We start from the raw sequence: 56,675 nt of genomic DNA, 5'->3' as shown, positions 1-56,675 counted from the left end.
CCGAGTACCACCGGCACTTCGGGCCGCGGTACGTGCAGCAGCGCGGCCACACACCACACCGCGTCCAGCGCCCCCGCGTCCACCGGCAGCGCCCGCATGTCGGCCTGCACCAGCCCCGGCACCCCGGCCGCGGTGAGCATCGCCCGCGACAGGTCGAACCCGGTGACGTCGAAGCCGCGCTCCCGCAACATCCGGGTGTGATGCCCGGGGCCGCAGCCGATGTCCGCTATCCGCGCCCCGGCGGGCAGCCGCCCGGCCAGGCGCTCCAACTCAGCACCCATCCACGCCGGGGGCGTACTCCACTGCCGCGCGTACTCGGCCGCGATGCCGTCATACGCGGCGCGCGTCGCCACGGTGGGATCGATCACGCCAACACCCTACGGCGCGACGGAAGTTCACCCGGCGGCGGCCTCCGATCGTCTGGCAAACAGCGTCGAACCTGGACCCGCCCTCCTGCGACAGCTTGGCAGTGCCCCAGCAACGACGAGAGGCCCTCACCGACTGGCGAGGGCCTCTCGAAGGGCGTAACTACGCAGCCGCGGCGACCCGCTCCGGTTCGTCCGAGCCGTCCAGGTCGAACTCGCCGTCGGCCGCGTCGAAGGCCTCCCGGTCCAGCAGCCGCTCACGGGCGGCCACCAGGATCGGGATGACCGACTGCCCGGCGACGTTCGTCGCCGTGCGCATCATGTCCAGGATCGGGTCGATGGCCAGCAGCAGACCGACGCCCTCCAGGGGGAGGCCGAGCGTGGACAGGGTGAGGGTGAGCATCACGACCGCGCCGGTCAGTCCGGCGGTGGCGGCGGAGCCGATGACCGAGACGAAGGCGATCAGCACGTAGTCGCCTATGCCCAGGTGGATGCCGAAGACCTCGGCGATGAAGATCGCGGAGATCGCCGGGTAGATCGCGGCACAGCCGTCCATCTTGGTCGTGGCGCCGAACGGCACCGCGAACGAGGCGTACTCGCGCGGCACGCCCAGCCGCTCGGTGACCCGCTGGGTGACCGGCATGGTGCCGACCGAGGAGCGGGAGACGAAGGCGAGCTGGATCGCGGGCCAGGCCCCGCGGAAGAACCGCAGCGGACTGACCTTGGCCACGGTGGCCAGCAGCAGCGGGTAGACGCCGAACATCACCAGCGCGCAGCCGACGTAGACATCGACGGTGAACGTCGCGTACTGCTTGATCAGGTCCCAGCCGTAGGTGTTGATCGCGTTGCCGATCAGGCCCAGCGTGCCCAGCGGAGCGAGCCGGATGACCCACCACAGCGCCTTCTGCAGCAGTTCCAGGACACTGCCGCTGAGGGTGAGCAACGGCTGTGCCCTCTCACCGAGTTGCAGCGCCGCGATGCCGACGACGGCCGCCATGAAGACGATCTGCAACACGTTGAGCTGGGTGAACGGCGTGATGATGTCGGTCGGGACGATGCCGGTGAGGAAGTCCAGCCAGGAGCCGGTGTGTTGCGGCTTGGAACCGTTGGCCGCGGTCAGTCCGGTGCCCGAACCGGGGTGGGTGAGCAGCCCGATCGCCAGGCCGATGACGACCGCGATCAGCGAGGTGGCCATGAACCACAGCAGGGTGCGGGTGGCCAGCCGGGCGGCGTTGGAGACGTTGCGCAGGTTGGTGATGGACACCACGATCGCGAAGAAGACCAGCGGGGCGACCGCCAGCTTCAGCAGCTGGACGAAGAGGTGGCCGATCTGCGCCAGGGTGCTGCCCAGCCATGCGATGTCCTGGCTGTGCGCCAGCCAGCCGAGCAACGCGCCACCGACGAGACCCAACAGGATCTGGGCCCAGAACGGGATCCTGGGTATTCGACGTGACGTACCGGTAGGCGCTGCTTGGGTGGCGGAAGAGGACATGTCGGTCACGCTAACACTCGTACTTTGACAACCCCAAAGCGATTCTTTGGGATTGCGATGACAAGAGACACCAACGCCCCGCAAGGGAAGGGTGATTCCCTCGCGGGGCGTGGTGAAGTGCGTGACGACCGTCACATGTTGAGGCTCAGCCGCTCTGCGCGCTGCGCGCCGCGTCGTCGGCGGCGTCCTCGTCACCGGCCTTGGCGTCGAAGGCCCGGCGGGTGCGGTCCACCCGCTCCGAGATCTGCGCGGACGCCTGGTCACGTACCTTGCGCAGCAACGCGTAGCTCAGCGCCCCGGAGATGACCAGCGCGAGCAGCAGCACCCACAGCAGGTTGGAGCTGCCGAGCCCGGACGGGAGGACACGCAGGTAGACGAGGCCCCAGATGACGGCGAAGCTCGCCACGAACAGGCCAAGGCGCATCGCGGTATAGCGGAGCATGGCGCTCGGCTTCCAGCTCACGACGTTTCCACTCTTTCCTCGTCCGTACGGTACATACCCCACCAGTGAAACACGCCTCCCGGACGATCACCTCGGGGGGCGGCCTCACACCCGCATGGGCTGCGGGGACTCCCGGCGGTCGGCGTCCGGACCCGGGTACTCGCGGATGACCTCGTACCGGGTGTTGCGCTCGACCGGCCGGAAGCCCGCGTCCCGGATCAGGTCCAGCAGGTCCTCGCGGGTCAGCTTGTTCGGGGTGCCGAAGTCGTCCGCGTCATGCGTGATCTTGTACTCGACCACCGAGCCGTCCATGTCGTCCGCACCGTGGTTCAGGGCGAGTTGGGCGGTGGACAGACCGTGCATCACCCAGAACACCTTGACGTGCGGCACGTTGTCGAACAGCAGCCGGGAGACCGCGAAGGTCTTCAGCGCCTCGGCGCCGGAGGCCATCGTGGTGCGGGCCTGAAGGCGGTTGCGGATCTTGCCGTCCTTCATGTCCACGAAGTCGTGCTGGTAGCGCAGCGGGATGAAGACCTGGAAACCGCCGGTCTCGTCCTGGAGTTCACGCAGCCGCAGGACGTGGTCGACGCGGTGCCGCGGCTCCTCGATGTGGCCGTAGAGCATGGTGCTCGGCGTCTTGAGGCCCTTGGAGTGCGCCAGCCGGTGGATACGGGACCAGTCCTCCCAGTGGGTGCGGTGGTCCACGATGTGCTGCCGGACCTCCCAGTCGAAGATCTCGGCGCCACCGCCGGTCAGCGACTCGAGACCGGCGTCGATCAGCTCGTCGAGGATCTCCGACGCGTCGAGGCCGGAGATCGTCTCGAAGTGGTGGATCTCGGTGGCGGTGAACGCCTTCAGCGCCACCTGCGGCAGGGCCTCCTTGAGCGCGCGCAGCGAACGCGGGTAGTAGCGCCAAGGCAGCGTCGGGTGCAGGCCGTTGACGATGTGCAGCTCGGTGAGGTTGTCGCCCTCCATCTGCTGGGCGAGCCGGACGGCCTCCTCGATGCGCATGGTGTAGGCGTCCTTCTCGCCCGGCTTGCGCTGGAACGAGCAGTACGCGCACGACGCCGTGCACACGTTGGTCATGTTCAGGTGGCGGTTGACGTTGAAGTGGACGACGTCGCCGTTCTTCTGCGTCCGCACGTGGTGCGCGAGACCGCCGAGCCAGGCGAGGTCGTCGGACTCGTAGAGGGCGATCCCGTCCTCGCGGGTCAACCGCTCCCCCGCGTAGACCTTCTCCTCCAGCTCACGCTTGAGCCCCGCGTCCATGCCGCCTCCTTCTCACCTAGACCCGATCGAGAGTACGCCCTGACCCTGACGGCGCCGACAGGGCGGCCCCGGTCAGACCTCTTCGGGCAGCTCGCCGACCCGGTTCTCCCACTTCGTGGAGAGGACCACGGTGGTGCGGGTGCGGGCCACGCCGCGGATGCCTGACAGCCGCCGGATGGTGTGCTCGAGTCCGTCCACGTCGGGCACCCGGACCTTGAGCATGAACGAGTCGTCGCCCGCGATGAACCAGCAGTCCTCGATCTCGTCCAGGTCCTGCATCCGGCGCGCCACGTCCTCGTGGTCGGCGGCGTCGCTGAGCTGGATGCCGACCAGCGCGGTGGCGCCGAGGCCCAGCGCGGCGGGGGCCACGGTGGCGCGGTAACCGGTGATGACCCCGGCCTGCTCAAGGCGGTTGATGCGGTCGGTGACGCTGGGGCCGGAGAGCCCCACGAGCCTGCCCAGCTCGGCATAGGACGCCCTGCCGTTCTCACGCAGGGCCTGGATGAGCTGCCTGTCCACCGCGTCCATGTACCTGGAGCCTTCCATTCCTACTTCGGTCCCGCGCTTACGGATTGAATCTAAGGCACACGGTGCCCGGAACCTGACGTCAGGACCCGACGTCGGTCCTCGGCGTCCGCCCACCCACCACCGCCCTCAAGAGAGGTGCTTCGCACCGCTGTCACCCCTGTGCGCCGCCCAGCTCGCCCGTCCATCTGCGGTACAGCTTGTGCGGCACGCCGACGGCGTCCAGTGTCCGGCCGGCCACGAAGTCCACCAGGTCCTGGGCGCTGACCGCACCGGCGTAGAAGGCGGGAGAGGCGGGCAGCACCACGGCGCCCGCCTCGTCAAGGGCGACCAGCTGCCGGAGCGTCGGCCCGCTGAGCGGGGTCTCGCGCACCACGACCACCAACGGCCGCCGTTCCTTGAGCGTCACGCTCGCGGCACGCTGCAACAGGTCCTTCGACAGCCCGAGCGCCACTCCCGCCACGCACGCCGTACTCGCCGGAACGATCAGCATGCCCTTCGCCGGGTACGAGCCGGACGAGGGCCCGGCCGCCAGGTCACCCGCGGGCCAGCAGCGCACCGCGGCGAGGTCGACGTCGTACGCGTCCGGCGTGCCGTCGGCGCCGCGTGCCAGCCACCGGGCGAGGTCCTCGCGCCAGTGGGCGTCCCGGAACGGGTGACCCGTCTCGTCCAGCACCGTCAGCCGGGCGGCCCGGCTGACCACCAGGTCGACCGCCTCCCCCGCGTGCAGCAGCGCCCGGACGACGGACGCCGCGAACGGGGTGCCGGAGGCCCCGGAGACGCCGACCACCCAGGGACGTCGGCGGTCGTCGGGTATCGATGAGGTGTGTCGCGGCTCCACACCGGGAGCCTATCCGTCCGAACGGCCCCGACCGGGCCGGATGCCCGCAGAACCACCTGCGCCGCGGAACCGGGACGGATGTCGGACCCGTTGTCTACCGTGGAAGCACATCTCCCGACCGGGGGCAGGCTGCCCCGGGCGCGGCCCGGGAGTGCGCGGAACCGGGCCGGGGCGCAGGAGGTCAACGGGGTTCGAGGGGTACCGAGGGGGGCGGCGAGATGGTGGCGTATGCGAAGCCCGTGCGCCCGGGCGGCGGTTTGGCGAACGTCGTCGCGGCGGGCGCGCTCATGGCTGGCTGGGTGGCGCTGCTGTGGGCGCTGGAGGCCGTGGACGCGGTGTCGCACGGTGCGCTGGACCACTTCGGGATCGTGCCCCGGCAGGCCCGCGGGCTGCTGGACATCATCCCGGCGGCGTTCGTCCACTTCGGCTTCGGTCATGTCGCGGCGAACAGCCTGCCGCTGCTGGTCCTCGGCTTCCTCGCCGCGCTGCGCGGCATAGGCCGGTTCCTCGCCATCTCGCTGCTGATCATCGTCGTCAGCGGGCTCGGCGTGTGGCTGGTGGCGCCGTCCGGCACCAACACGGCGGGGGCCTCCGGCCTGATATTCGGACTGTTCGCGTATCTGGTGGTGCGCGGGTTCGTCGACCGGCGTCCGCTGGACATCGCGCTGGGCGTGGCGGTGGCGGTGCTCTACGGCTCGATCCTGTGGGGCGTGCTGCCGAACGCGACCGGGGTGTCCTGGCAGGGGCATCTGTTCGGGCTGGTGGGCGGAGTGCTCGCGGCGTTCGCGTTCCGGGAGCGCCGGGTCGGCGAGCTCATACCCTGATCTCGCCGCAACCCGCACTGACGCGCTGTCAGGCGGCGAGTCCGCGGGTCAGCAGGTCGAGCAGCGCGCAGACGAACAGCGCGATGCCGATGAACCCGTTGACGGTGAAGAACGCCCGGTTCAGCCGGGACAGGTCGCCCGGCTTGACGATCGAGTGCTCGTAGCAGAACGCGACCGCGACGATCAGCAGGCCGATCCACCAGAAGGCACCGGCGCCGGAGGCGACGCCGTACCAGGCGAGCAGCGCGGTGGTCACCACGTGGCAGGCCCGGGCGCCGTACAGCGCGGCGGCGATGCCGAAGCGGGCCGGTACCGACTTCACACCGTGCGCCCGGTCGGCCGCCACGTCCTGGCAGCCGAAGATCAGGTCGAAGCCGCCGATCCACACGCCCACCGCGAGCCCCAGGATCACCGCGTCCCACGACCAGCTGCCGGTCACCGCGAGCCATGCGCCGATCGGCCCCATCGCCTGGGCGAGGCCGAGGATGGCGTGCGGGAAGTTGGTGAACCGCTTCCCGTACGGATAGACCACCATCGGCACCACGGCCAGCGGTGCCAGCCACAGGCACAGTGTGTTGAGCGACGCGGCGGCGGCGAGGAAGACCACCAGGGCGACCAGCGCGCCGGTCCACGCGGAGCGCACCGACACCGCGCCGGTGACCAGTTCGCGGCCCGCGGTACGCGGGTTGCGGGCGTCGATCTCCCGGTCGATGATCCGGTTGCAGGCCATCGCGAAGGTGCGCAACCCCACCATCGCGACGGTCACCAGGAACAGCTGCCACCAGTGGACGGAGGCGCTCCGCGCCTGCATGGCGGTGAGCGCGGCGATATAGGCGAAGGGCAGGGCGAAGACCGAGTGCTCGATCATCACCAGCCGCAGGAACGCCTTGATCCTGCCGGGCGGCGCGGGCTCCGGTCCGAACAGATCCGGGGCCGCCGACTCAACGCTCACAGCCCGTACTCCTTCCATCGCCGTGTCACCCGCGCGGCGGTCTGCGGGTCGGAGACGACCATCTCCGGCCAGCCGCCGTCGCGGGTGTAGCCCTCCTCGGGCAGCTTCCGAGTCGCGTCGATGCCCGCCTTGCCGCCCCAGAACTGCTGGTAGGAGGCGTGGTCAAGGTGGTCGACGGGACCTTCGACCACGGTCAGGTCGCGGGCGTAGTCGGTGTTGCCGAACGCCCGCCAGGCGACCTCGTGGTAGTCGTGCACATCGCAGTCCGAGTCGACCACGATGATGAGTTTGGTGAGCGACATCATGTGCGCTCCCCAGATGGCGTGCATCACCTTCTGGGCGTGCTTGGGGTACTTCTTGTCGATCGAGACGATCGCGCAGTTGTGGAAGCCGCCCGCCTCGGGCAGGTCGTAGTCGACGATGTCCGGGACGATGACCTTGAGCAGCGGCAGGAAGAAGCGCTCGGTGGCCTTGCCCAGCGGACCGTCCTCGGTCGGCGGGCGGCCCACCACGATCGACTGCAGCAGCGGCCGTCGACGCGTCGTCACACAGTCGATGGTCAGCGCCGGGAACGGCTCCTGCGGGGTGTAGAAGCCGGTGTGGTCGCCGAACGGCCCCTCCGGCAGCGTCCTTCCGGGCTCCAGCCAGCCTTCCAGGACCACCTCGGCGGCGGCCGGGACCTGGAGCGGGACCGTCTTGCAGTCCACCATCTCCACCCGCTTGCCCTGGACGAACCCCGCGAACAGGTACTCGTCGATGTCACCGGGCAGCGGCGCGGTGGCCGCGTACGTCACCGCGGGCGGGCAACCGAACGCGATGGCCACCGGCAGCCGCTCGCCGCGCCGCTGGGCGACCTGGTAGTGGTTGCGGCTGTCCTTGTGGATCTGCCAGTGCATGCCGATGGTCCGCGCGTCATGCCGCTGCAACCGGTAGAGGCCGAGGTTGCGCACCCCGGTCTCCGGGTCCTTGGTGTGCGTCAGGCCGAGGTTGAAGAACGAGCCGCCGTCGTGCGGCCAGGTGAACAGCGCGGGCAGCCGCTCCAGGTCCACCTCGTCGCCGGTGAGCACGACCTCCTGCACCGGCGCGTCACCCGGCCTGACCTTCTTCGGCGGTACGTGCGCCATCCCGGCGAGCTTGCCGAACGCCTCGCGCACCCCGGTGAAGCCGTGCGGCAGTTCGGGCTTGAGCAGGCCCGCGATCCTCTCGCTGATGTCGTCGTACGAGTTCAGCCCGAGCGCCTTGAGCAGCCGCCGGTCGGTGCCGAAGACGTTCATCGCCAGCGGCATGGCGGAGCCGCGCACGTTCTCGAACAGCAGGGCGGGGCCACCCGCCTTGTTCACCCGATCGACGATCTCGCCGACCTCCAGACAGGGGTCGACCTCGACCTTGATGCGCTTGAGGTCACCGTCCCGCTCCAGCGCCCTCAGAAACGAGCGAAGATCGTCGTAAGCCATGCGTTCCAGTATCCGACATCCGATGTCGCCGCTCGCCGCCGGGCGCACGGCACGGCGTTCAGCGCGCCCGCCCGCGGGTGCGCCGCGGACGGCCCACCCGTCGGCCCGCGCGGTCTACCCTTGAGCCGTCACTGGGCCGTCCGCGGCCCTTCGCCGTACTCAGGGGGACCGCGTCGGCATGATCAGGTATCTGCCCTTCCTGCTGGTGCTCGCACTGTGGATCTTCGCGTTCATCGACTGCCTGAACACCCCCGAGCAGCAGGTGCGCAATCTGCCCAAGGTGGTGTGGGTGCTCATCATCCTGCTGTTCGGTGAGGTGCTGATCGGACCGATCGCCTGGCTGGCCGCGGGGCGTCCGCGGGCGGGCCTGCGCGGCGGCGGGCCTGCGGCGGACGGCGCGGGCTTCGGGACGACGGCGGCCGAGGAGCCGACGCACTGGGTCGCGCCGGACGACAACCCCGAGTTCCTACGCTCGTTGAGCCTGGCGAACAAGCGGGACGAGGCCATGCTCAAGGAGTGGGAGGCGGACCTGCGCCGCCGCGAGGAGGAGCTGCGCCGCAAGCAGAACGGCGCTTCCGGACCTGACGACGCCTCACCCACCGCGCCCTGAGCCCGAGTCACCACTGGCGGCAGCGCCGCCGACGGCGCGAGCGGCATGCGCGCGACACGCCGAACCATCCCCAAAGCCTCATCCGTACACGGTCAATTGCTGCATAGTTAACGCAATTGCTCCTCCCTCCGATCCGATCGGCGCTGGAGAGTCGGCGAAGGCCCGGAGAGGGCGTACGCGATTCGAGGGAGAGGGATACCCATGCCCGACATCACCCGACGCAGACTCCTCGGCTCGGCGGCGGGCGCACTCGGCGGCGCCGCCGCGCTGTCCCTACTGCCGCCGAGCGTCCAGCGGGCGGTCGCGGCCGGACCGGCCCGGCACGGCTCGCTGGCGGACATCGAACACGTGGTCCTGCTGATGCAGGAGAACCGGTCCTTCGACCACTACTTCGGCACTCTCAAGGGCGTACGGGGGTTCGCGGACCCCGACGCGCTGCGACTCAGCACCGGCCGTTCGGTGTTCTACCAGCCGGACGAGGAGAACCCCGACGGATATCTGCTCCCCTTCCACCTCGACACCCACAAGTCCAGCGCCCAGGCGATCCCGTCCACCAGCCACGCCTGGGAGGTGCAGCACCGGGCGTGGAACCACGGCCGGATGGACAGGTGGCTGCCCGCGCACCGGGCGGCGGACGGCGCCAACGGCCCGTACGTGATGGGCTACCACACCCGCGAGGACATTCCGTTCCAGTTCGCCCTGGCGGAAGCGTTCACGATCTGCGACAACTACTTCTGCTCGGTGTTCGGGCCGACCTGGCCCAACCGGCTGTACTGGATGACGGGCACCATCGACCCGAGCGGCACCCACGGCGGCCCGATCACCACCAACGACGCGCCGTCGCCGTACCGCTGGACCACGTACGCGGAGCGGCTGGAGGACGCCGGAATCAGCTGGCAGGTGTACCAGGAGCTGGACAACTACGGCTGCAACATGCTGGAGAACTTCCAGTCCTTCCAGGACGCCAAGCCCGGCGATCCGCTCTACGAGCGCGGCATGCGGTTCCGGCCCGCGGGCGCCTTCGAGGAGGACGCCCGGAGCGGCCAGCTGCCCGCGGTCTCCTGGATCATCCCGACCAGCTACCAGTCGGAGCACCCGGACTACCTGCCCGCGGCGGGCGCGGACTTCGTCGCCTCGAAGATCGAGGCGATCGCCTCGAACCCGAAGGTGTGGGCGAAGACCGCGTTCATCCTCAACTACGACGAGAACGACGGCCTGTTCGACCATGTTCCGCCGCCCACGCCGAAGCCGGGCACACCGGACGAGTTCGTCAACGGACTGCCGATCGGAGCCGGTTTCCGGGTGCCGTGCATCATCATCTCGCCGTGGACGGTGGGCGGTTGGGCGGCCGGTGAGGCGTTCGACCACACCTCGGTGCTGCGGTTCCTGGAGCGGTTCACCGGGGTGACCGAACCCAACATCAGCCGGTGGCGGCGGCGTACGTTCGGTGACCTCACATCCGCCTTCGGCTGGGACTCGGCGGCATCGCGGCCGCCGGGCCTGCCCACCGATACGGCGGAGCAACTCGCCGAGGCGGAATGGGAGGTGGCGCACCTCCCCAAGCCCACCCTGCCGGGTTCCCGGCAGACCCCGCCCCACCAGGAGCCTGGTCACCGCCACCGGCGGTAGGAGTAAGGGGATTTCCGTTCGGCGCTTCGCCCAGGCCCCTTCCGGGGCTGCGCCCCAGCCCCCGAGGGCTCGCCGGGGGAGGGTGGAGCTCCCAGAAGGGGTCTGGGCCGAAGCCCAGACCCCCGGGAAAGGACCTTACGGTCGGGCTTACAGCCCGGCGTAGCTGTGCTTGCCGACGATGAAGATGTTGACGCAGTAGTAGTTGAACAGGAAGCAGCCGAAGGCGATCAGGCACAGGTAGGCCGCCTTGCGGCCCTTCCAGCCCGCGGTGGCACGGGCGTGCAGGTAGCACGCGTACGCGACCCAGGTGATGAACGACCAGGTCTCAGTGGGGTCCCAGCCCCAGTACCGGCCCCATGCCGACTCGGCCCAGATCGATCCCGCGATGATGGTGAACGTCCACAGCGGGAAGATCGCCGCGTTGATCCGGTACGCGAACTTGTCCAGCGTCGCCGCGGCGGGCAGCCGCTCCAGCAGGAAGTCCAGCCTGCCCAGCCGCCCCTGCTCGCCGCGCAGCTCGTATCCGTCACGGAAGAGGTAGAGGAAGGTGGCCAGCGCACCCAGGTGGAACGCGGCGCCGCAGATGATCGCGCAACTGACGTGGATCCACAGCCAGTACGAGTGCAGCGCGGGCACCAGCTGGTCGGAGTCCGCGTACAGCACCGTGACCGCCAGACCCAGGTCCAGCAGCACCGAGGTGATCAGGAACAGCCCGACCCAGCGGACGTTCTTGCCGAGCGCCAGCAGCAACAGGTACAAGCCGATGGCGACCAGGCCCAGCGTCGTGGAGAACTCGTACATGTTGCCCCACGGCGCCCGCCCCACGGACAGCGCGCGGGCCACCACTCCGCCGAGGTGCAGCAGCCAGGCGAGCACGGTCAGCGAGATGGCGATACGCCCGTACAGGTCGCCCTTCTCGCTGCCGCCCGCGGCGCCCGGGCCGTCGGTGGCGCCCCGGTCGTCCGAACCGTCCCGGGTCACCACCTTCGGCCGGTCCAGCACGGTGGTACCGCCGCCGCGCTGCGTCACCCGAACCGCCGGAGCGGCGGGCGCGGCGGCCGACTCGGTGACCGCCCGCGCGGTGCGCGCCACCCGGCTGCGGCTGCCGAAGGTCCACTCGGCGATGTGGGCGAGGAAGGCCAGGGTGTAGACGGTGATCGCCGAATACACCAGGTAGTTGCTGATACTGGCCAAGCTCTCATTGACCCCGGCAGCGATGGTCACGACTGCTCCTTGTCCGAGTGGTCCCCATCTGACAGGGAATCCGGCTGGGATTCTTGCGGTTCTTCGGCCGCGGTGGGTGCCTTGGCGTGTACGGCCGACACCAGCACCGCCAGTTCCTCGGCGACCTTCCGCGACTCGCTGCGGCCGAGCCCGGCCAGCTCGACGAGGGTGCGCCCGTCCTCCGTGCGCCGGGCCCGTACCCACACCCGGCGGCGCTGGATGAACAGCGAACCGGCGAGCCCGAGCAGCATGCACACGGCGCTGCCGAGGGCGAGCGAGTTGCCCGGCTGGTGGACGATCTCGAAGTTGGCCCACTGGTCGACGCGGTTGAGCGTGATCGACCCGGCGCCGTTCGGCAGCGTCCAGGTGTCGCCGGGCACCATCAGCTTGCGGATGGGGTCGCCCTTGGCGTCCTTGAACTGCTGGAGGTTCTTGTTGCTGGTGTCGAGCTGGTAGACGTTCTGCGCCAGACCGCTGTCCATGCCCAGGTCACCGTGGTAGCCGGTGATGAACAGCGCGGGGCGGTCCAGCGCCGGGAAGACCGAGTGCGGGCCGTTCACCGGGTCGATCACCGTCGTCGGGGTGAACAGTCCGGCGAAGCCCAGCTGGTCGCGCTTGCCGTCCTTGCCCACCGCGTCCGGAACCTTGACGACGCCCTGCGAGGTGACGTTTCCGTCCAGCGGCAGGAACGGCACCGGGCCGCTGTAGGCGACGTTGCCCTGGCCGTCCCGGACCGTGACCACCATCGAGTAGCCGTGCGAGGTCAGATAGACCTTGTTGCCCGCGACGTTCAGCGGGTCGTTGACGTGGATGACCCGCTTGTGGCTCTTGCCGTCCGGGCCGAAGTACGTGACGTCGGCGGAGTAGCTGCGCGGGGTGCCCTTCTGCGGTCCGGAATCCTCGTACGTGGCGTGGAACGCGTTCAGCCTGAAGCCGAACGGGGCCATGTTGTCCGGGTCGAAGAAGGCGCCGTGCCTGAGGTCGTCGTACTGCGTCTGGTTGTTGGTGAAACCGCCGCCGGTGACGACCAGCTTGTTGCCGTCCGACTTGTACAGCGTGCCGATGGCGAACGCGATCAGCAGTCCGAACAGGGCGATGTGGAAGACGAGGTTCCCGGCCTCGCGCAGATAGCCCTTCTCGGCGGCGACCGATTCCTCACCGGGCGCCACCCGGAAGCGCCGGCCGCGCAGCGTGTCGCGGGCCGAGTCGAGCACGTCCTGCGGCGTGGCGTCGGTGCGCCAGGTCGCGTAGGCGGGCATCCGGTCCAGCTTGCGCGGGGCGCGCGGCGGCTGGGAGCGCAGCTGGCCGACGAACTGCCAGCTGCGCGGGATGATGCAGCCCGCCAGCGAGACGAACAGCAGGATGTAGATCGCGGAGAACCACACCGAGCTGTAGACGTGGAACAGCCCGAGCTTGGTGTAGATCGGGCCGAGCGTGGTGTGCGCCTTGAGGAAGTCCGAGACCTTGACCGGGTCGGTGCCCTCCTGCGGGACGAGCGAGCCGGGGATGGCCGCCAGCGAGAGCAGGAACAGCAGGATCAGCGCGACCCGCATCGACGTCAACTGCCGCCAGAACCAGCGCAGCCAGCCGATGACGCCCAGCTTCGGCAGGTTCGGGGCGTCTGCGGTACTGGTGTCGCCGTCGTCCCGCGGCGCGGTGCTCAGCGCCTCGGCGGCGCCGTCCGCACCGGTGCCGGTGCTGGTGTCCGTCGTGCTCATCAATCAGATCCCCACGTTGAAGCCGGTGGCCCAGGTCTGCATCTGGGAGACGATCCGGTCCCAGGCCCCCGTCACCAGCAGCACACCGACCACCACCAGCATGCCGCCGCCGATCCGCATCACCCACGCGTAGTGCCGCTTGACGAACGCGAAGGCGCCGAGCGCCCGTCGGAACGCTATCGCGGCGACGATGAACGGCAGCCCGAGGCCGATGCAGTAGACGGCGGTGAGCAGGGCACCGCGGGCCGCGCTCGCCTGGTTGAAGGAGAGCGCCTGGACCGCGGCGAGCGTCGGTCCCAGGCACGGCGTCCAGCCGAGCCCGAACAGCACACCGAGCACCGGCGCCCCGGCCAGCCCGATCGACGGACGCTTGTGCAGCCGGAACTCGCGCTGGAACAGGCCCGGCAGCAGACCCATGAAGGCCACGCCGAGCAGGATGGTGAGCGCGCCGAGCACCATGGTGATGGTGCCCTTGTACTGCTGGAGTGTGTAGCCGAAGCCGCCGAACAGCGTGCCGCCGGAGACGAAGACGGCGGTGAAGCCCAGTACGAACAGCGAGGCCCCGGCGGCCATCCGGCCGCGCTTGGCGTTGCCCAGGTCGGCTCCGGAGACACCGGTCACATAGGAGAGGTAGCCGGGCACCAGCGGCAGTACGCACGGCGAGAAGAACGACGCCAGACCGCCGATGAGCGCCACCGGGACGGCCAGCAGCAGCGCCCCGGTCATCACCGTCTGGTTGGGCGCGTCGATGGCGGCGGCCAGGAACGTCACGTCACTTCTCCGCGACGATCGGGTCGAGCGCCTTGCGCAGCTGGTCGGTGGTGAGCGCGGTGAGCGCGCGTACCGCGATCTTCTGGTCGCGGTCGATGATCAGGGTGGTGGGGATGGACTGCGGGGGCAGGCTGCCGCGCGGGAACTTCACCAGCAGGTTGCCGTCCGGGTCGTAGAAGCTCGGGTACGTGATGCCGAAGCTGTGCTCGAAGCTCTTGGACTGGGCGGTGCTGTAGTCGCGGATGTTGATGCCGACGAACTGCACGCCCTTGGCGGCGGTGTCCTTGGCGACCTCGGCGAGGTTGGGCGCCTCGGCGCGGCACGGGTCGCACCACGATCCCCACACGTTCAGGACGACGACCTTGCCCTTGAACTGGGAGAGCGACAGCTGCTGGCCGTCGACCGTCGCGCCGGAGATGTCGGGGGCGGCGGGGCGCTCACCCTTGGACAGGGTGGTGATCTGGCCGGTGCCCTGGACGAACTTGGTGTCCGACGAGCCCGAGGACGACCCCCCGGACACCGAACCGCATCCGGCCAGTGCCAGCACAAGAGCGGCTCCCGTGACCAGCGCGGCTACGGCGCGGCGGCGGGGGCCCGATTGCGGGAGGCGCGTCAGACTCATGTGAAAAGTTTCGCATGCGGCTCCCCTCGTCCTTTAGCACCCCCCACCATTCCCCTTCAACCCCCACCCCACCAGCAAGGACGCCCCGCCTCTAGCGAGCCGGGCCGCACCTCAGCCGCCCCGGGGGCCCACCCGGCCGGTCGCGGAGCCCCCGCGAGGTCAGACGGACTGGGTGAAGGACTTCCAGCCCTCTTTCGGCTTTTCGCCGACGTTCAGCGACCGGAGCTTCGCCAGAAGCTTCGGGTCCTGCGCGTCAAGCCAGTTCACATACTGCTTGAACGACACCAACCGCACATCCGACCGCTTCTCGTCCGCGATCTGCTTGAACGCCTCCTCGACGGCGTCCATGTATATCCCGCCGTTCCACTGCTCGAAGTGGTTGCCGATGTAGAACGGCGCGCGGTTCGTCTCGTACGCCCGCTGGAAGCCCTGCACATACGCCTCGGTCGCCTGCTGGCGCCAGCCGGGGTAGTTGCGCGGGTCGCTTTTTGTGGCGTTCTGCGACTGGTTGTACAGCATGTTGAAGTCCATCGACAGGACCTCGAACTTCCGCCCGGGGAACGGCACCGCCTGCAGCGGAAGATCCCAGATGCCGTGCTTCTTCGTCGGCCATATCTGCAACCCGCCGGGCGAGCTGGCGTCGTACCGGAAGCCGAGCTTCTTGGCGGTCGGCAGCCAGTTGTCCTGCCCGAGCAGACACGGCGTCCGGCCGCCGACCATCTCCTTGCGGTAGTCGAACGGCAGCGACTGCACATCGGTGAAGCCGGTGTTCGTCTTCCACTTGGTGACGAAGTCGACCGCCTGCTGGATCTCGCTCTCCCACTGCGCCGGAGTCCAGTGCGCGACCGAACCGTGGCCGTCGCAGAAGTGACCGTTGAAGTGGGTGCCTATCTCGTGCCCCTCAAGCCACGCCGCGCGCACCTGCTCAAGGGTCATCTTGATGTGCCTGTCGCTGAAGTACCCGATCGCCGAGGCACCCACCGGGTTGTTCGGCGGCCGGTACAGGTGCTTCTTCGACTCCGGCAGGCAGTAGAGGCCGGACAGGAAGAAGGTCATCTTCGCGTTGTGGTCCTGCGCCAGCTTGCGGAAGCGCTGGAACAGCCCGTTGTCGAGTTCGCCCGCGCCGTCCCAGGAGAAGATGACGAACTGCGGGGGTGTCTGGCCGGGTTCCAGCCGCTCGACGGTCGGCTGGAACGGCTGCGGCCCGGTGTCGGAGGTCGAGCCGTCACCGATCGGCGTGCCGGCGGGCTGACTCGGGTCGGCGGCGCCGCCCGCCGGGCCGGCCGTGTTGGGTTTTGACGAGCCGCTGCCGTTGGAGCAACCGACGGCCGCGCCCATCGCGGCCCCCGCGGTCAAAGTGAGCAAGCCCCTTCGGGTCATCGAACGCATGCTGTTTCCCGCCGTCCGCGGTCGTGTTCCTACTGCCGTTGTCACATCGCTGTGGGCGCGCTATGTCCACGCACACGGGATAAGACGGCATGCTTCCACCCGCGGTTCCTGGCCAGTTGGCGGAAAATCACACCGCGGCCGGGTGACGGGAAACCGCCACCCGGCCGCTACACGTTCTTCAGGGAACCGCTACCGCTACGCCCCGAACCCCTTGGTGTCGCCCTTCGCCTTGGCCCCCGCCAGCAGGTGCGCGGGCACCAGATCGCGGGCCGGCTCGCTGTAGCCCACCGCCACGATCTTGTCGCCGCGGTACGTGAAGCTGGTCAGACTCGCCAGCGTGCACTGCCTCTTGCGCGGGTCGTGCCACAGCCGCCGCCGCTCCGCGAAGCTGCGCACCACCCAGATCGGCAACTGGTGGCTGACGCACACCGCTTCGTGCCCGCGGGCCGCGTCCCGCGCCGCGCCGAGCGCCGCCATCATCCGTACGACCTGCTCGATGTACGGCTCACCCCAGCTGGGCTTGAAGGGGTTTGTCAGATATTTCCAGTTTGCCGGTTTCTTCAGCGCGCCGTCGCCGACGCCGAAGGTCTTGCCCTGGAAGACGTTGCCCGCCTCGATCAGCCGCTCGTCGGTGGCGACGGCCAGCTCGTGGGCGGCGGCGATCGGCGCCGCGGTCTCCTGCGCCCGCTCCAGCGGTGACGCCACCACGTAGCGGATGTCGCGGTCCGCGAGGTGCTCGGCGACCCGGTCGGCCATCTTCCGGCCGAGCTCGGAGAGGTGGTACCCGGGCAGCCGCCCGTACAGCAGGCCCTCCGGGTTGTGCACCTCACCGTGCCGCATCAGGTGGACGACCGTGATGTCCTGGTTGTCGCTCACTGGGTGGCCTCCGCCGCTGCCGTTGCGGCGGCCGGAAGTGCCGCCGCGATGCGCTCGATCGCCGCGTCGTCGTGCGACGCGGAGACGAACCAGGACTCGAACGCCGACGGCGGCAGATAGACGCCCTGCGCCAGCATCGAGTGGAAGAACGCGGTGAACCGGAACGCCTCCTGCGCCCTGGCCTCGTCGTAGTTGGTCACCGGCCGCTCGGTGAAGAAGACCGAGAACATGTTCCCCGCGGTCTGCACCCGGTGCGGCACGCCCGCCTTGTTCAGTGCCTCGCCGACCAGCTCCGCCAGCTGGCCCGCCACCGCGTCCACCCGCTGGTACACCGCGTCGTCCAGCAGCCGCAGCTGCGCCAGGCCCGCCGCGGTCGCCACCGGGTTACCGGACAGCGTGCCCGCCTGGTAGACCGGCCCGGCCGGGGCGAGGTGCGCCATCACATCGGCCCGGCCGCCGAACGCCGCCGCCGGGAAGCCGCCGCCCATCACCTTGCCGAAGGTCATCAGGTCCGGAGTGACCCCGTCGATCCCGTACCAGCCCGCCTTGGAGACCCGGAAGCCGGTCATCACCTCGTCGGAGATGTACAACGCGCCGTTATTGCGGCACAGATCGGCCAAACCCTGGTTGAAGCCGGGCAGCGGCGGAACGACGCCCATGTTGCCCGGCGACGCCTCGGTGATCACACAGGCGATCTCGCCCGGGTGCGCCGCGAACGCCGCGCGGACCGCGTCCAGGTCGTTGTACGGCAGCACGATCGTCTCGCCCGCCTGGGCACCGGTCACGCCCGGGGTGTCCGGCAGGCCGAACGTCGCCACGCCCGAGCCCGCCGCGGCCAGCAGGGCGTCCACGTGCCCGTGGTAGCAGCCCGCGAACTTGATCACCTTCGCCCGGCCGGTGAACCCGCGGGCCAGCCGGATCGCCGACATCGTCGCCTCGGTGCCCGACGAGACCAGCCGCACCTGCTCGACCGGCGCCACCCGGGCCACGATCTCCTCGGCTAGCTCCACCTCGCCCTGACCGGGCGTGCCGAAGGACGTACCGCGCGCAACCGCGGCCTGCACGGCGTCGATCACGGCCGGGTGCGCGTGGCCGAGGATCATCGGACCCCACGAGCACACCAGGTCCACGTAGTCCCGGCCGTCGGCATCGGTGAGGTACGGACCGGAACCGGACACCATGAAACGGGGCGTACCGCCCACGGCCCGGAATGCGCGGACCGGAGAGTTCACGCCACCAGGCGTCACAGCGGCAGCCCGGTCGAAGAGGGTCTGCGAGACTGGTGCTTCGTACGCGTAGGGAATGCTCACATACACATGGTCTCAGAGGCTTGAACCGTTTCGCCGGGGCGGGCGTTTCATCATCAGGTCTCGACCTCGTATCTGAGACGATGATCGGGTTGCGCGGTTGGGCTTGCGAATGGTCGGGTAGTGAAATGCAGCCAGGTGGCGAACTGGGCGAGGGGACGGGCGACCGTGAACCCCAGCACGCCCGCCCCACCGGCAAACGGCGCCGACCCGCCGGAACGGGGCGCCAGCGAGCCGCGGAGGGTGGAAACAGGGGTGGCCGAGTGGGGGTGACCTACAAGTATTTCGGCGCGCCTGACGGCGCCACGGCGGCCCGGGTACCGATCTCCATGCGGCCCGAGGAGCTCGGTGGCGATGAGCTCGGCAATGGAATGTTCACCAAGGTCAAACCGGAAACGATGGCGGCGATGGTGCTCACCGGCATCGAGGGCATACCCCTGGCCAAGGTGCCGCCGCTGGAACTCGTGGTGCTTCACCCGGATTACGCCGTGGTGAAACTGCCCGTCAATGTCGTCGAACCGCTCCGCAAGGCAGGCGAGGAACAACTGGGCGCCGCCGCCTTCATCTGGTCCACCGTCCCGGACCGCCGGGGTCCGCGCGACGCCTTCGTGATCTACCAAATGCTCCACGAATGGCAGGACTTCGCCCAACGCTGCCACGAGACGGGGCATCAGATGTACTGCCTGGTCTGGCCGTAGCCCCCGGCGCCCGCTCCGGGACGGGGCGGGGCGGGCGAGGGGGGGCGGTTGTCAGTGGGGCCTGCCACCATCTCGGCCATGGACATCAACACGTTGTTGCGTCAACTGGCCGACGAGTACCAGCCGTTCTCCGGCCTGTCTCCCAAGGAGTTCCTGCGCGCCGGCGATCTCGCCGTCGCCGGGGGCGTGATCTTCAGTGAGCCCGACCCGGCGGAGTGGTCGGTGTGCGACGGGGTGCCGCACGGCAGATGGCCGGTGTACGTGGGCGTGGCGGAAAGTGGACACGTCACCATGGCCGCGCTGCTGCTGGCGGCGCCCGAAGTCATCGCGGAGGCGGAGTTCGAGGACGCCTACGAGGACCACCAGCCGCTCAGCGAGGACATCGGACTGCTGTGGGACGACGCCGCCATGGGCTCGCTGCGGTTCGACGGGCCGCGGTCGGCCGACTTCCCCGATCTCGGCACCTTCCTGAAGCATGCCGAGGCCGCACTGGCTGCCGCGCCGGTGCCCTGGGTGGAGATACCCGTGAACCCGGAGACCGGATCCAACGTGCTGGCCTTCCCGGTCTGCGCGGACAGCGCGGACTGCTGGGCCGGGCGGGACGCGGACGGCAAGTTGGTCTGCGTGCTCTGCCTCACCGACTGACGCCACCGCCAAGGCCGGTTCGGCAGCGCGTTGAAGGGCCGAGCTGCGTGACCCGCCACAACGGCGCCGCACACGATCCACGGCGCCCCCCGCGGAGCGCTCACGCACGGGTGTCGAGCCGCCGAATCAGCCGGGCACAGTGAAACCGATCACGGCGTTACGCTGACCGCACGAAGATCCGGACCGGATGAGGGAGACGCGCAGGATGAGCCGCCGCACCGCAGTAGTTACCGGAGCCAGCAGCGGCATCGGTGCCGCCACCGCCCGTCGGCTGGCCGCCTCCGGTTACCGGGTGGTACTCGCCGCGCGCCGTGCGGACCGCGTCGAGGGACTCGCCGCCGAACTGGTCAAGGAGGGCCATGACGCGGTGGCGCAGGTGCTCGACGTGACCGACCGGGCGGCGGTCGAGGCGTTCGCGGCGGGGCTGGACCGCTGCGACGTACTGGTCAACAACGCGGGCGGTGCGCTCGGCGCCGACCGCGTCGAGGCGGCGGACCCCGCGGACTGGCGCAGCATGTACGAGGTCAACGTGCTCGGGGTGCTGCACCTCACCCAGGCCCTGCTGCCCGCCCTGCGGGCCAGCGGCGACGGCACGATCGTGGTGCTGTCCTCGACCGCGGGCCTGGCCACCTACGAGGGCGGGGGCGGCTATGTCGCGGCCAAGCACGGTGCCCATGTGATCGCGGAGACGCTGCGCCTGGAACTGTGCGGTGAGCCGGTACGGGTGATCGAGATCGCTCCGGGCATGGTCAGGACCGAGGAGTTCGCGAAGAATCGTTTCGGGGGCGACGAGGAGAAGGCCGCGGCGGTCTACTCGGGGGTCGCCGAGCCGCTCACCGCCGAGGACGTCGCCGACACGGTGGACTGGGCGGTCACCCGCCCGTCGCACGTCAACATCGACCTGCTGGTGGTCCGGCCGCGGGCGCAGGCCTCCAACTACAAGGTGCACCGCGAGAACTGAGGCCCGACAGCCCCAACGGCCTTGTCTGGCACGGTCGTTCCCCGTGCCCAGCGCCGTCGTTTCCCTTCACGTGCGCTCGCCGCGCGGGCCATCCAGCCCGCGCGGACAGGTCACCGCGGCAACGACGGCCGCGGCCCAGCCGTTGCCGCGTTCGGGAGGCCGATCGGTCACCGTTGCACAGAAGGCGGATGGCGCACATGCGAGGCACGCGCGTCATCCGCACAGGGGGGCTGGGCACAACGAGCCGGTGGGCAGCCGCTATCCCTTCACGCAGATGACCTGCTTCAGCTTGGCCACGACCTCCACGAGGTCCCGCTGCTGGTCGATGACCTGATCGATCGGCTTGTACGCGCCGGGGATCTCGTCGATCACGCCGGAGTCCTTACGGCACTCCACACCGCGGGTCTGCTCGGCCAGGTCCTGCGTGGAGAACCGCTTCTTCGCCGCGTTGCGGCTCATCCGTCGGCCTGCGCCGTGCGAGGCCGAGTTGAAGGACGCCTCGTTGCCCAGGCCGCGCACGATGTAGGAACCGGTGCCCATGGAGCCGGGGATGATGCCGTAGTCCCCGTCGGCCGCCTTGATCGCGCCCTTGCGGGTGACGAGCAGTTCCACGCCCTCGTAGCGTTCCTCGCTGACGTAGTTGTGGTGGCAGGAGATCACCTCGTCGAAGGTCACGTTGGCCTTCTTGAACTCCCGGCGGATCACGTCCTGCGACAGCGCCATCATGATCGCGCGGTTGCGCTTCGCGTACTCCTGGGCCCAGAAAAGATCGCGCCGGTAGGCGGCCATCTGCGGGGTGTCCGCGATGAACACCGCGAGGTCGCGGTCGACCAGACCCTGGTTGTGCGGCAGCTTCTGGGCCTCGCCGATGTGGTACTCGGCCAGCTCCTTGCCGATGTTCCGTGACCCGGAGTGCAGCATGATCCACACGGCGTCGTCGGCGTCCAGGCACAGCTCCCAGAAGTGGTTGCCGGACCCCAGCGTTCCCATCTGCTTGGTGGCCCGCTCCTCGCGGAACCGGACCGCCTCCGCCAGCTGGCCGAACCCGGACCAGAACCCGTCCCAGTCCCCGGTACGGAACCCGTGCAGCCGAAGCGGGTCCACCGGATCGCCGTGCATGCCGCGGCCCACCGGAATGGCCTGCTCGATCCTGGAACGCAGCCGGGAGAGGTCGCCGGGCAGGTCGTTGGCCGTCAGTGAGGTGCGTACCGCGCTCATCCCGCAGCCGATGTCGACGCCGACCGCGGCCGGGCAGACGGCACCCTCCATGGCGATGACCGAGCCGACGGTCGCGCCCTTGCCGTAGTGCACGTCCGGCATCACCGCCAGGCCCTTGATCCACGGCAGCGTGGTGACGTTGCGCAGCTGCCGCATCGCCACGTCCTCCACGCCTGCCGGATCGGTCCACATGCGGATCGGCACCCGGACGCCAGGCACCTCGGTGTACGTCATCTCTCCCCCTGGGTTGGACTCACTGCTTTCAGTGTTGGACTTACCGGCTGAAAATAACGACAAACCGGGCAAAATCTAGCGCTTCTTAGTCAAAACAAGATTCGGGGGCGAAACAACCCAATCAACACCCGCGACCGGCGGCGCTGGCGATCTCTGCGGTAGACATTGTGTCCACGGGCCGCCCCACAGCGGCAACGCGTTTTCGAAAGGGGGCCAGGCCAGTGACGCCAAGGGGAGTGCCCGGCGAAGGGCTGACCGGCAACACGCCCAGGGCGCGCCGCACCGGAGCCATAGCGGGCGTCCTCTCGCTCACCGCCCTCGCCGCCCTCGCCGGCTGCTCCGGCCCCGGCGGCAACGGCAGCGCCACCGACAACTCCGGCCTCAGCAGTCGCAGCGACTCCGCGAGCGCCGCCCCGCCCGGCAAGTACCGCAACCTCCCGGAGCCCTGCGGCGCCGTGAGCTCCACCACGCTGCACCAGCTGCTGCCCAACTCCCAGGACTACGACGGCCAGGCCACCCCCACGTTCGACACCGACCGCAGGGTCGGCTGCAAGTGGAGCGGCGCGGTCACCAGCGGCAACCGCTATCTGCACATCGACTTCGAGCGGGTGGTCAGCTACGACCCGGCCGTCAGCGACGAGGACAAGGCGGCGCAGGAGTACGAGCAGATGGCCGCCGCCGCCCACATCCCCGCCGAGTCGCCCACGCCCGGCGGCACCTCCGGCCAGAGCCCCGCGCCGAGCCAGCGACCGACCGCCGGCGGAAGCGCGACCCCCTCGCAGCCGTCGTCGAGCCCGTCCCCGTCCTCGGCGAGCGCCTCCGCGAGCACCGCGCCCGACACCGCGCCGCGCCGGGTCGGCGGCATCGGCGACGAGGCGTTCCTCAACGACGCGGTGATGACCCAGGGCTCCGGGGTGCACCGCGATGTGACGGTGGTGTTCCGCGCCGCCAACGTGCTGGTCACCATCGAGTTCTCGCAGTGGTCCACCAACGCGGCGGTGACCCCGCCGAGCGTCGACCTGCAACTCGGCGCGCACGGACTGGCGCAGGAACTGGCCAGGAAAATCGAGGAATAAGGCCCCACCGGACACCGGCGAGACGAATAGCACATTGAGTGCGTGGAAGGACAACGCGCCACGCCGAGCACGTATTGTGTCGGTTTACGGCTGCGGCCGGGACGGTCGCGCGTCAGCAACAACCGCCCCACGACGACAGAAGGACCCATGCACAGACCAGCTGCCCCGCACCTCGCCCGCCTGCTCGCGTGTGCCGCCGTGCCGGTGATGCTGCTCGCCGGCTGTTCCTCGGGCTCCGACTCAGGCGCCAAGAGCCAGCAGGGTCAGGCCGGATCGTCGTCCTCCGGTTCCTCCACGTCCACCGCCTCGCCCTCGCTCGCCCCGGCGAAGTACAAGACGCTGCCCGACCCCTGCAAGGCCATGTCGCAGGACACCGTCAACCACCTGGTGCAGAGCGCGAAGAACCCGAACGGCACGGCGGCCAACTCCAACGACTCCAAGGACCGCGGCGGCTGCTCCTGGAACGGTCTGGACGGCTACCAGTTCCGCTACCTGGACGACTCGTTCCAGCGGTTCGACTCGATCCCGAACGCGTCCGCCGACGACCAGGCCAAGTCCTCGTTCCAGCAGGCCGTGCAGACCACCACCGGCAAGGCGTCCAGCCCCAAGACCACCCAACTCAGCGGACTCGGCGACAGCGCCACCCTGATCACCTGGGACGACAAGAAGGGCGACGACCCCTACCACAACGCGACCGTGGTGGCCCGGTCCGCCAACGTCGTGGTGGTGATCGACTTCAACGGCGCCGGCATGCAGGGTGATGACAAGCCCAAGGCCGACGAAATGGACAAGGACACCCAGCAGGCGGCCAAGGAAGCACTGGCCTCGCTGAAGTAACGGTTGAGTCCTCCCGCGCTCCGCGCCCGGCCCGTATGGCAGGCTGTGCCGCGCCAGTTGGCGAGCGCGGGAGGGCCGCGGGATGTCCGCGACACGGATGGACCGTAAGCACCGGTCGTTGGTCGGCGTAGTCATCGCCGCGATCGGCTTCGCCGGTTCCCGCGCGGCCGTACGGGACCCGTCGGCCGCCGCGACGATCGCGTTCAACGGTGCCGCGCCATGTGGGGGGTTCGGGCTGTCCGTTGTCCACTCCGCAGCACCACCTCCCCGCCTAGCCACCCCAGCCGCAGTGGGCCCGCACGCTGTCGCGGCGCAGACCCACTTTTCAGCCTGCCTTGCATGACGATCACCGGATGTGACCCCCAGGCGGAGCGCGCCCCGGTCGGACGACAACTTCCCGCTTCCGCGCGGACTCGTCCGTACCGGTCCACGCCGTCCCGTACGCATGTGCCAGGCTGTCGCCCGCAACAGACCGAACAGGGAGGGGTTCCCGAGTGGCCGCGCCACTGAAGGTCACACGCGCGCACCGAATACTCATCGGGGTAGTCGTCGCTGGTGCGCTGGTCATCGCCGGTATCGGCTTCGCCGGCTCTTACACGGCCGTGCGTGAGCTGGCCATCAGAAAGGGATTCGGCGAGTTCTCCTACTTCTTCCCGATCGGCATCGATGCGGGTATCTGTGTCCTGCTGGCTCTGGATCTGCTGCTGACCTGGATCCGCATGCCCTTCCCGCTGCTGCGGCAGACGGCGTGGTTGCTGACCATCGCGACCGTGGTGTTCAACGCCGCAGCGGCCTCCGACCCGCTGGGCATGGGGATGCACGCCGTCATCCCGGTGCTGTTCGTCGTCACCGTCGAGGCCGCCCGCCACGCTGTCGGGCGGATTGCCGACATCACCGCCGACAAGCACATGGAAGGCGTGCGCATCACGCGCTGGCTGCTGGCGCCGGTTCCGACGTTCCTGCTGTGGCGGCGGATGAAGCTGTGGGAGCTGCGCTCGTACGACCAGGTCATCAAGCTGGAGCAGGAGCGGCTCGTGTATCAGGCGCGGCTGCGGTCGCGGTTTGGGCGGAGTTGGCGGCGCAAGGCCCCGGTCGAGTCCCTGATGCCGCTGCGCCTCGCACGGTACGGAGTGCCGCTGGCGGAGACCGCCCCCGCCGGCCTCGCGGCGGCGGGGATCGAGCCGCAGCTGCTGCCGGCCCAGCCCGCGGCGCCGGAGCTGGCGTCCAAGGCCGCCGCCCCGGCCGAGGAGCCGGTCGTGGCAGCCGAGGAGGCGCCGAGCCAGTGGTTCGCCACGCCCCAGCATGTGCAGTACAGGGGCGACTACGACCCGAACTACGTGCCGTCCACGTACGTACCCGTGCGGGAGCACCAGCCCCGGTACGACGAGCAGCCGCAGCAGATCCCGGTGCCGGAGCCACGCGCGACGGAGCCCGAACCGGTGCCAGCCCAGGCTCAGGCACCGGAGCCGCAGCTCCAGGTGCCGAACGGGGCGGGCGGTGTGCGGCCGTTGGGCAAGCGCGCGCAGGAGGGGACGCCGTCGAAGGAGGATCTGTACCAGGTGTTCCGGCGCTCGATAGAGGAGGGCATGCCGACGCCGGGCGCCTTCGCCGCGAACGTCGAGGCCGAGTACGGGCTACGCCTCCAGTCTCGCGAGCTGAACCAGTACATGGACCAGTTCACCGCCCGTTTCAACGACGAGCTGATGGAAGACCACATCGCGTAGGGCCAACAGCTGTGCCGCCGAGCCAGGTTGGCGCCGCCGGTAAGCGCGTTACCGCTCCCGCTTCGCGCCGACGCGGAGTTCGAGGCGGTCCATGAGGTGGAACAGGTCTGAATTCCAGACCGGTTGCGGTGGATCCACACCGCCGGGCCGAAGCCCGGCGGTGTGGAACGGGCTGGAAGCCCACGCGCCCGAGTACCACCGCCAGGGTCAACCCCTAGCTGGCCGCCACCAGTTCCCGAACCCGGTCGGCGCCGACCGCCAGCAGCAGGGTGGGCAGGCGCGGACCCGTGTCCCGGCCCACCAGCAGCTTGTACAGCAGGGCGAAGAACTGCCGCTGCGCGGCCTTCAGTTCCGGCGTCGGCTTGGCGTCCGCGGCCAGCCCGGCCTGGAGCTTGGGCACCGCGTAGACCAGCGTGGTCAGGCCGTCCAGCGACCAGTGCTCGTCCAGGCCGTCCACCAGCAGCTTGAGCGCCTCGCGGTCCGCGTCGCCGAGGGTGGCGAGGGTCTCGCGGTCCGGCTCGGTGCGCACCCGGGTGCGCTGCTCCTCGTCCACATGCGTGGACACCCAGGACTCCGCCTTGTCCAGCCGCGGACGCGTCTCGTCCAGCGAGGAGATGGGGTCCTCGATGGTGAAGTCGCGCAGGATCCGCAGGGTCTGCTCCTCGTGTCCGGTGGTGATGTCGACCACCGAGGCGAGCGTCCGGAACGGCAACTTCCGCGGCGTGGCGGGCAGTTCACCGGCGGCGGTACGGGCGGCCCTGGAGTGGACCGCGATGTCCACCGGCGCGGCGGTGTCCGACTCGATCTTGCGCTCCAGCGCGTCCCACTCGTCGTAGGTGCGGCTGATCTCCTGGTCGAAGGAGATGTTGAAGGCCTGCTTCGGCTGGCGGCGGGCGTACAGCCAGCGCAGCAGCTGCGGCTCCATGATGCGCAGCGCGTCGCCCGCGGTGGGGACGCCGCCCTTGGAGCTGGACATCTTCGCCATGCCGCTGATGCCGACGAAGGAGTACGGCAGGTACACCGGCGGCAGCCCGTCGAACACCTCGCGCACCAGTTGGCCGCCGACGGTGAACGAGGAGCCCGGCGAGGAGTGGTCGACGCCACCGGACTCGAAGGTCACGCCCTCGTACGCCCAGCGCATCGGCCAGTCGACCTTCCACACCAGCTTGCCCTGGTCGTGGCTGTCCAGCCGGAACGACTCGCGGTGCCCGCAGGCCGTGCAGGTGTAGGAGATCTCGGTGGTCTCGTCGTCGTAGGAGGTGACCTGGGTCAGGTCGCGCCCGCACGCGCCGCAGTACGGCTTGTACGGGTAGTAGGCGGTGCCCGCGCCACCCTCGTCGTCCTCGGCGGCGCCCTCCGAGCCCTCGTCGGTCTTGGCCTTCTTGGTGCGGTACCGGCCGAGCACCGCGTCGATCCGCTGCCGCTCGCGCATGGCGTGCAGGATCTGCTCGCGGTAGGCGCCCGAGGTGTACATCTCGGTCTGGCTGATCTCCCGGACCTCGACGCCCAGTTCCCGCAGCGCGGCCCTGAAGGGCGCCTTGAAGTGGTCGGACCAGCTGGCGTGCTCGCCGGTCGGGTCCGGGACGGAGGTCAGCGGACGGCCGATGTGCTCGGCGAAGGACTCCGGCTGCCCGGCCGGGACCTTGCGCAGCCGGTCGTAGTCGTCCCAGGACAGGATGTGCTCGCAGTCGATGCCACGCCGCTTGATCTCGTCGGCGACCAGGTGCGGGACCATGATCTCGCGCAGGTTGCCCAGGTGGATCGGGCCCGACGGGCTGATGCCGGAGGCGCAGACGATCTTTTTACCCGGAGCCCGCCGCTCGGCTTCCGCGATGACGTCGTCCGCAGCGCGGGCGACCCAGTCGGCTTCGGTGCTCTGAGCCACTGTCTCTGCTTCCTTCCGGTTGATCGGCAACCATCCTGCTGAGGGAACGAGCCCTTACCGGCCACACGTCCCCAGTAGATTGTCCCATCCCTCGGGAGGCGCCCTTCGCCATGGGAGCCATGGGATACTCAGACACGATTCGAACCGTGTCACCTATACAAGGAACGGCATCCATCCATGGCTTCGGTCCCCTCCCTCTCCGCCACGATCCAGCAGCGCGTCTCCGCGGCCCTTGCCGCCGCGGTGCCGTCGGCCGCCGACGCCGATCCGCTGCTGCGACGTAGCGACCGGGCGGACTTCCAGGCCAACGGGGTGCTGGGACTGGCCAAGCGGAACAAGGCCAATCCGCGCGAACTGGCAGCCCAGGTCGTCGAGCACCTGCCCGCCGACGACTTGCTGGCCGGGATCGAGGTGTCGGGCCCCGGCTTCCTGAACCTCACCGTCACCGACACGGCGATCATCAACACGCTCGCCGCACGCGCCGACGACGACCGGCTCGGTGTCCCGCACGCCGAGCGGCCCGGCCGCACCGTGATCGACTACTCGCAGCCCAACGTGGCCAAGGAGATGCACGTCGGCCATCTGCGCTCCACGGTGATCGGCGACGCGATCGTGCGGATCCTGGAGTTCGCGGGCGAGACGGTGATCCGGCGCCACCACATCGGCGACTGGGGCACCCAGTTCGGCATGCTCATCCAGTACCTGATCGAGCACCCGCACGAGCTGGACCACCCGTCCGACGGGGACAGCGGCGAGAACGCGATGTCCCGGCTCAACCGGCTGTACAAGGCGTCGCGGGCACTGTTCGACTCCGACGAGGAGTTCAAGGACCGGTCCCGGCGCCGGGTGGTCGACCTACAGGCGGGCGACGAGCAGACGCTCGCCCTGTGGCACAAGATCGTCGACGAGTCGAAGATCTACTTCTACTCGGTCTACGACAAGCTGGCCGTCGAGATGCGCGACGAGGACATCGTCGGCGAGAGCGCGTACAACGACATGCTGGCCGAGACCTGCAAGCTGCTGGAGGACTCCGGCGTCGCGGTCGAGTCCAACGGCGCGCTGTGCGTGTTCTTCGACGACATCAAGGCCAAGGACGGCACACCGGTGCCGCTGATCGTCCGCAAGGCCGACGGCGGTTACGGCTACGCGGCCAGCGACCTGTCCGCGATCCGCGACCGCACCGGCAACCTGCACGCCGACACCCTGCTGTACGTGGTCGACGCGCGGCAGGCCCTGCACTTCAAGATGGTCTTCGAGACCGCCCGCCGGGCGGGCTGGCTGACCGACGAGGTCACCGCGAAGCACCTGCCGTTCGGCACGGTGCTGGGCAAGGACGGCAAGCCGTTCAAGACCCGTGAGGGCGAGACCGTGCGGCTGGTCGACCTACTGGACGAGGCGGTGGACCGGGCACGCGCGGTCATCGCGGACAAGAGCAAGGACCTGACCCCCGAGGAGATCGGCGAGCGGGCGGCGCAGGTCGGCATCGGCGCCGTGAAGTACGCCGACCTGTCCACCTCGCTCACCCGGGACTACACCTTCGACCTGGACCGGATGGTCTCGCTCAACGGCGACACCAGCGTGTACCTGCAGTACGCCTACGCGCGGATCCGCTCCATCATCCGCAAGGCGGGCGACGTCCGCCCGGTACCGCACCCGGAGCTGCCGCTGGCCCCGGCCGAGCGCCAACTCGGCCTGGCGCTCGACGAGTTCGCCGAGACGCTGGCTTCGGTACGGGAGACCTACGAGCCGCACAAGCTGGCCTCGTACCTGTACGGCCTGTCGTCCGCGTACACCGCGTTCTACGAGCACTGCCCGGTGCTCAAGGCCGAGGGCGGCCAGGCGATGGTGGAGAACCGGCTGTTCCTGTGCGACCTGACGGCTCGCACCCTGCGGCAGGGCATGGAACTGCTGGGCATCCAGACGCCCGAGCGCCTCTGAACGCTTCCACGCGCCCCGTTGCGGCTGTCCCGGCATACTGCTGCCGGGACAGCCGTTCTGTCGTTATGCCCTAGAGGTGAGATCCCGTGGTCAAGAAGGACGAGGCAGGCAGGAGGAGCGACATGACGGCTGCCCCGGAACGCCTCCTCGACGTGGCCGAATCGGTGCGCACCGATCTCTACACCAAGCCCGATCTGGACGCGGTGGCCGGAATTCCCGTGTACGTAATCGCCGACCGCAAGCACAACGAGGTCGTCGTGCTCAGCGACCCCCTCAACGGTGAGTACCGCTCCCGCGCGGTCTACCGGAAGGGCCAGACCTTCACTCTGCCCGAGTCCATCGGGGCCAAGGTCGAGATGGACGTGGATTCCCTCCTCCTCACCTGAACCCGCCCACCCTCTCGAACTCACACCAAACGATCTTTCCGGGCACCCGCTCCCCCACGCCCCACTTGTCGGCGAGGGCGTCCACCAGCCGCAGCCCCCGGCCGGATTCGGCTTCCGCTGTCGTGTCCGGGATACGTGGTTCGCCGTCGCCGCTGTCGTGCAGCTCCACGCGTAGTACGCCGTCCCCGGACAGCTCCAGCGAGACCTGGTAACCGCGCCCCGGCGGGACGCCGTGCAGCAGCGCGTTGGTGGCCAACTCGGTTACGCACAGCAGGATGTCGTCCGTGCGCGACACGATGTTCCAGTGCCGCAGAGCCCGCCGCGCGAACTCCCGTGCGGCGGGCACGGATCGGCGCGTACGTGGGTAGAAGTGCCTGCTGAAGCACGACTGTTGAGGGCTGTCGCTCATGCGACAGATGGTTACGTTGAGCCGCGAAGCGGAACCAGTGCGTCAGCCCGTACGGATCTTCCGTACGGGTTTGTTCGAGGTGACGTACGGGTGGGGGTGGGGAGTTGGTCGGGCATGAAGCCCATGAAGAACGCCACTCCGGAACGGCTGGTCGGCGCCCAGGTGGCCTTGTTCCGCAGGTGGGCGAGGCTGACGCAACGCGAACTCGCCGAACGGCTAGGTGTCCATGAGGAGACCATCGCCTCCATCGAGCAGGGGCGCCGCCCGCTGAAGCTCGATCTCGCCGAGCAGTTGGACGAACTGTTGGAGACCAAGGGTGCGTTGGAGGTGGCAGTACGGAATCTGCCGGAGCGGGCCAAGTACCCCGTGTGGGCTGAGGCGTTCATCGATCACGAGCGGGACGCGATTGCCATCTCCTCGTACGAGAACCAGGTCATTCCTGGGCTACTTCAGACAGAGGCGTACGCACGCGCGGTCTTCCGTAACAGGGTCCCCCTGTTTAGCGAGGGGGAGATCGAGCACCGGGTCGCCATGCGCATGGAACGCCATGACATCCTGCACCGCAAGGTCCCGCCGACCTGCAGTTTCATCTTCTCCGAAGCGGTCCTGAAGGACCGTCTCGGCGGCGACGAGGTGTACAAGGAGCAGTTGCGGCACCTGCGCAAGTGTGCCGATCTACCGGGACTCACCATCCAGATCATGCCGCTCGGCCGGGAGACCCACGCCGGACTGAACGGGCCGTTCGTCCTGCTGGAGACCCCCGAACACCACCTCATCGTCTACCTCGAAACCCAGCGCGGTAGCCAGCTCATTTCTGACCCGGATGAGGTGAGCATCATCGCTCGCAAGTATGCGATGCTGCGATCACAGGCGCTCAACCTCGAAGAATCCAAGCGTCTGTTGGACCAGTTGCTAGGAGAGCGATGAACCCCGCACTGGAATGGTTCAAGTCCAGCTATAGCGGCGACGAAGGCGGCAACTGCATCGAAGTCGCCTACGCCTGGCGGAAGTCCAGCTACAGCAGCGAAGAAGGCGGCAACTGCATCGAAATCGCCGCCCACCCCGCCGCCGTGCACGTTCGGGACTCCAAGGATCCGGAGGGTCCCACCCTCACCTTCAGCCCCGCCGCCTGGGCGGACTTCGCCGCCTTCGCCGCCGCGCGGGTGGCGGACTGACCTGCGCCGTCGGGCATATCACCCGCGCGTTCCGCGTGCGGAGCGCGCGACCGCTTGTGAAGAAAACGTACCGACCCTGTACCTGATCACGTAAGAACGCCCGACAAGGGCGGTTGGCGCGGTCACCTCCCAGGTCAGACGTGCTGTGCGTGGCCTATGGTTCTCGTTACCGCTTTCCCGGGGGTCCTCAGGAACTTCTCAGGCCGTTGGGATACCGTCCGGTAACTCCGGGGCCCGCTTTGTCCGTTTGATCGCCGCGTTGCGCAACTGGGCAACCAATGCCCCGGTGCAACCGTCTTCTTTTCGTCGTTGGTGCAGACGAGGGTGTGAGTATGACAGGCAGCCGTGGGGCAAGGACCGGGGGACGGGCAGGGCGCGCGGCGCAGAGCAGAGGCCGTGGACGCGCGGCGGCGCAAGGCCGCGGACGCAAGGGCAGGCGCAATCCCAAACAGATGTTCGCCGTGGTCAGCATCTCGGTGGCGGTGCTGCTGGTGGCGGGCATCGGCGCGCTGTACCTCAAGCTCAACGGCAACATCACCACGTTCGACGCCAACGGCCTGAGCAAGGACCGGCCGTCCGACACCGCGGGCCAGAACGTGCTGATGATCGGCTCCGACAGCCGCGCCGGCGGCAACAGCGCACTGGGCGGCGCGGCCGGGCAGGACGTCGCCCACTCGGACACCACGATCCTGCTGCACGTCTATGCCGACCACAAACACGCGGTCGGCATCTCCATACCCCGTGACTCCCTGGTGGACATCCCGCCCTGCCTGCTGCCCGGTGGCAAGTGGTCCGCGGAGCAGCCAAGCGCGATGTTCAACTCGGCCTTCTCGTTGGGCGACTCACCGTCCGGCAACCCGGCCTGCACCCAGAACACGGTGGAGAAGCTCACCGGAATCCGGGTGGACCACACCATGGTGGTCGACTTCAAGGGCTTCTCCGCGATGACCTCCGCGGTCGGCGGCGTGCAGGTCTGCATGCCGAACAACGTCTACCAGGGCGACCTCAACCCCAACCTGGGCTACAAGGGCAAGCTGATCTTCCCCAAGGGCCTGCAGACCGTCCAGGGACAGCAGGCGCTGAACTACGTACGGCTGCGGCACGGCGTCGGCGACGGCTCGGACATCGGCCGGATGAAGCGCCAACAGGCCTTCCTGTCCTCCCTGATGAAGAAGGTGCAGGGCGAGGGGTTCAGCCCGACGACGCTGCTGCCGCTGGCCGACGCGGCGACCAAGTCCCTCACCGTGGACCCGGGACTCGGCTCGGCCGACAAGCTGCTGTCGTTCGCGATGTCCATGAAGGGCATCGACCTTCACAACATCAAGTTCATCACCGCTCCCTGGCGTTACCAGGGCGAGCGGGTCGCCCTGGTCCACCCGGACGTGGACGCGCTGTGGGCCGAGTTGAAGGCGGACCGGACCCTCGACGGGCAGGACGCCAGCGGCGGCAAGAAGCCCGCGGCGGCCACCTCGCCGTCCGCCACCCCCGTCTCCGACGTCACCGGCACCGGAATCGTGGTGGCCGTCTACAACGGCACTCTCGACCACGGGCTGGCGGCCAAGGCCGCGCAGAAGCTGCGGGACGACAACTTCACCGTGACCGGCACCGCCACCGCCACCTCCCAGCAGCACCCGACGACCATCATCGAGTACGGCGCCGCGCATCTACAGGGCGCGCAGACGCTGGCCAAGCTGTTCCCGGGCGCGAAGCTGGAGCAGACCGCGACCTCCGGCATCAACCTGGTGCTGGGCCAGGACTACGCGGCGACCGCCGCCTCGGGCACATCAAACGCGTCCTCCCCGACCCCGAGCGCGCTTTCGTCCCAGGAAGCCAGCCAGGCCCGCTCGGCGGACGACAACCCGTGCGCCAACCTGTCCTACGGGTGAGCACTTGCCCTGCTGGTGAGGCAACTGCCTGAGCCGCGGGGCGACTTGAACTCCGCTTGGTCTCCGCCGCGACGACGATCAACCACGACGGTCGTCCGGCGGTGCCGAGCCGGCCTCAACCCAGGAGCTCAGGCACCGCCGCTGGCCAGCCGGGACCTGCGGCACACCGCCAGGGCGGCGCCGTACGCCGCGAGTACCACCAGCAGGCACGGGTAGTACGCCAGCGGCAACGCCCCCAGCCCCAGCGCCGCGCCCAGCGGCGAAAGCGGCAGCAGCAGGCCGATGGCGGCGAGTGAGCCGGTTGCCCATCGCAGAGCGCTGGGTACCGGTCCGGCCGCGGTGCGCAGGAGCAGCATCACCAGCGCCTGGGTGATCAGGTTCTCGGTGAACCACCCGGAGTGGAAGGCCGTCTGGCCACTGGTGAACACCGCGAGCACAGCGAAGGTCGCCAGGTCCGCACCGGCGTTGACCAGCCCGAAGACGGTGATGTAGCGGCTGAAGGCGTAGGGCCGCAGCACCGCGGGGCGGCGGCTGTCCGCCGCGTCCGGCCGGTCGTAGGCGAAGGCCAGTTGGGAAACGTCGAAGCAGAGGTTCTGCACCAGCACCTGCGCCGGAAGCATCGGCAGGAACGGCAGCAGAACGCCCGCGGCCAGCATGGAGATCACGTTGCCGACGTTGGAGGAGACCGCGATCCGCAGATAGGTGGCGATGTTGCCGGTGCTGCGCCGCCCGGCGGCCACCGCGGCGTCGATCACGGTCAGGTCCTTGTCGGCCAGCACCACGTCGGCGGCCTCGCGGGTGACGTCCACGGCGTCGCGCGGGCACAGAGCGACATCGGCGGCATGCATCGCGGGCACGTCGTTGACGCCGTCGCCGAGGAACCCCACGGTGTGGCCGCCGCGCCGCAGCGCGCGCACCACGCGCGCCTTGTGCGCGGGGGTGCAGCGGGCGAACACCGCCGTACCGGCGGCGAGTTGGGCCAGCCGTGCGTCGTCCAGGCCGTCGATCCGGTCGCCGGTGACGATCTCGCCGGGCGCCAGCCCCAGCTCGGCGCAGACCCGGGCGGCGGTGCCGGGATGGTCCCCGGTGAGCACCTTGACGGCCACCCCGCGTCGGGCCAGTGCCGCCAGGGCGTCGTCGGCGGTGGCGGCGAGTTCGTCGCGCAGCCCGACGATGCCCAGCAGCGTCAGACCGCGCTCGTCGGCCCGGGTGTACGGGCGGGTGCGGGCCGGGCGGTCGGCCAGCGCGACGGCCAGCAGCCGCAGGCCGTCCGCGGCCCGCCGCTCGGCCAGCCGCAGCACCCGTGCGCGGGTCTCCTCGTCGATCGCGCACCGGTCCAGCACGTCCTCGACCGCGCCCTTGACCACCAGGGTGTGCACGCCGTGCCGGTCGGGCCGCGCCACGACCGCGGTGACCAGACGGCGGACGGGGTCGAACGGGATCACGTCGACGCCGTTGACATCGGTGAAGGTCGCACGCGCGACCGCCGGGCCGCGGACGGCCGACAAGGCGGGCTCTCGCCGCGCGGGCGCAGAGGCGAGCCAGTCATGGCCGTCCGCCGCGGCGTCGCCCTCCGTCTCGGCCGCCGCGAGGATCGCCTCGTCCAGGGCGTCGGGGGCCGGGACGTCGGCCAGTTGGATCGTCCACAGGCTGTTGACGGCCGCCCAGTGCAGTACCGCCGGATCGGTGCGGCCCTCCGCGTCCAGGTAGCAGCCGACGGCGAGCTGGTCCCGGGTCAGGGTGCCGGTCTTGTCCACGCACAGCACGTCGACCGCGCCCAAGTCGTGCAGCGCGGGCAGCCGTTTGACGATCACGCCGACCCGCCGCGCCAACTCGGCCGCGCCGCGCGCCAGGGCGGTGGTGACGATGACCGGCAGCATCTCGGGGGTGAGACCCACCGCGACCGCCACCGCGAACGGCAGCGTCTCCAGGCCGCGCCCGCGCAGCACCGCGTTGGCCAGCAGCACCAGCGGCGCGGTCAGCAGCATGAAGCGGATCAGCGTCCAGGAGATCCCGTTCACCGACCGGTCGAACGCGCCGGTACGGCGCCCCGCCAGCCCCCGGTGGGCGCTGGCGAAGTGGGTGTCGGGGCCGGTCGCGGTCACCACGGCGGTGGCCGTGCCCGCGGTCACGCTGCTGCCCGCGAAGCACAGGTGCGGCTGGTCGAACAACGGCCGCGCCAGCTCCGCCGGGGCGTCCGGCACCCGCTTGGACACCGGCGCCGACTCCCCGGTGAGCGCCGCCTGGTGCACGGTCAGCCCGTCGGCGCGCAGCAGCCGCACGTCGGCCGGGACCATGTCGCCCGGGCCGAGCCGCACCACGTCGCCCGGCACCAGTTCCTCGACCGGGATCTCCCGTACCAGCGGCGCCGACTCCTCGGCGGCCCGCCGCTGCACCGTCGCGGTGGTGGCGACCAGGTCCCGCAAGGAGGCCGCCGACCGGTCGGCGCGGTACTCCCCCGCCGACCGCAGCACACAGCTCACCGCGACCAGCACCGCTATCACGCAGGCGGTGCTCCACGAGGTGGCGACCGCCGAGATCACCCCGAGCCCGAGCAGCACGGCGGTGAACGGATCGCGCAGCGTACCCAGCAGCCGCCACGCCCAGGCGGCCGGTCGCCGCGGCAGCACCGCGTTCTCCCCGTACCGCTCAAGCCGTCGCTGGGCCTCGTCCTCGACCAGGCCGCGCGGACCGGCGTCCAGCCGCCGCAGCACTTCGAGCGGGGTGAGACCGGCCCCGGACACCCCGGTCAGCACATGGTCAAAGGCGCGTTCGGTCCCCGCCGGGACGGCGGCGCTACGCGCCGAGGCCACGAAGGCCCTCCCGGCGCCCGGAGCGCCGTCCGGCGCCGCGGTCGGCCAACTGCCCCACCATCAGGCGCACGATGGTCACCACGTCCGGGTCGTCCACCAGGTACACCTGCCGACGCCCCTCGCGCCGGGAGCGCACCAGACCCGCCAGCTTCAACTTGGCCAGATGCTGGCTCACCGCGGGCAGCGCACCGCCGACCCGTTCGGCGAGACCGCTCACGTCGCACTCGCCCTGCGCCAGCACCCAGACGATGTGCAGCCGCGCGGGAGAGGCCAGCAGCCCGAACGCCGCGGCGGCCTCCTGGAGCACATCGGCCGGCGGATCGGCGGGCGGTTCCTGGGAAGCCGGGACCAGGCGGCTGGGCGGCTCGCGGAAACCCGCGCCTTCTGCGGCCACCGGTCGCCCTCCCATCCACCGTCCTGCAAGCCGGGCGGTCCAGTCTACGCGCCGGGCCGATTTACGGACGTACGGCGGGACAGCCCCGGCAGCGCATCGGTGAGGCCGCGGATCTGCTCGTCCAGACAGGCCGACCGGATCCGTGTGGCCACCTCGACCGCCTGCTCACCGGCCTCGTACGCGCCCTGGGGATCGCCCAGCCGCAGCCGCGCGGTGGCGGTCCTGGCCAGCACGAAACCGCGGGTGCGCACCAGCACCGGGCGCAGCGTCTCGGCGGCCAGGTCGAAAGAGGTGACCGCCTGCTGGTGGTCGCCCAGGTCGAGGTGGCAGCTGCCCGCCTGGGCGTGGATGTCGCCCTCCTCGATCCGCGGCAGCCAGTGCGGCTCGTCGTCGCCACGGCCGCGGATGCACAGTTCGGCGGCGAGCCCCAGCGCGCGCAACGCCTCCCGGCGACGGCCCAGTTTGGCGTGACCGCGCGCCTCCCAGCCCAGCAGCACCGCCTGCAGCGCGGGCGCGTCAAGGGACCGGGTGCGCTCCTGACCGGCACGCACCGCGTCCACCATCACCTGCGGCCGGTCGACGCGGTAGGCGCTGACCGCCAGGTGCACCAGCAGCGACGCGCCGACCCGGGCGTCACCGGAGGCGTGCGCGGTGCGCAGCCCGGCGAGCAGCAGCCGCTGTACCCCGGCGGCCGGGCGCCCGGAGTCCAACTGGTACCAGGCCGCCTGCCCGGCCGCGTCGGCGGCGAGCGCGGCGAGCCGCCGGCCGGTCGCCTCGTCGTAGCGGCTACCGCGCAACAGGCCGACGATCACCGCGAGATGGGCGGACCCGGCCTGCGCCAGCGAGCCGCCGCCGTGTTCGAGGTCCATCCGGCGCAGCAGGTCGGTGGTGGCCTGGAGCTGGTCGATCAGTTCGGGGGGCACGTCCGCGCCGGTGCGGTGCGGCCGGGCCAGCCCGTACGGCGGTGCGGTGGCCCAGGTCTGGGCGTACGCCGACAGGTCCGGCAGCCGGGTGGCGGTCGTACCGCCGGTGCCGCCGGCGGTGAGCGCGGCGGTGGCCTCGGCGAGCGCGGCGACGGCGTGCTCGGCGGTCCACGGCGCGTCCGGCTCCGGCCTGCGCAGCTGCGCGGGCAGCGCGATGGCGGGGGACGGTGTGGGGGCGCTGCGCGGCACCGGCCGCCGCCTGGGAACCCGGACCAGATCGGCCGGGACGGCGAGCCCGTCGAGGAAGTCCACGATGCGGTCGATGCTGGTCAGCCGTCGGGCACCGGACTCCAGCATGGACAGGAAACCCTGGCTGAGACCGGTCAGTTGGGCCACGTCCTCCTGCCGGATCGAACCGCGCTGCCGCACCAGCCGGCTGACCTGCCCGAAGTTCCAGGCGGCCAGCGCCTCCCGCACCTCCGGGTCGGCCCAGACCCGCACCGGCACCCGGGGGGCGTCATCGGCGGGCGGCAGCGCGGCACGGGTACAAGCGCCGCACAGCTCATCGGTGTTGTACGAACTGAGCAGGCAACCGCACCGAGCGCACCGGCGGCCGACGGATGGTGCCTCGGCGGCCAGGGCGGGCGGCTTCGCCGTCGTCGTCATCGGGGTGCGCACCTCCAGCCGGGGTCCGCTCGACGTCAGTCACGCGCTTCACCCGTCGAACGTCCTTACAACTTCCGTACTGTAAGGGTGAGTTGACGGTAGTCGTTAACGGGGTGGCCGGATATAGGCCTCAGCGAGCCGGACGGCCGGTTGAAAACGCGTACACACGCGCGAACGCAAAAGGACGGGCGGGTGCGAAAGGACCGGTCTCAACCGGTGACTTCCCGCACCCGCCCACCACGAGCAACCGGAAACGAGCCGTCAGACGCCCCGCAGCCGCACGGCGACCTCGGTCGCCCAGTAGGTGAGGATCATCCCGGCCCCGGCGCGCCGAACGCCCAGCAGCGTCTCCATGATCGCCGCGTCGCGGTCGATCCACCCGTTGGCCGCGGCGGCCTCCACCATCGAGTACTCACCGGAGATCTGGTACGCGGCCACCGGGACGTCCACCGCGTCGGCGACCTGTCGCAGAATGTCCAGATACGGCAGGGCGGGCTTCACCATCACCATGTCGGCGCCCTCGGCAAGGTCCAGCGCCAGCTCCCGCATGGCCTCCCGCGCATTGGCCGGATCCTGCTGGTACGTCTTGCGGTCTCCCCTGAGCGAGGAGTTCACCGCCTCGCGGAACGGACCGTAGAACGCCGAGGCGTACTTGGCGGTGTAGGCCAGTACCGACACGTCCTGGTGGCCCGCCGCGTCCAGCGCCTCACGGATCACCCGGACCTGGCCGTCCATCATGCCGCTCGGGCCGACCACGTGCACACCCGCGTCCGCCTGCACCCGCGCCATCTCGGCGTAGCGCTCCAGCGTGGCGTCGTTGTCCACCCGGCCCTCGGAGTCCAGCACTCCGCAGTGGCCGTGGTCGGTGTACTCGTCCAGGCACAGGTCGGACATGACCACGAGATCGTCGCCGACCTCCGCCCTCACGTCGCGGATGGCCTTCTGCAGGATGCCGTCCGGGTCGGTGCCCTGGCTGCCGACGGCGTCCTTCACCAGCGGCAGGCCGAACAGCATGATCCCGCCGACGCCCGCGGCGACCGCCTCGGCCGCCGCCTTGCGCAGCGTGTCCCGGGTGTGCTGGACGACGCCCGGCATCGCCTTGATCGGCGTCGGCTCGCTGATGCCCTCCCGGACGAACGCCGGAAGGATCAGATCGGCCGGATGCAGCCGGGTCTCCGCGACCATCCGCCGCATGGCGGGCGTGGTGCGCAGCCGACGCGGCCGTTGAAAGGGAAACTCAGCCACGAGCCCTCCTCCGCGATCCAGGGCGCCGCTCGCTCGGGCGGGTGACCGGGTCCCCGGCCTCGACGGCGGCCGCCCGGCGCGCCCGGCCGAAGTCTGCCAGCGCCTCGGCGAGCGCGTGCACCGACGGTTCCGGCGCCATCACGTCGACCCGCAGCCCGTGCTCCTCCGCCGTCTTGGCGGTGGCCGGGCCGATGCAGGCGATCACGGTGACGTTGTGCGGCTTGCCCGCGATGCCGACCAGGTTGCGAACCGTACTCGAAGAGGTGAACAGCACCGCGTCGAATCCGCCGCCCTTGATGGCCTCGCGGGTCTCGGCCGGCGGCGGCGAGGCGCGCACCGTGCGGTACGCGGTCACGTCGTCGACCTCCCAGCCCAGCTCGATCAGCCCGGCGACCAGGGTCTCGGTGGCGATGTCGGCACGCGGCAGGAACACCCGGTCGATCGGGTCGAAGACCGGGTCGTACGGCGGCCAGTCCTCCAGCAGCCCGGCGGCCGACTGCTCACCGGACGGCACCAGGTCCGGCTTGACGCCGAACTCCACCAGCGCCTTGGCGGTCTGCTCGCCGACCGCGGCCACCTTGATGCCCGCGAAGGCCCGCGCGTCCAGGCCGTACTCCTCGAACTTCTCGCGCACCGCCTTGACCGCGTTGACCGAGGTGAAGGCGATCCACTCGTAGCGACCGGTGACCAGGCCCTTGACGGCACGTTCCATCTGCTGCGGGGTGCGCGGCGGTTCCACGGCGATGGTCGGCACCTCGTGCGGCACCGCGCCGTAGGAGCGCAGCTGCTCCGAGAGCGAGGCGGCCTGCTCCTTGGTGCGCGGCACCAGCACCCGCCAGCCGAACAGCGGCTTGGTCTCGAACCACGACAACTGGCCTCGCTCGGCCGCGGTGCGCTCGCCGACCACGGCTATCGCCGACTGGCCCGGCTCCGCGGACGGCAGCGCCTTGGTGGCCTTCAGTTCGGCGGCGATGGTGCTCAGGGTGGCGGTCCAGGTGCGCTGCCGGGTGGTGGTGCCCGCGACGGTGACGCTGAGCGTGGTGTCCGGCTTGCGGCCGGCGGCGATCAGCTCGGCGGCGTTGCCCGCGACGCCCTCCAGCGTGGTGCTGACCACCAGCGTGGAGTCGCTGGATCCGGCCTCACTCCAGCACCGGGTGTCGGCGCTGGCCGCGTCGATGAAGCGCACGTCGCTGCCGATGGGCACACCCGCGTACGCGGGCACCCCGACCGCCGCCGCGACACCGGGCACCACCTCGAACGGGATGCCCGCCTGGGCGCAGGCCAGCATCTCCTCGGCGGCGCCGCCGTCGAGCCCCGGGTCACCCGCGACCGCTCGTACCACCCGCTTGCCGTTGCTCGCGGACGCCATGACAAGCTTGGAAGCGTGCGAGGCGGCGCCCAACGCGCCGTCGATCGCCGTGATTTCGGGTGCCTCCGTGGCTGCCCGCGCGTGCCGGCGCACCACGTCGAGCACCCGCGGGTCCGCGACTAGGACATCCGCTTCGGACAGCGCCTCTACGGCGCGCAACGTCAGCAGCCCGGGATCTCCGGGCCCGGCACCGAGGAAGGTGACGTGCCCTGCGGCAGGCTTGTGCGTGGCGGTGGGGCTCAAAGTGCTCGCTCCCCCATCAGACCGGCCGCGCCCTTGGCCAGCATCTCGGTGGCGAGGCCGCGGCCGAGGGCCATGGCCTCCTCACGGGATGCGGGCAGGGTGCCGGTGGCGGACATCTGCACCAACTCGGCGCCGTCGGTCGTGCCGACGACACCGCGCAGGCGCAGCTCGGTTACATGCTCGTGCTCGCCCGCGTCGGCCAGCGCGCCCACCGGGGCGGAACAGCCGGCCTCAAGGGCGGCGAGCAGGGATCGCTCGGCGGTCACGGCGGCCCGGGTGACCGGGTCGTCGAGCGCGGCGAGCGCCTCGGCCAGCTCGGTGTTCACGGCGGAACACTCGATGGCCAACGCTCCCTGTCCGGGAGCGGGAAGTACCACGTCGGTGTCGAGGTGCTGGGTCACCACGTCGGACCGGCCGATACGGTTCAGCCCGGCCGCGGCCAGCACCACGGCGTCCAGCTCGCCGGAGGTGACGTACCCGACCCGGGTGTCGATGTTGCCGCGGATCGGCACGGTCTCGATGCGGCGGCCCAACTCCCGGGCGTGCGCATTGAGTTGGCACATCCTGCGCGGCGAGCCGGTGCCCACCCGGGCCCCGTCCGGCAGTTGCTCGAAGGTCAGCCCGTCGCGGGCCACCAGTACGTCCCGCGGGTCCTCGCGGGTCGGGACCGCGGCCAGCACCAGACCCTCGGGGTCGGCGGTGGGCAGGTCCTTCAGCGAGTGCACGGCGAAGTCCACCTCGCCGGCGAGCAGCGCGTCGCGCAGCGCGGAGACGAACACACCGGTGCCGCCGATCTGGGCCAGCGCCTCCCGGGAGGTGTCGCCGTAGGTGGTGATCTCGACCAGCTCCACGGGTCGGCCGGTCAACTGCCTCACCCGCTCGGCGACCTGGCCGGACTGGGCCATCGCGAGCTTGCTGCGCCGCGTGCCCAGCCTCAGGGGTACGTGCTTGTCGTTCATGCCCGGTCTCGATTCGGGTCGCCAGTGTCGGCCCGGCTGACGGCGGCGACCGCCTGCGGGTCGAGGTCGAACAGTTCACGCAGCGCGTCCGCGTACCCGGCGCCACCGGGTTCGCCCGCGAGCTGCTTGACCCGCACGGTGGGCGCGTGCAGGAGCTTGTCGACGACCCGGCGCACGGTCTGGGTGATCTCCGCGCGCTGCTTGTCGTCCAGGTCGGGGAGCCGCCCGTCCAGCCGGGCGAGTTCGGAGCTGACCACGTCGGCGGCCATGGTGCGCAGCGCGACCACGGTCGGAGTGATCCTTTCGGCACGCTGCGCGGCGCCGAACGCGGCCACCTCGGCGGAGACGATCCGCCGCACCGCGTCCACGTCGGCGGCCATCGGAGCGTCGGCCGCGGCCGCGGCCAGGTCCTCGATGTCGACCAGCCGCACACCGTCGAGGTCGTGCACCGCGCCGTCGATGTCGCGCGGCATGGCCAGGTCCAGCAGCCCCAACGGGCCGCCCGCGGTGCGCTGCCCCAGCGCCTCGGCCACCGCGTCCCGGTCGAGCACCAGGCCGGTGGCGCCGGTACAGGAGACCACCACGTCGGCGGCGGACAGCTCGCGGGAGACGTCGGCGAACGGCACGGCGCGTCCACCGAGGGAGGCGGCCAGCCGCTCCGCGCGGTCCAACGTCCGGTTGGCGACGACGAGTTCGGCGACCCCGGCGCGGGCCAGCGTGGTGGCGGCCAGCGAGGACATCGAACCCGCGCCGACGACCAGGGCCCGCTTGCCGGGCAGTTCGCCGATGTCCCGGGTGAGTTGGTCGAGGCCGAAGGTGACCAGGGACTGGCCCGCCTTGTCGATGCCGGTCTCGCTGTGCGCCCGCTTGCCGACCCGAAGCGCCTGCTGGAACAGGTCGTTGAGGGTGCGTCCCGCGGTGTGCAGTTCCTGGCCGAGGCCGAGCGCGTCCTTGATCTGGCCGAGGATCTGGCCCTCGCCGACCACCATCGAGTCCAGGCCGCAGGCGACCGAGAACAGATGGTGCACCGCCCGGTCCTCGTAGTGCACGTACAGGTGCGGGGTGAGCTCGTCGAGCCCGACACCGCTGTGCAGCGCGAGCAGCGTGGACAGTTCGGCGACACCGGCGTGGAACTTGTCCACGTCCGCGTACAGCTCGATGCGGTTGCAGGTGCCCAGCACCGCGGCCTCGGCGGCCGGTTCGGCGGCGAGCGTGTCCTGTAGCAGCTTGGCCTTCGCGTCCGCGCTCAGCGCCGCCCGCTCCAGCACGCTGACCGGTGCGCTGCGGTGGCTCAGGCCTACGACCAGGAGACTCATGCTCGACCCTCGCTTCGCTCGGGCCGGGCTTCGTCCGGGACGCGCCTTTCCACGGTTCGCTCGCTGCGCTCGCTCATGCGGGCATCACGGCGGGAACGTCCCCGTCAGGTCCCGGACGGTCGACGGCCTCCTCGGCCGTCTTGGGCAGGGCTCTACGGGCCGCGGCCACGGCCTCGCCCAGGTCCTCACCGGCCTTGCGCTGCTCGTGGAAGGCGAGGATCTGCAGTTCTATGGACAGGTCGACCTTGCGTACGTCGACGCCGTCGGGCACCGACAGCACGGTCGGCGCGAAGTTGAGGATCGAGGTCACACCCGCGGCGACCAGTCGGTCGCAGACCTCCTGGGCGGCGCCGGCGGGGGTGGCGATCACGCCGATCGACACCTGGTTGTGGTCGACGATCTCTTCCAGCTCGTCGGTGTGCCGCACCGGCAGCCCGGCCACCAGTTTGCCGGTCTGCGCGGGGTCGGCGTCTATCAACGCGGCCACCCGGAAGCCGCGGGAGGCGAAGCCGCCGTAGTTGGCGAGCGCGGCGCCGAGGTTACCGATACCGACGATCACAACCGGCCAGTCCTGGGTGAGGCCGAGTTCGCGGGAGATCTGGTAGACGAGGTACTCGACGTCGTAGCCGACACCGCGGGTGCCGTACGAGCCGAGGTAGCTGAAGTCCTTGCGCAGCTTCGCGGAGTTCACCCCCGCCGCGGTGGCGAGTTCCTCCGACGAGACCGTGGGGACGGACCGCTCGGAAAGGGCGGTGAGCGCCCGCAGGTACAGCGGAAGCCTGGCGACGGTGGCCTCGGGAATCCCTCGGCTCCGGGTCGCCGGTCGGTGAGTTCGGCCAGTTGCCACGATGCTCCTGCGGGTAGAGCTGGGCTGCGGACGACCACCGTTCATGGGGCCGCCCCGTCTACGCCAGGCTATGTCTTTGTGAACGCGTGCACAAAGATGGTGTCCGCTTTGTCCACGGGAAGTGACGGGCATCACGCGCCTCCGTTCCCCGCAAACGAAACCATTCGCGGCCCCGGAACGTTCTCTTCCAAGGCCCTGGAGCGGCCCTGGCGCCCGATCCACGGCGCCTCCGCCCCTGTCATATGCGGCAACCGCGGCCACTCCACCGCCGCCGCCTCGGCCAGTTCCGCCTCGATACCGGGGGCGTACCGCGCGAACAGCCGCCCGCACGTGCGGGCATCGCCCAGCGCGGTGTGCTGCGGCCAGCCCGGCAGCCCCGCGTCCTCGGCGCAGGCCCGCAGCGACAGGCCGCGCGGTGACCGAGCGTGCCGCTCCGCGAGACGCATCGTGCACGCCTGCGGCATCGACGGCAGCTCCACACCGAGCCGGGCGTACTCGGCGGCCAGGAACGCCCGGTCGCAGCCCACGTTGTGGCCCACCAGCACCCGGCCGCGCAGCAGGCCGAGCAGTCGGGCGGCGATGCCGGCGAAGCGGGGCGCGGTGCGCAGATCGTCCGGCTCGATGCCGTGGATGTGGGTGGGGCCGACCGGTCCCTCGGGGTCCACCAGCGTGCTGAACTCGCCCTGCACCCGCAGGTCGCGGTCCAACTGCACGACGGCCAGCTCGATGACCCGGTGGCGACGTGAACTGGAGCCGGTCGCCTCGACGTCGACCACGGCGTACCCCGCAAGCCCACTGCCGTGGGTAACCGCCGCCCCCTGGAGCCTCGGGAGCACGCGCCCACCTTCCTACTTATGCCCCCGACGGCCAAAAACCACTAGATGGTAATCGAATACGCGACCTTGACGGAACCATCCGGAAACGGTCCCCCACCGCGGGGTCTCCGGGACGTCTCGCCCGAAATCGACCCGGCCGCCACCGCGGGGCCGGAGGCCGCCCCCAGAAACGGTCAGAACGCTAAGCGCCCAGCGCCCGTCGCAGCCGCTGCTCGTCCACCCGCCAGAAGTCGTGCTGCGCGCCGTCGACCAGGACGACGGGGATCTGCTCCCAGTACTTGCGGTACAACTCCTCGTCCTGGGTGATGTCACGCTCCTCCACGGAGGCGCCCAGCTCCGAGGTGACCTTCTCGATCACCGCGCGCGCCTCGTCGCACAGATGGCAACCGGGCTTGGCGATCAGCGTGACGGTGCGCTCGTGCGGGGGCTTCTTGCGGGCACTGCGGCCGATAAGCGGGCTCATTCATGACATTGTGCCCCCTGTTACACGCCAGACCCGAAGAGTTCATATGACCGGACCCAGCCGGTCCAGTTCAGTCCGAACACAGTGGCTATGCTCGCCCTATGGCGGCACTGCTTGGATGGCTCCCTTCGCGTAGGCACTCGGCCACGCCGCGCAGCGTACTGGCGGGCGAGGCCGCCGCCGAGGCCGCGCTGGCCATGCCCGAGAAGGACGCGACACCGCCGCCCGTCGAACAACAGGCTCGGCCCGAAACCGCGTTCCCGGTCGTGGGCGACCCGAAGGCCGCGGCCTTCTTCGATCTCGACAACACCGTGATGCAGGGCGCCGCGCTGTTCCACTTCGGTCGCGGCCTGTACAAGCGGAAGTTCTTCCACAAGCGCGACCTGCTGCGCTTCGCCTGGCAGCAGACCTGGTTCCGGCTGGCCGGGTCCGAGGACCCGGCGCACATGCAGGACGCCCGCGACAGCGCGCTGTCCATCGTCAAGGGCCACCGGGTCGAGGAACTCATGGCCATCGGCGAGGAGATCTACGACGAGTACATGGCCGGGAAGATCTGGCCGGGCACCCGCGCCCTCGCCCAGGCCCACCTCGACGCGGGCCAGCGCGTCTGGCTGGTGACCGCCGCCCCGGTCGAGACGGCCACCATCATCGCCCGCAGGCTCGGGCTGACCGGCGCGCTGGGCACCGTCGCCGAGTCGGTCAACGGCGTCTACACCGGCCGCCTGGTGGGCGAGCCGCTGCACGGCCCGGCGAAGGCCGAGGCGGTCAAGGCGCTGGCCGCCGCGCGCGGGCTGGACCTCGACCGCTGCGCCGCGTACAGCGACTCCTCCAACGACATCCCGATGCTCTCGCTGGTCGGCCACCCGTACGCCATCAACCCGGACAGCGCGCTGCGCAGGTACGCCCGTGAGCACGAGTGGCGGCTGCGTGACTACCGCACCGGCCGCAAGGCGGCCAGGATCGGGCTGCCCGCGGCGGCGGGCATCGGCGCGGTGGCGGGCGGCGCGGCGGCAGCGGTCGCCATGCACCGGCGCCGTCGCTGAACTCCCACCCCGGGTACGCCCCGGGGCACTCCGGCCTGCCGACAAGGCGCCGGTCGTCACTGAGCGTCGCCATCTGTCGCCCTGATCACCGTAAACCAACTACGGGCAGGCATTCCCCTCTTCTTACCCCCTCCAGGCTCCCGTCAGTCGCACAACTGACGCCAAGCCACAACACGCCCTCCAAGCGCACAATCGACGAAAGAAATCGGTCAACTTCCCCATCTGGTTCGATATTTGATCGATCATCAATTGGTTACGGAGTGGGCGGAACCGACGAATTCAGCAACTCGGTGTAGCGTCGTCTGCACGAAGCGTTATTCTCCTCAGACGCACACCGGTACCCACGCGTCCCTACGACGGGTGAACGGTCCCGTACTGCACGTGATGGAAGTTCTGCCTCTGGGAGTCCCGTGTACCCACTCGTCGGGGTTGACGCCTCAGGCCTGGCCGCGCTGCGCGCACAGGTGGCCCACCGCCTGCGCCTGGTCCTCCCCGCGTACGCCGTCCCCGCGTACGCCGTCCCCGTACCCACGCACGTACCCGTCTACGCCACGGCGGTCGGCGGAACCCCCGTGGCCTCCGGTCCGCTGGCCGGCAGACGAACCCCCCGCCACACCGGCAACCCCGCCCAACGCAACGGCACCCGCACCGTCGGCACGGGCACCGGCGCCTCGTCCCGGCGCCCCCCCGCCGACAGCGACAGCCTGCGCATGATGGAACTGGTCGAGCGCGCCCAGGCGGGCGAGACCGAGGCCTTCGGGCGGCTGTACGACCACTACTCGGACACCGTCTACCGGTACATCTACTACCGGGTGGGCGGTAAGGCCACCGCCGAGGACCTCACCAGCGAGACCTTCCTGCGGGCGCTGCGCCGGATCGGCACGTTCACCTGGCAGGGCCGCGACTTCGGCGCCTGGCTGGTCACGATCGCCCGCAACCTGGTCGCGGACCACTTCAAGTCGAGCCGTTTCCGACTGGAAGTGACCACCGGGGAGATGCTCGACGCCAACGAGGTGGAGCGCAGCCCCGAGGACTCCGTCCTCGAATCGCTCTCCAACGAGGCCCTGTTGCAGGCGGTGCGCAAGCTCAACCCGCAGCAGCAGGAGTGCGTGACGCTCCGCTTCCTCCAGGGCCTCTCGGTCGCCGAGACCGCCCGGATCATGGGCAAGAACGAGGGCGCCATCAAGACACTCCAGTACCGCGCGGTACGCACACTCGCCCGGCTGCTGCCGGACGACGCACGGTGACCACTGCTCCCCGGCGCGGACGCGGCGCCGTCGGCTGACCCGGCGGGGCGGGCGACCGGCGCCGCGTAACCCGGCTGGCGCGGCGCTCGTTGCAAGGGATGCAGACCCCCCACGGTCGCGCACGAACGTTCCCCGATCACTCGATCGGGTGGATGTGCTCAAGTTGCGCAACCCTTCGGCCACTTCGGGGAGTCGAAGGTGATGACGAGAGGAGGTGCCGCCCGTGATCGGACAAGCAACGGCGCACCGGCGGGCGAACGCCTTCGCCCAGGCCCTGGAGTCGGCGGACACCCGTGAAGCCACACCGGAACGCGCGGCCCACGCCGCGGACCGGCACGCCGATCCGCAACAGGGTCGGCTGCTTGCCATGGCGGAGGCGCTCGCCGACGTACCCAGACCGGAGCTGGACCCCGAGGTCAAGATGGTCCAGCGGGCACAGCTCATCGCGGCCATGGAGGCCGCCCTGGCCGACGGCTCCCTGGACACCTCGGGCCGGGTGCCCGAGCAGCGGGCGTCGGGCAGCTCGGCCGGTCAGCCGGTCAACCTGCGGCGGCTACGGCCCCGTTCACGCTGGTCCCGGCGGCTCGCCGCGGGCGGGCTGACCGTGGGGGTCGCGGCGGGGGCGTTCAGCGGTATCGCCGCCGCGAGCACCGACGCGCTGCCCGGCGACACGCTGTACGGGCTCAAGCGCGGCATGGAGGACCTGCGGCTCGGGATGACCGGCGATGACGCCGCCCGTGGCAAGGTGCTGCTGGACATGGCCTCGACGCGGATGCAGGAGGCCCGTCGCCTCCTGGAGCGCGGTCGTTCCGGTCCACTGGACGCGGAGTCGGTGCGCGAGGTCGGCAACGCGCTCGCCGGTATGCACAACGAGGTGTCACAGGGGCACGACCTGCTCAGCGGCGCCTACCAGCGGGACGGTTCACTCGCGCCCATCGAGACGCTCAACGCGTTCTCCCAGGCGCACCGGACGATGTGGAGCCAGCTGCGCGACAAGCTCCCACCGCAGCTGCACCGGGTCGGTACACAGGTCAGCTCGGTCTTCGACGCCATAGACCAGGAAGTCGCGCCGCTGCAGCACCTGCTGCCGTCCGCGCCCAACGGCACCGCCAGGGACCGGCGCACCGGTAAGCCCGCGGCGGGCGCCCACCACGACTCCCTGCACCAGGAGTCGACGCCCACTTCCGGCTCGGCACCCCAGTCCGACGACAGCGCCGGCGCCAAGGGCAACACGCCCCCGTCCAGCTCCGACTCCCCGGGCAACCAGGGGCTGTTGGGCGGCCCCGGCCTGCTGACCTCGCCCCAGGGCCAGCCCTCGCCAGTCGGCGGCAGCACGGGCTCGGACAAGCCTCAACCGGAAGCCAGCCCCCAGCCCCTGCTCCCAGGCCTCCCCGGCCTGCCCGGCTTGGGCCTGAACGGCACCGACACCAGCAAGTAGAAACACTGGTAGGGCTTTGTGTCCGGCTCCCCCAGGGGGAGGCGGACACAAAGCCCTACCAGCGGGCCCCCAGGACCAGTCCCGTCCCGGAGCGTCCAGGGACGCGACACGGCCGGCAGGCGGACAACTGCAAAGGCCTGTCCTCAAAGGAAAGGCGCAGGGGCCGCGAGGTCAGAAGAAGACCGAGCGGCGCTGCACCAACAACTTGTACAGCGTGTGCTGAATCGTTTCCCGCACCTGATCCGTCAGATTGAAAACCAGCATCGGATCATCCGCCGCCTCCGGCGCGTACCCGTCCGTGGCGATCGGCTCGCCGAACTGAATCGTCCACTTCGTCGGCAGCGGCACCATCCCCAACGGCCCCAGCCACGGAAACGTGGGCGTCAGCGGGAAGTACGGAAAACCCAACAGCCGCGCCAGCACCTTCGCGTTGCCGACCATCGGGTAGATCTCCTCCGCCCCGACGATCGAGCACGGCACGATCGGCGCCCCGGTGCGCAGCGCCGTCGACACGAACCCACCACGGCCGAACCGCTGCAACTTGTACCGGTCCGAGAACGGTTTACCCAGCCCCTTGAAGCCCTCCGGCATCACCCCGACGATCTCGCCCCGCTCCAAGAGCAGTTGGGCGTCCTCGGTGCAGGCCAGCGTATGGCCCGCCTTGCGCGCCAGCTCATTGACCACCGGCAGCACGAACACCAGGTCCGCCGCGAGCAACCGCAGGTGCCGCCCGGCCGGATGGTGGTCATGGACCGCGACCTGGGCCATCAACGCGTCAAGCGGCAACGTACCGGAGTGGTTGGCCACCACCAGCGCCCCGCCCTCGGCCGGGATGTTCTCCACGCCCTTGACCTCGACCCGGAAGTACGAGTCGAACAACGGCCGCAGCAACGACATCAGCACCTGGTCGGTGAGTTCCTCGTCGTACCCGAACTCGTCGACCTCGTAGTCGCCGGTGATCCTGCGCCGCAGGAACGCCAGTCCGCCCGCCACCCGACGGTCCCAACGGCCGCCGAGCAACCGGTCCGCGGCCCCGCCGAGCGCGTCCGTCAACGCGCCGAGCGGAGCGGGCAGTTCACCGGCGGCACCGCTCCGCGCGTCCGCGTCCTCCGGCACCGGAACCTCCCGTGGCTCCTGCTCGGCCGCCTCGACGACCACCGGCCGCTTCCCCCGACGCACCTCGTCGCCCTCCGGCGCAACCGCCGCCAGCCCCGGCTTGCCCTTCCGCCGCGAACCGGGACTCCTCGCCGCCCGTCGCCCACCACCGCCCTCGCCGGAGCCACCCCGCTCCCCTGCCGGATCGGAAGCCCGCGCCCCCCGACGCGCACGCGTGTCCTCGTCGAACGGGATGACCTTGGCGTCCGCCATGGATCCGCTCCTCCTCGTAGGCTCGTGGGGCTCAGGGGTGTTGGCGTCGCGACCGGCGCTCGGGCGGGGACCGTTCATCGGGGCGTCCCGGCGGGCAGCACCGCGGCGGCCCGGTCTACCGCGCGGGCGAGCCGCTCCGGCGGCAGCAGCCCGGGACCGCGGCTGGCCGCGAAATCGCGGAACGTACCGGCGGTGGTGAATTTCGGGGTGAATCCGAGCGTCTCACGCATTTGTGTGGTGTCCACCACTCGGCCATGGGTGAGTAGCCGGATCTGCTCGGGCGAGAAGTCGCTGACCCCCAGCCCGCGTAGCGCGGAACCCACCCAGGTCACCGTCGGCAGCAGTACCGGCACGGTCGGCTTGCCAAGCCGCCGGGCGGTCTGCGACAGCAGCAGCACACCGTCGCCCGCGATGTTGAACGTGCCGGAGTTGAGCGTGCCGCGACCGGGCTCCTGGGACGCCACCAGCAGCACCCCGATGACATCGTCCTCGTGCACGAACTGCAGCCGCGGGTCATAGCCGAAAACCGTCGGCAGTACCGGAAGCGAGAAATACTCGGCGAGCGGCGAGTCCGCGCCCGGCCCGAGGATATTGGCGAACCGCAGCACCGCGACCGCCACATCGGGACGGCGCCGGGCAAAGCCCCGCACATACCCCTCGACCTCGACCGCGTCCTTCGCGAAGCCACCGCTGGGCAACGACTTGGCCGGCATGGTCTCGGTGAAAACGGCGGGATCCCGCGGCGCGGAACCGTACACATTGGTCGTGGACTTCACGACCAGGCGCCGCACCGAAGGCGCCTTCTGGCACGCGCCGAGCAACTGCATCGTGCCGATCACATTGGATTCCTTGACCGCCGAACGGCTGCCCCGGCCGCGCGAGCGGCCGAGCGGCGTGCCGTTGACGTCCATGTGCACCACGGTGTCCACATCGTGTTCCGCGAGCACCTTGGCGATCATCGGGTGCCTGATGTCGGCCCGTACGAAGTCCGCGTCGCCCAGCGAATGTCCGGGTGGTACCGCGTCCACACCGATCACCCGGTCGATACCCGGTTCCCGCTGAACGCGCCGGACGAACCGACCACCGAGGCGACGAGCCACTCCCGTGACGAGCACGACCTTGCCCAAGATCGAAGCCTTCCCTTCTCACCCGGCTGTTCTGGCCACCGTATCGGTTCGATATTGCGCTGTGATGACCGGAGAATGCGGGAAGTGACGGCGCCCACACCGTCAGGTGTCGAAGTCCGGCCATCTCCGGCGATCATGTGATGGCCGTTCAGCGCTCCCGGGCGTTCTGCCGGGAACCCATACAGGTGCCACTCGGATATGCCACCGCCGCCGGATATGCCGCTGCCCTCCGGCCGCCGTACTGGCGGCGGCCGAAGGGCAGCGAAGCGAACGCGAGGCCCGCCTACTTCTTGTTACGGCGCTGCACTCGCGTGCGCTTGAGCAGCTTGCGGTGCTTCTTCTTGGCCATGCGCTTGCGGCGCTTCTTGATGACAGAGCCCACGACTACCCTCGCTCATGATTGGAATCACTCGGTGCGGGGCGTCCGAGCCCACACGACCTACGTCGGCCAAGACTACCCGCCAAATAGCGGCGGGCGTAATCCGGGTTGCGCCCGAGTTGATCCGTGGCGTCGGCTAGGCCGACTCCACCCCTACGAAAGACTCCCTGAGGTAGTCGTGGACGGCCTGTTCTGGGACCCGGAATGACCTGCCCACCCGGATCGCTGGCAGATGACCGCTGTGCACCAGCCGGTACACGGTCATCTTGGAGACTCGCATCACCGTAGCCACCTCAGCCACGGTCAGGAACACGACCTCGTTCAAAGGCCTCTGGTCAGCGGCCATGACAACACCTGGACCTTCCGCACATGATGGCCGTCGGCTTCCCCTCCGACGACTCCTACACGCACGTGCACTCACCACCAGATTAGGTGCGGGTGAGGCAAGTGGGGAAGAGGAGTACCGTTCGGTTGCCTACTGTGACAGACAGGCCCGTTTGAGTACATAGCGAGTTAGCGGCCGGTAGTAGCCAGACCGCGCAGCGTCATCAACCGGAACCACGACCGACACCCGCCCTTCGCGCTCCCCGACGAACAGCGCCGGATCATTCACATCTGCCAGCCCCACTGCCTCGATACCCAGCTGACCTGCCCCGCAGACCCAACCATGGTCCCCGACCACGAGCGACGGCAGCGGCCCGTCCCCCGCCACCGCGGCCGCCAGGGCGGCACGAACCGGCAGTGGCGAGTGGCAGTGCGCGGCCGACGCGCCCCCACTGTGATCCCCGCCCGCCGGACGCACCACCGCGACCCCGTGTACGTAGTCGAGGGTGTGGGTACGTAGTCCAAACTGGGTCGAGATGTCGATACATCGACCATACGCGGGGGTGAGCACAGGACATCCCGCCGCCGAAAGTCCGGCCGCCAACCCGGCGTAGAAATCGAGGAGTTGACGTGGATGACCGGTCCCCAGCAACACCGGGGCCCGCGCCCGGGCCGCCCTGGCGAGCCGGTCCGCGAGGGCGTCCAGCGCGGCGAGCGTGCGGTCCGGATCGATCACCTCCCGTCCTGACCTGTGGCCAGGATCCGGCGAGACTCCGCACCGGTCCGCCATCAGCCGCAGCAACTCGTCCGGCGTCCAACTCCCCACGGGATCAAGCCCGATGAGGAATCTCGGATCACGCTGCGCGAACAGCTGGTAACTGCGCAGACTCTTCTCCCGCGACGTCGCCACCGTACCGGCCAGCCCAGCCGCCACCAGGTGCGCACGCAGCGCCTCGACACTCAACACGCCCTCGATGGTGGCCCGTCGCCCCACCCGGCACACCGACGTGCCGGTAAATCCCCCCGACATGGGCTGATATGCGGTACGGGACCGCGCATGCGCCCCGGCCGGGCCGCTACGGCAGCAGCCCGTGCAGCGGGAACACCGCCCGCCGGGTCGCCAGCACCGCCTGGTCCAGCCGGTCCGCCGGGTCGTAACCACCCTCGTCGAACCCCCGCCACACCGGCTGCCGCCCGTCCGTCATCCGCATCGGGGCGCCCTGCCTGGTCAGCCGGTAGACCTCGTGCCGCCAATCCTCGGGAGTGAGCGCCTCCGGCGGGATCGGCGCGCCCGCAACCAGCGCCACCAGGTGCGTCCACGACCGCGGCACGACCTCGACCACGGCATAGCCCCCGCCGCCCAGCGCCACCCACCGCCCGTCGGCGTGCCGGTGCGCAAGCTCATGGCAGGCCTCGGCCACCATCCGCTGTGCGTCCAGGCTCACCGCCAGATGCGCCAGCGGGTCCTCGAAATGCGTGTCCGCGCCGTGCTGGGTGACCAACACCTGCGGCCGGAACGCCGCCAGCAGCTCCGGCACCACCGCGTGGAACGCCCGCAGCCACCCCTCATCCCCGGTACCGGCCGGCAGCGCGACGTTCACCGCGCTGCCCTCGGCGCCCTCGCCACCGGTCTCCTCGGGGAAGCCGGTCTGCGGGAAGAGGGTGCGCGGATGCTCGTGCAGCGAGACCGTCAGCACCCGCGGGTCATCCCAGAACGCCGCCTGCACTCCGTCCCCGTGGTGCACGTCCACATCCACGTACGCGACCCTCTCGGCACCCAACTCCAGCAGCCGGGCCACCGCCAGCGCCGCGTCGTTGTAGACGCAGAACCCCGACGCCGAACCGGGCATGGCGTGGTGCAGCCCGCCCGCGAAGTTCACCGCGTGATCGGCGTTGCCCCGCCAGACCGCCTCCGCCGCGCCCACCGACTGGCCCGCGATCAGCGCGGACACCTCGTGCATCCCGGCGAACGCCGGGTCGTCCGCGGTGCCCAGCCCGTACTCGACATCCGCGCCGCGTGGGTCGGCCGAGGCCCGGCGGACCGCCTCGATGTAGTCCGGCCGGTGCACCAGCCGCAACGTCGACTCGCCCGCGGCTGGGGCCGCGACCACCCGCATGCCCTTGGTCAACCCGAACGCCTCCACCAGCGACCTGGTCAACGCGAGCCGCACGGGGTCCATGGGATGGCCGGTCCCGAAGTTGTATCCGGTTACCGCGTCATCCCACATCAACTGCCCGCGCCCGCTCATGCCCCACACCGTATCGGTCCGGTTTCCCCGCGAACGAGCGGGCATACAGCAGTGTCGCGAGAACCAGCACCATCGGCACCAGCATCGCCCCCCGGTAGTTCCATGCGTCGCCGATAGCCCCCACCAGCGGCGAACCCACCAGGAAACCCACGTAGTTGAAGACATTGAGTCTGGCGATCGCGGCATCGGAAACACTCGCACCATGCCGCTCATACGCATGCCGTCCGGCGGCGGCGAAAGTCTGCGGCACGATCACACACAGCCCGAGACCAAGGACGGTGAAGCCCACCATCCCGACCCACGGCCCGGACGCGGTGGCCACCACCACGAACCCGCCCGCCGCGACCAGCGCCCCGAACCGTACGACCGCGACGGCGCCGAACCTCCGTACCCCCAGGTCACCAACGGCCCTACCGAGCAGGGTCGTCACCATATATACGTTGTAGGGAACGGTGGCCAGCTGCTCGGAACTGTGCAGAGTGTCCTGGAGGTACTTGGCACTCCAGTTGGAGACCGTCGAGTCCCCTATATACGCGAACGCCATCACCAGACAGAACGGCAGCAGCAACCGGAACCCGATCGAGCCGCCCGCACCCTCCCCAACTCCCCCTGCGGCGCCGCCCAGTTCCTGGTCCACGAACCACCGACCGGCCACGACGGCCACCGGTATCAATACGACGGCCGTCGGTCCGTATAGCGCGGCAAGCGACAGATGCCAATGCGCTCCTACCCAGGCAAGCGATGCTCCGGCTATGCCGCCCAGGCTGTACGCGGCATGGAAGCCGAGCATGATGCTGCGCCCGTACGCGTGCTGAAGGCTGACCCCCAGCATGTTCATGGAGGCGTCCAGGCCGCCGACCGTGATCCCGAACAACGCCAGGGCGACCGCGCACTGCCACAGCGCACTCCCCGATCCCGCCCCGACCAACGCGAGGCAGACCGCCGGCTGGACGCAGCGCAGCAACACGGTCGGGCGCACCCGTTTGACCAGCTGCTCGGTGCACACGCTTCCGACACCGGCCAGGATCGGAACCGCGGCGAGGAAGACCGGCAACAGGGCGTTCGAGATGCCGTAACGATCCTGCAGAGCAGGGATCCTGGTCACCAGAAGTGCGAAGACCACCCCCTGCACGAAGAAGCTGACGGCGAGCGAGGCCCGGCCGTGCCGCAAGCGTGCGTCCATGGGGGTGGAGCGTAGGGCCCGGGACTACTGATGGGTATCCCCTGGACGCGACCCCTTGGCTCTTTTGCCGTGGCGTTCAGCCCAGTAGCCGCGAAAGCTCCGACATGTCGGTGAACAGGGCCTTGGCTCCGGCCAGTTTGGCGGGCGCGGTCATCGCCGCGAACCCGTACACATCCATCCCGGCCGACACCGCGGCCTGAACTCCCAGCGGACTGTCCTCGACCACGGCACAGCGCTCGGGAGATACGCCCATCGACTTCGCCGCGTACAGGAAGAGGTCCGGCTCGGGCTTGCCACGGCCGACGTCCTGCGCGCTGAAGATCCGCTCCTCCCCGAAGTACGAGTAGAGCCCGGTCGTCCGAAGCGCCACCCGGATCCGCTCATGGCTCCCCGACGAGGCGACACAGTACGGAATCCCACGCTCCACCAGCCCGTCCAGTACGGCGCTGGTCCCGGCCACCGGTTGCAGGTTGCTGCGGAAGGCGTCGAAGACCCTGGTGTGAAAGGTCTCGTTGAAGCCCGCGGGCAGCGTCTGCCCGGACCGCTCCATCACCAGGTCATGGATGCGGTGCACGGCGGCGCCCATGTAGTCCCGGATCGAGTCCTCGTAGGTCGTGGGATGCCCGAGCTCGGTCAGGTAGTCGGCGAGGATCCGATTGGAAATCGGCTCGCTGTCGACCAGGACGCCGTCGTTGTCGAAGATGACAAGTTCGTACCGCATCGCACCACTCTAACGGGACAACGCAAAAAAGCCGTTCCCCCGGGGCCAGTCAAGGCCCCGGGGGAACGGCTATCACAATTTGTTCGGCGGTGTCCTACTCTCCCACAGGGTCCCCCCTGCAGTACCATCGGCGCTGAAAG

General features: G+C 70.0%; 53 protein-coding genes (1 of these 53 running past the window's edge). 17 read left to right on the top strand and 36 right to left on the bottom strand.

The window, feature by feature from the left end:
- From P3G67_RS28880 to P3G67_RS28855, 6 genes are all read right to left on the bottom strand, one after another.
- Positions 1–368, bottom strand: the 5' portion of a protein-coding gene (locus P3G67_RS28880) for a class I SAM-dependent methyltransferase (protein WP_276096110.1). The gene continues 232 nt to the left of window position 1, outside the view; 368 of the gene's 600 nt are visible here — the first part of the coding sequence; it begins with the start codon at positions 366–368; the stop codon falls past the left edge of the window.
- Positions 369–528: 160 nt separating this feature from the next.
- Positions 529–1,857, bottom strand: coding sequence for a dicarboxylate/amino acid:cation symporter (locus tag P3G67_RS28875; RefSeq protein WP_269853821.1), 1,329 nt, complete (start codon positions 1,855–1,857; stop codon positions 529–531).
- 145 nt (positions 1,858–2,002) lie between these two features.
- Positions 2,003–2,299: a DUF4229 domain-containing protein gene (locus tag P3G67_RS28870; protein WP_269853925.1), complete on the bottom strand. Its 297-nt coding sequence runs from the start codon at positions 2,297–2,299 to the stop codon at positions 2,003–2,005.
- A 105-nt stretch (positions 2,300–2,404) separates the two neighbouring features.
- Positions 2,405–3,568: an aminofutalosine synthase MqnE gene (gene mqnE, locus P3G67_RS28865; protein WP_269853822.1), complete on the bottom strand. Its 1,164-nt coding sequence runs from the start codon at positions 3,566–3,568 to the stop codon at positions 2,405–2,407.
- 72 nt (positions 3,569–3,640) lie between these two features.
- Positions 3,641–4,096: an Lrp/AsnC family transcriptional regulator gene (locus P3G67_RS28860; protein ID WP_269853926.1), complete on the bottom strand. Its 456-nt coding sequence runs from the start codon at positions 4,094–4,096 to the stop codon at positions 3,641–3,643.
- Between the two features lie 151 nt (positions 4,097–4,247).
- A complete protein-coding gene (locus P3G67_RS28855) occupies positions 4,248–4,934 on the bottom strand; it encodes a UbiX family flavin prenyltransferase (protein ID WP_269853823.1) in 687 nt (228 codons plus the stop codon).
- Between the two features lie 218 nt (positions 4,935–5,152).
- Here P3G67_RS28855 and P3G67_RS28850 point away from each other — a divergent pair, with 218 nt between their 5' ends.
- Positions 5,153–5,758 carry a rhomboid family intramembrane serine protease gene (locus P3G67_RS28850; protein ID WP_391858375.1) on the top strand — a complete coding sequence of 202 codons (606 nt, stop codon included), beginning with the start codon at positions 5,153–5,155 and terminating at the stop codon, positions 5,756–5,758.
- A 28-nt stretch (positions 5,759–5,786) separates the two neighbouring features.
- Here P3G67_RS28850 and mqnP read toward each other — a convergent pair whose 3' ends face one another.
- Together mqnP and P3G67_RS28840 are read right to left on the bottom strand one after the other, a co-directional pair.
- Positions 5,787–6,710, bottom strand: coding sequence for a menaquinone biosynthesis prenyltransferase MqnP (mqnP, locus tag P3G67_RS28845; RefSeq protein ID WP_269853824.1), 924 nt, complete (start codon positions 6,708–6,710; stop codon positions 5,787–5,789).
- Positions 6,707–8,164, bottom strand: coding sequence for a menaquinone biosynthesis decarboxylase (locus P3G67_RS28840; protein WP_276096109.1), 1,458 nt, complete (start codon positions 8,162–8,164; stop codon positions 6,707–6,709). The genes mqnP and P3G67_RS28840 overlap by 4 nt, the downstream gene beginning before the upstream one ends.
- Before the next feature lie 178 nt (positions 8,165–8,342).
- Here P3G67_RS28840 and P3G67_RS28835 point away from each other — a divergent pair, with 178 nt between their 5' ends.
- Positions 8,343–8,774 carry a PLD nuclease N-terminal domain-containing protein gene (locus tag P3G67_RS28835; protein WP_276096108.1) on the top strand — a complete coding sequence of 144 codons (432 nt, stop codon included), beginning with the start codon at positions 8,343–8,345 and terminating at the stop codon, positions 8,772–8,774.
- Between the two features lie 201 nt (positions 8,775–8,975).
- Positions 8,976–10,403 carry an alkaline phosphatase family protein gene (locus tag P3G67_RS28830; RefSeq protein ID WP_276096107.1) on the top strand — a complete coding sequence of 476 codons (1,428 nt, stop codon included), beginning with the start codon at positions 8,976–8,978 and terminating at the stop codon, positions 10,401–10,403.
- 147 nt (positions 10,404–10,550) lie between these two features.
- On the opposite strand, the gene ccsB is transcribed toward P3G67_RS28830, so the two are convergent.
- The 7 genes from ccsB to hemL form a co-directional block, all read right to left on the bottom strand.
- A complete protein-coding gene (gene ccsB, locus P3G67_RS28825) occupies positions 10,551–11,627 on the bottom strand; it encodes a c-type cytochrome biogenesis protein CcsB (protein ID WP_269853828.1) in 1,077 nt (358 codons plus the stop codon).
- Positions 11,624–13,345 (bottom strand): cytochrome c biogenesis protein ResB, encoded by a 1,722-nt coding sequence (gene resB / locus P3G67_RS28820; protein ID WP_276096106.1) that lies wholly within the window; start codon positions 13,343–13,345, stop codon positions 11,624–11,626. The genes ccsB and resB overlap by 4 nt, the downstream gene beginning before the upstream one ends.
- Positions 13,346–13,348: 3 nt before the next feature.
- On the bottom strand, positions 13,349–14,071 hold the full coding sequence (locus P3G67_RS28815) for a cytochrome c biogenesis CcdA family protein (RefSeq protein ID WP_269853928.1): 723 nt from the start codon (positions 14,069–14,071) through the stop codon (positions 13,349–13,351).
- Between the two features lie 46 nt (positions 14,072–14,117).
- Positions 14,118–14,738, bottom strand: a complete 621-nt coding sequence (locus P3G67_RS28810) for a TlpA family protein disulfide reductase (protein WP_276096105.1) — start codon at positions 14,736–14,738, stop codon at positions 14,118–14,120.
- A gap of 159 nt (positions 14,739–14,897) precedes the next feature.
- Entirely contained in the window at positions 14,898–16,127 is a 1,230-nt protein-coding gene (locus tag P3G67_RS28805) for a hypothetical protein (RefSeq protein ID WP_269853831.1), read from the bottom strand.
- A gap of 195 nt (positions 16,128–16,322) precedes the next feature.
- Entirely contained in the window at positions 16,323–16,967 is a 645-nt protein-coding gene (locus tag P3G67_RS28800; protein ID WP_276096154.1) for a histidine phosphatase family protein, read from the bottom strand.
- Between the two features lie 32 nt (positions 16,968–16,999).
- Positions 17,000–18,307 (bottom strand): glutamate-1-semialdehyde 2,1-aminomutase, encoded by a 1,308-nt coding sequence (hemL, locus tag P3G67_RS28795; RefSeq protein WP_276096153.1) that lies wholly within the window; start codon positions 18,305–18,307, stop codon positions 17,000–17,002.
- 131 nt (positions 18,308–18,438) lie between these two features.
- On the opposite strand from hemL, the gene P3G67_RS28790 reads away from it, so the two are divergent.
- From P3G67_RS28790 to P3G67_RS28780, 3 genes are all read left to right on the top strand, one after another.
- A complete protein-coding gene (locus P3G67_RS28790; RefSeq protein WP_269853931.1) occupies positions 18,439–19,008 on the top strand; it encodes a hypothetical protein in 570 nt (189 codons plus the stop codon).
- A gap of 78 nt (positions 19,009–19,086) precedes the next feature.
- The gene (locus P3G67_RS28785) at positions 19,087–19,653 is read left to right on the top strand and encodes a hypothetical protein (protein ID WP_276096104.1); all 567 of its coding nucleotides are present in this window, start codon (positions 19,087–19,089) and stop codon (positions 19,651–19,653) included.
- A gap of 205 nt (positions 19,654–19,858) precedes the next feature.
- Positions 19,859–20,614 carry an SDR family oxidoreductase gene (locus P3G67_RS28780; RefSeq protein WP_276096103.1) on the top strand — a complete coding sequence of 252 codons (756 nt, stop codon included), beginning with the start codon at positions 19,859–19,861 and terminating at the stop codon, positions 20,612–20,614.
- A 258-nt stretch (positions 20,615–20,872) separates the two neighbouring features.
- On the opposite strand, the gene P3G67_RS28775 is transcribed toward P3G67_RS28780, so the two are convergent.
- On the bottom strand, positions 20,873–22,066 hold the full coding sequence (locus tag P3G67_RS28775) for an RtcB family protein (RefSeq protein ID WP_276096102.1): 1,194 nt from the start codon (positions 22,064–22,066) through the stop codon (positions 20,873–20,875).
- Between the two features lie 221 nt (positions 22,067–22,287).
- On the opposite strand from P3G67_RS28775, the gene P3G67_RS28770 reads away from it, so the two are divergent.
- The 3 genes from P3G67_RS28770 to P3G67_RS28760 all read left to right on the top strand — a co-directional run bounded on the left by P3G67_RS28770 (position 22,288) and on the right by P3G67_RS28760 (position 25,703).
- Positions 22,288–23,142: a hypothetical protein gene (locus P3G67_RS28770; RefSeq protein ID WP_276096101.1), complete on the top strand. Its 855-nt coding sequence runs from the start codon at positions 22,288–22,290 to the stop codon at positions 23,140–23,142.
- A gap of 147 nt (positions 23,143–23,289) precedes the next feature.
- Complete coding sequence (locus P3G67_RS28765) at positions 23,290–23,979, top strand: DUF3558 family protein (RefSeq protein WP_276096100.1); 690 nt, start codon at positions 23,290–23,292, stop codon at positions 23,977–23,979.
- A 494-nt stretch (positions 23,980–24,473) separates the two neighbouring features.
- Complete coding sequence (locus P3G67_RS28760) at positions 24,474–25,703, top strand: DUF2637 domain-containing protein (RefSeq protein WP_276096099.1); 1,230 nt, start codon at positions 24,474–24,476, stop codon at positions 25,701–25,703.
- A gap of 214 nt (positions 25,704–25,917) precedes the next feature.
- Here P3G67_RS28760 and lysS read toward each other — a convergent pair whose 3' ends face one another.
- The gene (lysS, locus tag P3G67_RS28755) at positions 25,918–27,588 is read right to left on the bottom strand and encodes a lysine--tRNA ligase (RefSeq protein ID WP_276096098.1); all 1,671 of its coding nucleotides are present in this window, start codon (positions 27,586–27,588) and stop codon (positions 25,918–25,920) included.
- A 177-nt stretch (positions 27,589–27,765) separates the two neighbouring features.
- Here lysS and argS point away from each other — a divergent pair, with 177 nt between their 5' ends.
- A complete protein-coding gene (gene argS / locus P3G67_RS28750) occupies positions 27,766–29,526 on the top strand; it encodes an arginine--tRNA ligase (protein ID WP_276096097.1) in 1,761 nt (586 codons plus the stop codon).
- Positions 29,527–29,648: 122 nt separating this feature from the next.
- A complete protein-coding gene (locus P3G67_RS28745) occupies positions 29,649–29,912 on the top strand; it encodes a Uma2 family endonuclease (RefSeq protein ID WP_276096096.1) in 264 nt (87 codons plus the stop codon).
- Here the strand turns inward: P3G67_RS28745 and P3G67_RS28740 are convergent.
- Entirely contained in the window at positions 29,905–30,321 is a 417-nt protein-coding gene (locus P3G67_RS28740; protein WP_276096095.1) for an ATP-binding protein, read from the bottom strand. The two genes, P3G67_RS28745 and P3G67_RS28740, sit on opposite strands and share 8 nt — an antisense overlap.
- A 114-nt stretch (positions 30,322–30,435) precedes the next feature.
- Between P3G67_RS28740 and P3G67_RS28735 the strand changes: the two genes are divergently transcribed.
- From P3G67_RS28735 to P3G67_RS28725, 3 genes are all read left to right on the top strand, one after another.
- Entirely contained in the window at positions 30,436–31,248 is an 813-nt protein-coding gene (locus P3G67_RS28735; RefSeq protein ID WP_276096094.1) for a helix-turn-helix domain-containing protein, read from the top strand.
- A complete protein-coding gene (locus tag P3G67_RS28730) occupies positions 31,245–31,496 on the top strand; it encodes a DUF397 domain-containing protein (protein WP_276096093.1) in 252 nt (83 codons plus the stop codon). The genes P3G67_RS28735 and P3G67_RS28730 overlap by 4 nt, the downstream gene beginning before the upstream one ends.
- Positions 31,497–31,828: 332 nt before the next feature.
- Entirely contained in the window at positions 31,829–33,382 is a 1,554-nt protein-coding gene (locus tag P3G67_RS28725) for an LCP family protein (RefSeq protein ID WP_391858374.1), read from the top strand.
- A gap of 128 nt (positions 33,383–33,510) precedes the next feature.
- On the opposite strand, the gene P3G67_RS28720 is transcribed toward P3G67_RS28725, so the two are convergent.
- From P3G67_RS28720 to P3G67_RS28675, 10 genes are all read right to left on the bottom strand, one after another.
- Positions 33,511–36,195, bottom strand: a complete 2,685-nt coding sequence (locus P3G67_RS28720) for an HAD-IC family P-type ATPase (protein ID WP_276096091.1) — start codon at positions 36,193–36,195, stop codon at positions 33,511–33,513.
- Positions 36,179–36,547 (bottom strand): ArsR/SmtB family transcription factor, encoded by a 369-nt coding sequence (locus P3G67_RS28715; RefSeq protein WP_276096152.1) that lies wholly within the window; start codon positions 36,545–36,547, stop codon positions 36,179–36,181. The genes P3G67_RS28720 and P3G67_RS28715 overlap by 17 nt, the downstream gene beginning before the upstream one ends.
- 86 nt (positions 36,548–36,633) lie before the next feature.
- Positions 36,634–38,178 (bottom strand): helix-turn-helix domain-containing protein, encoded by a 1,545-nt coding sequence (locus P3G67_RS28710; protein ID WP_276096090.1) that lies wholly within the window; start codon positions 38,176–38,178, stop codon positions 36,634–36,636.
- Between the two features lie 261 nt (positions 38,179–38,439).
- Positions 38,440–39,423 carry a porphobilinogen synthase gene (gene hemB, locus P3G67_RS28705; protein ID WP_276096089.1) on the bottom strand — a complete coding sequence of 328 codons (984 nt, stop codon included), beginning with the start codon at positions 39,421–39,423 and terminating at the stop codon, positions 38,440–38,442.
- The gene (locus tag P3G67_RS28700) at positions 39,416–41,035 is read right to left on the bottom strand and encodes a bifunctional uroporphyrinogen-III C-methyltransferase/uroporphyrinogen-III synthase (protein ID WP_276096088.1); all 1,620 of its coding nucleotides are present in this window, start codon (positions 41,033–41,035) and stop codon (positions 39,416–39,418) included. The genes hemB and P3G67_RS28700 overlap by 8 nt, the downstream gene beginning before the upstream one ends.
- The gene (gene hemC, locus P3G67_RS28695; RefSeq protein WP_276096087.1) at positions 41,032–41,994 is read right to left on the bottom strand and encodes a hydroxymethylbilane synthase; all 963 of its coding nucleotides are present in this window, start codon (positions 41,992–41,994) and stop codon (positions 41,032–41,034) included. The genes P3G67_RS28700 and hemC overlap by 4 nt, the downstream gene beginning before the upstream one ends.
- Entirely contained in the window at positions 41,991–43,310 is a 1,320-nt protein-coding gene (locus P3G67_RS28690) for a glutamyl-tRNA reductase (protein WP_269853852.1), read from the bottom strand. The genes hemC and P3G67_RS28690 overlap by 4 nt, the downstream gene beginning before the upstream one ends.
- 73 nt (positions 43,311–43,383) lie before the next feature.
- The gene (locus P3G67_RS28685; protein WP_276096086.1) at positions 43,384–44,157 is read right to left on the bottom strand and encodes a redox-sensing transcriptional repressor Rex; all 774 of its coding nucleotides are present in this window, start codon (positions 44,155–44,157) and stop codon (positions 43,384–43,386) included.
- A gap of 131 nt (positions 44,158–44,288) precedes the next feature.
- Entirely contained in the window at positions 44,289–44,993 is a 705-nt protein-coding gene (locus P3G67_RS28680) for a 3'-5' exonuclease (RefSeq protein WP_276096085.1), read from the bottom strand.
- A gap of 181 nt (positions 44,994–45,174) precedes the next feature.
- On the bottom strand, positions 45,175–45,456 hold the full coding sequence (locus P3G67_RS28675; protein ID WP_276096084.1) for a glutaredoxin family protein: 282 nt from the start codon (positions 45,454–45,456) through the stop codon (positions 45,175–45,177).
- A gap of 101 nt (positions 45,457–45,557) precedes the next feature.
- Between P3G67_RS28675 and P3G67_RS28670 the strand changes: the two genes are divergently transcribed.
- From P3G67_RS28670 to P3G67_RS28660, 3 genes are all read left to right on the top strand, one after another.
- On the top strand, positions 45,558–46,499 hold the full coding sequence (locus tag P3G67_RS28670) for an HAD family hydrolase (RefSeq protein ID WP_276096083.1): 942 nt from the start codon (positions 45,558–45,560) through the stop codon (positions 46,497–46,499).
- A gap of 410 nt (positions 46,500–46,909) precedes the next feature.
- A complete protein-coding gene (locus tag P3G67_RS28665) occupies positions 46,910–47,746 on the top strand; it encodes an ECF subfamily RNA polymerase sigma factor, BldN family (RefSeq protein WP_269853857.1) in 837 nt (278 codons plus the stop codon).
- 223 nt (positions 47,747–47,969) lie between these two features.
- On the top strand, positions 47,970–49,184 hold the full coding sequence (locus tag P3G67_RS28660) for a DUF5667 domain-containing protein (protein WP_276096082.1): 1,215 nt from the start codon (positions 47,970–47,972) through the stop codon (positions 49,182–49,184).
- Between the two features lie 171 nt (positions 49,185–49,355).
- On the opposite strand, the gene P3G67_RS28655 is transcribed toward P3G67_RS28660, so the two are convergent.
- The 8 genes from P3G67_RS28655 to P3G67_RS28620 all read right to left on the bottom strand — a co-directional run bounded on the left by P3G67_RS28655 (position 49,356) and on the right by P3G67_RS28620 (position 56,535).
- Complete coding sequence (locus P3G67_RS28655; RefSeq protein ID WP_276096081.1) at positions 49,356–50,552, bottom strand: lysophospholipid acyltransferase family protein; 1,197 nt, start codon at positions 50,550–50,552, stop codon at positions 49,356–49,358.
- Between the two features lie 74 nt (positions 50,553–50,626).
- Positions 50,627–51,679 carry an NAD-dependent epimerase/dehydratase family protein gene (locus tag P3G67_RS28650; RefSeq protein ID WP_276096080.1) on the bottom strand — a complete coding sequence of 351 codons (1,053 nt, stop codon included), beginning with the start codon at positions 51,677–51,679 and terminating at the stop codon, positions 50,627–50,629.
- A 283-nt stretch (positions 51,680–51,962) separates the two neighbouring features.
- Positions 51,963–52,061 carry a 30S ribosomal protein bS22 gene (locus tag P3G67_RS28645; RefSeq protein ID WP_003948845.1) on the bottom strand — a complete coding sequence of 33 codons (99 nt, stop codon included), beginning with the start codon at positions 52,059–52,061 and terminating at the stop codon, positions 51,963–51,965.
- A gap of 133 nt (positions 52,062–52,194) precedes the next feature.
- The gene (locus P3G67_RS28640) at positions 52,195–52,404 is read right to left on the bottom strand and encodes a helix-turn-helix domain-containing protein (protein ID WP_006604741.1); all 210 of its coding nucleotides are present in this window, start codon (positions 52,402–52,404) and stop codon (positions 52,195–52,197) included.
- A 129-nt stretch (positions 52,405–52,533) separates the two neighbouring features.
- Positions 52,534–53,349, bottom strand: coding sequence for a phosphatase (locus P3G67_RS28635; protein ID WP_276096151.1), 816 nt, complete (start codon positions 53,347–53,349; stop codon positions 52,534–52,536).
- 109 nt (positions 53,350–53,458) lie between these two features.
- Positions 53,459–54,631 carry an acetoin utilization protein AcuC gene (locus tag P3G67_RS28630; protein WP_276096079.1) on the bottom strand — a complete coding sequence of 391 codons (1,173 nt, stop codon included), beginning with the start codon at positions 54,629–54,631 and terminating at the stop codon, positions 53,459–53,461.
- Positions 54,600–55,814 carry an MFS transporter gene (locus P3G67_RS28625; protein WP_276096078.1) on the bottom strand — a complete coding sequence of 405 codons (1,215 nt, stop codon included), beginning with the start codon at positions 55,812–55,814 and terminating at the stop codon, positions 54,600–54,602. The genes P3G67_RS28630 and P3G67_RS28625 overlap by 32 nt, the downstream gene beginning before the upstream one ends.
- A 76-nt stretch (positions 55,815–55,890) precedes the next feature.
- Positions 55,891–56,535 (bottom strand): HAD family hydrolase, encoded by a 645-nt coding sequence (locus P3G67_RS28620; protein ID WP_276096077.1) that lies wholly within the window; start codon positions 56,533–56,535, stop codon positions 55,891–55,893.
- Between the last annotated feature and the right edge of the window lie 140 nt (positions 56,536–56,675).

Source organism: Streptomyces silvisoli (genome assembly GCF_029269905.1).
Taxonomy (GTDB): domain Bacteria; phylum Actinomycetota; class Actinomycetes; order Streptomycetales; family Streptomycetaceae; genus Streptantibioticus_A; species Streptantibioticus_A silvisoli_A.
The sequence above is the reverse complement of the archived record's forward strand: the minus strand, read 5'-3'. Positions and strand labels throughout refer to the sequence as shown.

What these genes read in the sequence shown, in the direction of transcription:
- P3G67_RS28620 (WP_276096077.1), bottom strand. Translation starts at nt 56,535, where the DNA reads ATGCGGTACGAACTTGTCATCTTCGACAACGACGGCGTCCTGGTCGAC.
- P3G67_RS28810 (WP_276096105.1), bottom strand. Translation starts at nt 14,738, where the DNA reads ATGAGTCTGACGCGCCTCCCGCAATCGGGCCCCCGCCGCCGCGCCGTA.
- P3G67_RS28805 (WP_269853831.1), bottom strand. Translation starts at nt 16,127, where the DNA reads ATGCGTTCGATGACCCGAAGGGGCTTGCTCACTTTGACCGCGGGGGCC.
- P3G67_RS28870 (WP_269853925.1), bottom strand. Translation starts at nt 2,299, where the DNA reads ATGCTCCGCTATACCGCGATGCGCCTTGGCCTGTTCGTGGCGAGCTTC.
- P3G67_RS28745 (WP_276096096.1), top strand. Translation starts at nt 29,649, where the DNA reads ATGACGGCTGCCCCGGAACGCCTCCTCGACGTGGCCGAATCGGTGCGC.
- P3G67_RS28670 (WP_276096083.1), top strand. Translation starts at nt 45,558, where the DNA reads ATGGCGGCACTGCTTGGATGGCTCCCTTCGCGTAGGCACTCGGCCACG.
- hemC (WP_276096087.1), bottom strand. Translation starts at nt 41,994, where the DNA reads ATGAACGACAAGCACGTACCCCTGAGGCTGGGCACGCGGCGCAGCAAG.
- P3G67_RS28690 (WP_269853852.1), bottom strand. Translation starts at nt 43,310, where the DNA reads ATGAGTCTCCTGGTCGTAGGCCTGAGCCACCGCAGCGCACCGGTCAGC.
- P3G67_RS28630 (WP_276096079.1), bottom strand. Translation starts at nt 54,631, where the DNA reads ATGAGCGGGCGCGGGCAGTTGATGTGGGATGACGCGGTAACCGGATAC.
- P3G67_RS28780 (WP_276096103.1), top strand. Translation starts at nt 19,859, where the DNA reads ATGAGCCGCCGCACCGCAGTAGTTACCGGAGCCAGCAGCGGCATCGGT.
- P3G67_RS28625 (WP_276096078.1), bottom strand. Translation starts at nt 55,814, where the DNA reads ATGGACGCACGCTTGCGGCACGGCCGGGCCTCGCTCGCCGTCAGCTTC.
- P3G67_RS28775 (WP_276096102.1), bottom strand. Translation starts at nt 22,066, where the DNA reads ATGACGTACACCGAGGTGCCTGGCGTCCGGGTGCCGATCCGCATGTGG.
- P3G67_RS28675 (WP_276096084.1), bottom strand. Translation starts at nt 45,456, where the DNA reads ATGAGCCCGCTTATCGGCCGCAGTGCCCGCAAGAAGCCCCCGCACGAG.
- mqnE (WP_269853822.1), bottom strand. Translation starts at nt 3,568, where the DNA reads ATGGACGCGGGGCTCAAGCGTGAGCTGGAGGAGAAGGTCTACGCGGGG.
- P3G67_RS28765 (WP_276096100.1), top strand. Translation starts at nt 23,290, where the DNA reads ATGCACAGACCAGCTGCCCCGCACCTCGCCCGCCTGCTCGCGTGTGCC.
- P3G67_RS28815 (WP_269853928.1), bottom strand. Translation starts at nt 14,071, where the DNA reads ATGACCGGGGCGCTGCTGCTGGCCGTCCCGGTGGCGCTCATCGGCGGT.
- P3G67_RS28710 (WP_276096090.1), bottom strand. Translation starts at nt 38,178, where the DNA reads ATGACGACGACGGCGAAGCCGCCCGCCCTGGCCGCCGAGGCACCATCC.
- P3G67_RS28830 (WP_276096107.1), top strand. Translation starts at nt 8,976, where the DNA reads ATGCCCGACATCACCCGACGCAGACTCCTCGGCTCGGCGGCGGGCGCA.
- P3G67_RS28730 (WP_276096093.1), top strand. Translation starts at nt 31,245, where the DNA reads ATGAACCCCGCACTGGAATGGTTCAAGTCCAGCTATAGCGGCGACGAA.
- P3G67_RS28640 (WP_006604741.1), bottom strand. Translation starts at nt 52,404, where the DNA reads ATGGCCGCTGACCAGAGGCCTTTGAACGAGGTCGTGTTCCTGACCGTG.
- P3G67_RS28740 (WP_276096095.1), bottom strand. Translation starts at nt 30,321, where the DNA reads ATGAGCGACAGCCCTCAACAGTCGTGCTTCAGCAGGCACTTCTACCCA.
- P3G67_RS28725 (WP_391858374.1), top strand. Translation starts at nt 31,829, where the DNA reads ATGACAGGCAGCCGTGGGGCAAGGACCGGGGGACGGGCAGGGCGCGCG.
- P3G67_RS28800 (WP_276096154.1), bottom strand. Translation starts at nt 16,967, where the DNA reads ATGCGGCACGGTGAGGTGCACAACCCGGAGGGCCTGCTGTACGGGCGG.
- P3G67_RS28790 (WP_269853931.1), top strand. Translation starts at nt 18,439, where the DNA reads ATGCAGCCAGGTGGCGAACTGGGCGAGGGGACGGGCGACCGTGAACCC.
- P3G67_RS28850 (WP_391858375.1), top strand. Translation starts at nt 5,153, where the DNA reads ATGGTGGCGTATGCGAAGCCCGTGCGCCCGGGCGGCGGTTTGGCGAAC.
- P3G67_RS28785 (WP_276096104.1), top strand. Translation starts at nt 19,087, where the DNA reads ATGGACATCAACACGTTGTTGCGTCAACTGGCCGACGAGTACCAGCCG.
- resB (WP_276096106.1), bottom strand. Translation starts at nt 13,345, where the DNA reads ATGAGCACGACGGACACCAGCACCGGCACCGGTGCGGACGGCGCCGCC.
- argS (WP_276096097.1), top strand. Translation starts at nt 27,766, where the DNA reads ATGGCTTCGGTCCCCTCCCTCTCCGCCACGATCCAGCAGCGCGTCTCC.
- P3G67_RS28860 (WP_269853926.1), bottom strand. Translation starts at nt 4,096, where the DNA reads ATGGACGCGGTGGACAGGCAGCTCATCCAGGCCCTGCGTGAGAACGGC.
- P3G67_RS28835 (WP_276096108.1), top strand. Translation starts at nt 8,343, where the DNA reads ATGATCAGGTATCTGCCCTTCCTGCTGGTGCTCGCACTGTGGATCTTC.
- P3G67_RS28840 (WP_276096109.1), bottom strand. Translation starts at nt 8,164, where the DNA reads ATGGCTTACGACGATCTTCGCTCGTTTCTGAGGGCGCTGGAGCGGGAC.
- P3G67_RS28875 (WP_269853821.1), bottom strand. Translation starts at nt 1,857, where the DNA reads ATGTCCTCTTCCGCCACCCAAGCAGCGCCTACCGGTACGTCACGTCGA.
- P3G67_RS28655 (WP_276096081.1), bottom strand. Translation starts at nt 50,552, where the DNA reads ATGGCGGACGCCAAGGTCATCCCGTTCGACGAGGACACGCGTGCGCGT.
- P3G67_RS28735 (WP_276096094.1), top strand. Translation starts at nt 30,436, where the DNA reads ATGAAGCCCATGAAGAACGCCACTCCGGAACGGCTGGTCGGCGCCCAG.